Origin of the sequence: Acetobacter nitrogenifigens DSM 23921 = NBRC 105050 (assembly GCF_000429165.1) — a bacterium.
Lineage (GTDB): Bacteria > Pseudomonadota > Alphaproteobacteria > Acetobacterales > Acetobacteraceae > Acetobacter > Acetobacter nitrogenifigens.
Map to the genome: position 1 here is coordinate 1 of NZ_AUBI01000016.1, position 57671 is coordinate 57671.

Below are 57671 nucleotides of genomic sequence, written 5' to 3' on the forward strand. Positions count from 1 at the left end.
TCGACCATGCATCATCGGAAAATACAGACTGTATCATGCTCATGACAAAGAGCTATGCAGTGCGCTCCGTCTTTCAAGACCTAACAGGCCCTAGAAATTTAGAGCCATAGAATGCTCTTCCGAAAGCGGATGTCGTCAGGTGCTTGCATTGAGGGAAAGAATGTTCGAAATTTGCATGCCTCACGGCCTGTGCGTGCAGTTCATTATGATTCTGCCAAGTAAAAACTGTTCCAAGGATCAAACAATTACATGAGCCTGATGCAGGATCTTTATGTCGTTATCGCTGTTTCGGCATTCTGGCTGATCGCGATGATTGTACCTGGACTGGATTTCCTGCTTGTGACGCGCCTTGCTGTTCTGCGGGGCCGATCGGCGGCGTGGCGGGCGACGCTGGGGATCGCAACCGGCGTCGCGATTTGGGGGATATGCGGGTTTTTCGGGATCCGTACGCTGTTTTATGCCGCTCCTTGGCTTTATCTTTTACTCAAAGTTGGCGGCGGGCTCTATCTGTTCATAGCTGGTTGCACGCTGTTGATCGGGAGCTGGAAGCCCAGCGCAGCGGATGCCACAACCGCGTCAACTGATCCCACTTCCGGCGGCTTTCGCACAGGACTTCTGACCAATCTGGCCAACCCGAAGGCCCCCGTCTTTGTCTCGAGCCTTTTCGCCGCCGCTATGCCGCAGCACGCCCCAGTCCAGCTGGGACTTGCCTGCGTATTTGCCATGTTCGCTATTGCTGCCGGCTGGTTTGGTCTGGTTGCGATGGTGCTGAGCCATGAGCGGGTTTCGGCCGCGTTTCTGCGATGCCGACGTTGGATCGATCGCTGCGCGGGGCTTGCCTTCATGGCACTGGGCATTCGCTTCATGACTGAACGCACCCCCGGATAGGTTTGGTCTTTACGACACTCAGAAACCCACCAACAATCATTTGCAGGCACACCTAAGAGGATTATGTATAGCACATCGTCTAAAGGGTTCGAAGAACCGTTGATTGATGTCAGCGCTTTGCTCTCCGACGGAGTATGGTTCAAATATAATAAAGCCTACTTCAGGCTCAGGAAATTACCCCGACGACGTCCCGGCTCATCACTCGTTAAGTTGACTACACGATTGCTAAGAACCAGAAGGCCGCACCGCGATAATCGAGAGCACCTCATCAGCGCTAGGCGCAGGTGACGCAGCCACCTCAAAGCTTTCAGGTAGATGACCGACGCCGATGAATGTAATGATTATCTCATGGTCGGGAATCTGAAAGGCATCGCGCAGTCGCTGATCCCGAACATAATCCTCAGACCAGTTCAGCATGCAGGTTCCCAAATGGCCGGCATGCAGAGCGTAGACGAGCGACATTGCAAAGAGCCCGCCATCTATCCAGCCCTGGTTACGCTCTCCGATCATATCAAATTCGCGCAAATCGACGGTAACCACCAACACGGCGCCAAGTTTATGACCGAATCCGCGATTGCCATTGTGATAGCTCAGAAGATAATTGCGCAATTCTGGATCATAAGCCGCATAAACGCGACGCATTTCGCGGTTGCATGTGCGTGGCGTCTTGATGGCTCGCTGCACGGCCTTTTTGATATCTTCGGGAGATACGCTTTCTCCCGTAAAATGTCTTACGCTGCAACGTGTTTGTATGAACCGATCATAATCGAAGAGCGTCGCCTCTTCGATCTCCTTGCGGTTGAGTGTAATGGAACCGCCGGGATAATCCGCGGCTCCCATCCCAGCGACAAGCGCGCGTAATTCAGTCTCGACCTCAATCGGTAATGGCAGCCCTCGATCGTCGTGATATTGCACATAGGCTCGCATGCAACCCCGCGCGCCTCGGGTCGCCACGCTCGCTTTCCCGCTGCTCTCCAGCTCCGCAATTGCAGCGAGAATCGGGCGAATTTTTCGCAAACCAAACCCGGCCTTAGGCACTTCCATCGCCAGTCCTTTTTCAAGACTGTGATAGGCGGAAACAAGATAAGACGTAAGCGCGGCAGGATCAGGGTTGATGTCTCTGGTACTTGAGTATGTCAGGAATTTCTCCATATCATAATCATAATTGCGCCTGACCTCATCCAGATCGGCTTTTGGTGTATATTTCCGACGTTCTTGCGTCAGGTCGATTGCATCAGACATGGTTGTAACCGCCAAAAAGAAGCTTGAAGACATCAGGGAATCAGGATGATCGATCCGGTGGTGCGGCGATCTTCCATGTCCCGATGAGCACGTGCGGCATCATGAAGCGGATAAGCCGTAACATGAGGCGCTGTAATGACGTGGTTCGCCATGGCGTCGAAAAGATGGTGGGCCGCAACCTCATATTCACGGCGATCGGCAGTGTAATGCGCAATCGAAGGACGCGTGACGAAGAGCGAACCTTTCCCACCTAAAATCGGGATAGGGAGAGGATCAATCGGGCCGGAGCTCTCGCCAAAACTTACAAGCGTGCCACGAGGGTGGAGACAATCGAGCGATTTGTAAAAAGTCGTTTTTCCAACAGAGTCGTAGACGACACGAACGCCCTGTCCGCCAGTGATTTCTGCCACCCGCGTTTGAAAATCGTCCTGTGTGTATATGATGACGTGATCGCAGCCATTCCTTCGTGAGATCTCCGCCTTTTCTTCGGATCCCACAGTTCCGATGGTAGACGCGCCGATATGGCGCAACCATTGACAAGCGATCGAGCCGACGCCCCCCGCTGCGGCGTGGAAGAGAACGACATCTCCGGCAGCAATCGGTACGCAGCGGTGGATGAGATATTCCGCCGTCAAACCCTTGAAAATGAGAGCCGCCACGTTTTCAGTCGATAAACCATCAGGGACCGCCAGAGCGCGCGCAGCAGGGAGATTCCGATGGGTTGCATAAGCACCAGCCGGGCCGCCAACGTAGGCGATACGCTGCCCAACTTCGAAATGCGAAACGCCTGACCCAACTGATGTGACGATCCCGACCCCCTCAACTCCCAGGCCACTCGGCAACGGAAGTTTTGGAGCGAACACGCCCTTACGATGATAGATGTCGATGTAGTTTACGCCAATCGCCAAATGACGAATCTGGATTTCGCCCGCGACGGGATTTGGTAAATCGACTTTTTCGAGGGAAAAATTATGTGGATCTCCATATTCGGAAAACCGGATCGCTTCCATTTCCAGTGACATCGCTGTAATTCCTCTAAACTTTGCATAAAATGACTTGAATTCTCTATCAAGTCCATGTTCTTTAATGGAATCCAACTTTCCAAAAATGGAAACCAGACATGGACTGGAATGATTTGAGGTTTTTCCTCGCGGTCGCAAACCTGAAATCCCTCAGTGCTGCAGCGACGCACCTCGGGGTAAGCCCGTCCACAGTCTCGCGTCGGATCGAAGCATTGGAGTCTGTGCTCAAGGTGAGCCTTTTCCGCTCCCACCGTGACGGCTATGACTTAACAGAAACGGGGCATGATCTGGTGCCGGCGGCAGAGCGTGCCGAAGCGCAAATGCGAGTTTTCGAGCGAAGCGCTCAAGGATGGCACGATGACTATGCTGGACCTGTTCGTATCGAAGCTCCTGAACTACTTGGCCAGGACGTGTTACTACCCGGCTTGTCCGAGTTCATATGCGACCACCCAGCTATCCAGATCGAATTACGTTCCAGTGTACGGACGACGCGTCTGGTCGGCGAAGAATCCGATATTATTATTCGGCTTGTTCGCCCTGATCAGGGAAGTTATCTGCAACGTCGCTTGGGACAGATTCCTTTCGGTCTTTATGCATCAAAAACATATGTCGCACGTTACGGCGTACCAGTGCGACCGGAAGATCTTTGTGGCCATCGGGTTATCGGATGGGCGGCGGACTTGCACTACTTAACCATGGCGATTTGGTTAGAGACGCTTTACCCCGGGTTCCATCCAATATTGCGTTTGTCGTCACTAAGCGCTCAGCTATCTGCCGTAAAGCAGGGAATTGGACTGGCTGTCCTACCAAACTTCGCTGCTCAGGGGGCTGATTTAGTACCCGCGCTTCCAGAGGTGTCCCCTCTTGTTTCTGATTTATGGATACTAATACATGAGCGATCTGGATGTTTACCTCGCGTGGAAGCCGTTAAAAATTCGCTCGTTGATATAGTTATTAAACAGTTTGGAACATAATACGACGTTAATTCTTCCTAGAATACAATAAGCAATTTTCGGTTATTATTGAGCGCAAACATACTGACATGCGGTGAAAGGTAGGGCGAAACTGTCAGCCATTTCGGTAGAGATTGTGGCCGATTGTCCAGTTTTCGTGCCTAATAGCCGACCTTCCGCTACCCCCTAAACACGACACCACATACCTAAATAATCAGGATACTTCGAGGGCGGGCCGTCACCAGCCCGCCCTCAGCTAATCACGCAGAAATCGCCTCACGCTCCGGGATCGGAAAACCGATGACCCGGGCGTAGTCCTTCGGCACGATCTGCCAGAATTTCGGCAGAGTGTGCCGCCATTTGTGCAGAAGCATCTCGGCGTAGCTCGAATGCGTCTCCCGCGCATGGGTCTCGACCAGATCGCGCAGCGTCTTTTCCCATTTCGGATCGGACACGCGCTGCCAGAACACATTGTCCGGGTTGATTTTCTGCTCGAAGCTGTCGTCTGCGTCGTAGACGAACGCCATGCCGCCGGTGAAGCCCGCGCCGAAATTGTCGCCTGTTTCACCAAGGATGACGACCGTTCCGCCCGTCATGTATTCGCAGGCGTTCGATCCGCAGCCCTCGACCACCGCAACGGCGCCGGAGTTGCGAACGGCGAACCGCTCGCCCGCCAGCCCCGCCGCATACAGCGCGCCCGCGGTGGCGCCATACAGGACGGTGTTGCCGATGATGGCGTTGGTGTTGGACGCCAGCGCGGACGACGCAGGCGGACGGACGACGATCGTGGCGCCGGACAGGCCCTTGCCAACATAGTCATTGGCGTCGCCAAGAACTTCCAGCTTAAGGCCCTGCACCGCAAACGCGCCCAGCGACTGTCCGGCCGAGCCGCGCAGACGCACGGTCAGATGACCCGGCGCCAGCGTGCTCATGCCGTACTGCCGCACGATCAGCGAGGAGATGCGCGTGCCGATGGCGCGCAGCGTGTTCTGCACGTTGTAGTGCAGTTGCATCTTCTCCCCGTGCTCGAACAGCGGTTTCGCGTCCGCGATCATCTGCGCGTCGAGCGTGTCGGGCACCTCGTTGCGACCTTCGAGCGTGCAATAGCGCGCCTCCGGCCCCGGATCGGCCTGAACCAGAAGCGGGTTCAGGTCGAGATCGTCGAGGTAGTCCGCGCCGCGCGACACCTGATGCAGAAGGTCGGTGCGCCCGACGATCTCGTTCAGCGTGCGGAAGCCCAGCGACGCGAGAATATTCCTGACGTCTTCTGCGATGAACGAGAACAGGTTGATGACCTTCTCGGGCGTGCCCTCGAATTTCGCGCGCATCGCCGGGTCCTGCGAACACACGCCCACCGGACAGGTGTTCGAGTGACACTGGCGCACCATGATGCACCCCATCGCGACAAGGCTCGCCGTGCCGATGCCGAACTCTTCCGCGCCCAGCATGGCGGCAATGACGACGTCACGGCCGGTCTTGATGCCGCCGTCCGTGCGCAGGGTCACGCGATGACGCAGGCGGTTCAGCATCAGCACCTGATGCGCTTCCGCGAGCCCCAGTTCCCACGGAAGTCCGACATATTTGACCGAGCTTTGCGGGCTTGCGCCCGTGCCGCCCGAATGGCCGGAGATCAGGATCGCGTCAGCTTTCGCCTTGGCGACGCCCGCCGCGATCGTGCCGATGCCCGAACGCGCGACCAGCTTCACCGTCACGCGCGCTTCGGGGTTGATCTGCTTGAGATCGTAGATGAGCTGCGCCAAATCCTCGATCGAGTAGATATCGTGATGCGGCGGCGGGGAGATCAGGGTCACGCCCGGCGTCGCATGACGCAGCTTCGCGATCAGCTCCGTAACCTTGAAGCCCGGAAGCTGCCCGCCCTCGCCCGGTTTGGCGCCCTGCGCGACCTTAATCTCGATCTCACGGCAGTCGTTCAGATACTGGGCCGTAACGCCGAAACGTCCCGACGCGACCTGCTTGATCGCCGAAGACGCATTGTCGCCGTTAGGGCGCGGCTTGGCGCGTGCGGGATCTTCGCCGCCCTCTCCGGAGTCCGACTTGGCTCCGATGCGGTTCATCGCGATCGACAGCGTCTCGTGCGCTTCCGGGCTGAGCGCGCCCAGAGAAATTGCTGGCGCAATAAGGCGCTTGCGCAACTGCGTGATGCTCTCGACCTCCTCGACCGGGATGGCCTGACGGCCCGGGCGGAAATCCAGAAGATCACGCAACGCGACCGGCTTCTGACGATGCACGGCGTCGGCGTAACGCTTGTAGATCGTAAAGCTGTCGCTAGCGACTGCTGTTTGCAGCATATGGATCAGCCCGCCGTCAAAGGCGTGGACCTCTCCACTGCGGCGCATTTTGTAAAGACCGCCGACCGACAGAACGCTGTCGCCCATGCCCCACGCTTCCTCATGGAAGGTAAGCACGTTGCGCGCGATGCCCGGCAGGCCGATGCCGGAAATGCGCGAGGGCATGCCGGGGAAGAATTCGGCCGTCAGGGCGCGGGACAGCCCCACGGCCTCAAAGTTGCAACCGCCGCGGTAGGCCGCCGTGATCGAGATGCCCATCTTGGACATGATCTTGAGCAGGCCCTTGTCCACCGCCTTGCGATAACGCTCGACGGCTTCGCGCAGGGACATGTCGCCGAACAGGCCGCGCCGCAGACGATCGGCGATGCTTTCCTGCGCCAGATACGGGTTTACGGTCGTCGCGCCGACGCCGATGGTCACGGCGATGGCGTGCACGTCCAGCACGTCGGCCGCGCGCACGTTCAGCGACGTGAAGGTGCGGAGCGAATGGCGGACGAGATGCGTATGCACCGCCGCCGTCGCCAGGATCGCCGGAATGGCCGCGCGTTCGGGCGACTGCGCCTCGTCCGTCAGGAAGACGTGGCTGCACCCTTCGCGGACCCGGTCCTCGGCTTCGCTGCGGATGCGCGCGATTGCTTCGCGCAGGCCGTTCTCGCCGTCCGCGACAGGGAATGTCGTGTCGATCGAGCCGCCGTCCGCGCCGCAGAAATTGCGGAGCGCCTCGAACTCGCCATTGGTCAGAACCGGGCTGGGCAGTTGCAGCAGATCGCACTGCTCCTCGCTCTGCGCAAGAATGTTGCCGAGGTTGCCCAGACGCGTGACGAGGCTCATCACCCGCGATTCACGCAGGGAGTCGATGGGCGGATTGGTGACCTGGCTGAAGCCCTGACGGAAATAGTGCGACAGGCCACGATACCGCTCCGACAGAACCGCAAGCGGCGTGTCGTCGCCCATCGAGCCCACGGCTTCGGCCGCAGTCTCGACCATCGGCTGCAGGATGACTTCCAGTTCTTCGAGCGTCGTGCCGACGGAAAGCTGGCGACGACGCAGTTCCTCGACGCCGAACATGACCGGTTCGGTCACGTCGTTACGAACGATGGAGCCGATCTTCTGGATCTTGCGGACCCATTTGGAAAAATCCTGACGAGAGGAGAGAAGGTCCAGAAGCTCCTCGTTACCGTAAAGCTTGGCTTCGTCCAGATCGACGCCGATCGTCTCTCCCGGCCCAAGGCGGCCGCGGCTGACAATCTCGGCGGCCGGAACCTTGACCATGCCGGTCTCAGAACCAACGATCAGCAACCCGGCGGCAGTCAGTGTGTAACGCAGCGGGCGCAGGCCGGAGCGATCAAGCCCGGCGATAACCCAGCGTCCATCCGTGGCGCACAGCGCCGCCGGACCGTCCCACGGCTCCATGACGGCGTTGCAGTACGAAAACATGTCGCGATGCTCGGCCTTCATCGACGAATGCGCGCCGACGCTCGCGGGCACCAGCAGCGTCTTCGCCGCGGGCGCGTCGCGCCCGGCGTGGGTCAGCAGTTCGAACACATTGTCCAGCGTGGCCGTGTCGGACCCACCCACCTGCACGACCGGCTTGATGTCGGACATGAAGGGGTCGAGTTCCGGGTCGGCCAGCCGTGTTTCGTGGCTGCGCATCCAGTTGATGTTGCCGGAAATCGTGTTGATTTCGCCGTTATGGGCGATCCGGCGGAACGGCTGCGCGAGCTTCCAGGTCGGGAACGTGTTGGTCGAATACCGCTGGTGATAGATCACGAAGCGGCTAACGAAACGTTCGTCCAGCAGATCCGGGTAGAAGTCCGTGATGTGCTCGGCAAGGAACATGCCCTTGTAGATCAGAGAACGGCACGACAGCGAACACATGTAGAGATCGACCTGGTTCGCAATCGCCGCCTTCTCGATCCGGCGCCGGATTACATACAGATCGCGTTCGAAACGCGCCTCATCATGGCCCGGCAGATTGCGGATCATGATCTGCTCGATCTCGGGACGCGTGGCGTTGGCTTTTTCGCCGATGCACGCGGTGTCGATCGGCACCTGCCGCCAGCCATAGATGGCGTAGCCAAAATCAAGAATCTCGGTTTCGATGATCTGGCGGCAGCGCTCCTGCGCCGTCAGGTCGGTCTTGGGCAGGAACACCTGACCGACCGCTATACGCGTGCCGGGGGCCAGCGTCTCGCCATTCGCCTTGATGGCCGCGGCAAAGAAATCCTGTGGGATTTCCACATGAATTCCGGCGCCGTCACCGGTTTTTCCGTCAGCGTCGACGGCGCCGCGATGCCAGATGGCCTTCAGCGCCTCGATACCAGCCTGAACGACGTCGCGACGCGCCTTGCCGTCCAGCGCCGCAACCAGACCGACGCCGCAGGAATCGCGCTCGTCCGTCGGGTCATATAGGCCGCTCTGGAGCGTCTCGGCATTCCGCCGCCACGCTTCTACAAAGGTATCTCCGCTCTCACGGGCGGAACCGAAACCGGAATTCTGGTCCATGTTGTCTTACTCCGCCGCCAGAGGGGCCAAGGCCCGCTCTTTGATCCATTTGTGAATTTGTGTCGCTGCGTCGCGGCCGTCGCGAATGGCCCAGACCACCAGACTGGCGCCGCGCACGATGTCGCCCGCTGCAAACACGCCCGGAAGACTGGTCTCGAAACGCTCCCGATCGACCTTGAGCGTGCCCCAACGCGACACTTCGAGATCCTCTGCGTCCCACTGCTCCGGCAGCGGTTCCGGGTCGAAGCCCAACGCCTTGATGACCATATCAGCCTTGACCGTGAACAGGCCATCAGGCTCCGGCTCGATCGACTGACGCCCGGTTCCATCCGGCAGCCCCAGACGCATGCGCTGCGCGCGCACGCCGGTCACCGTATCATCGCCAAGGAAGGCCTCCGGCGCCGCGAGCCAGACGAACTCGACGCCCTCTTCCTCCGCGTTCTTCACCTCGCGGACCGAACCGGGCATGTTCGCCCGGTCGCGGCGATAGAGGCATTTGACTGAACGCGCGCCCTGACGGACCGCCGTGCGGACGCAATCCATGGCGGTGTCGCCGCCGCCGATGACGACGACGTCCTTGTCGGCCGCATCCAGTTCGCCTTCCGGCAGCGCGTCGCCCAGAGAACGACGGTTGGAGGCCGTAAGGTAATCGAGCGCAGGCACGATGCCCGCGAGGCCCGAACCCGGCCCGCCGATGTCGCGAGACTTGTAGACGCCGGTCGCGATCAGGACCGCGTCATGACGCTCCCGCAATTGACCGAGCGACACCTCGCCCGAACCGGCGCCAATCGCCTGATTGAGATGGAAGACCACGCCCTGCTCTTCAAGGAGCTTCTGTCGACGTGCGACGATATGCTTTTCCAGCTTGAAGCCGGGAATGCCGTAAATCAGCAGGCCACCGACGCGGTCATGACGATCATATACGTGCACCGTATGCCCCGCCGCGCGCAGCCGCTCGGCGGCGGCGAGGCCCGCAGGACCTGCGCCGACGACGCCTACGGACGTGCCGAGTTCGCGCACCGGAAGCGCCGGTTTCACCCATCCCTGCTCGAACGCCGTATCGGTGACGAAACGCTCGACTGCGCCGATCGTGACGCTCTCGAAGCCCTTCTCGATCACGCAGTTGCCTTCGCACAGCCTGTCCTGCGGGCAGATGCGGCCGCAGATCTCGGGGAAAGTATTGGTCGCCGAGGACACTGCGTAGGCTTCCTCAAGGCGTCCCTCGGCGGTCAGCATCAACCAGTCGGGAATATTGTTCCCCAGCGGGCAATGGACCGAACAGAACGGCACGCCGCATTGCGAGCAACGGCTCGCCTGCCGCTCCGCTTCGGAACGGGCGAAATCAACGTAAATCTCGTCAAAATCCTTGAGCCGCGCATCCGCCGTGCGCTTGTCCGGCTGCGCCTGTGGTACCGAGACGAACGAAAGCATGGGAGCGGACATGGTGCTCAATTCCTTTATCGCCGGATTCAATCCAGCGCATGACATGTCTGAAGCGGGACGCTGGACTTAGCTCAAGTTCCAGACAGACAAAAGGCAGCAATACTGACCTTTTTAACAAAAACGACAGCGATGACCTCGATGGTCGCAAGCCGAACGGAGAACGAAAGGAATCAAACCGGACCAAATTAATTGTAAGCGATTGTTTTGTATATTTTTTATGAAGCATCCCTGAAACGCGCCATGTATTGCGGCGCCACAAGACCAAGCGGCGTCGGAGTAATTCCAAAGGCCTCCAGTCCCGGCTCAACGCCCGTTACGACATTATCGACCGACAACATCAGAAGCTGATCACGCGTCAGCATCCGCCCTGGCAACCGCTCCAGCACGGCCGCCTGAAGTTCAGCAATTCCGTCAGGCACCGCGAAGACTACCTTCCTCCGACCGGTCATTTCGAGCACTTTTCGCCCGATTTCGGTCATCGAGAGGACCTCCGGGCCGCCCAACTCGTACACATGCGACGCTCTGGAGCGGCGAAGCGACCCCGGGGCCGCCGCCTCTCCCTCGCCAAAAGCGGCGACGGCGCGCCTTGTCGCTTCAGCGACGTCAGCCACATAGACAGGCTGCAACCGCGTCCGCGCGCTATAAACGGGCAACGCCAGCGGCACATATCGAGCAAGTGCTCCCATAAGGTTGAAGAACCCGTCTTCCGGCCCGAACAGCACAGAGGCGCGCAAAATCGTCGCATCGGGAAAATGCTGCCGGACCTCGGCCTCACCTGCCCCGCGACTACGCCCGTAGGCGGACGGGCTGGAGACCGAGGCGCCGAGCGCCGACATATGAATGAACGACGTCACCCCCTCTGCGGAAGCCAGCCGGGCCACACGCCCGGCGCCGGCGACATTGACGGTTTCCAGCGCCCTGCCTCCGAGCACTGCCGCCAGATTAATGACCGTCGACGCGCCGCGCAGCGCCGTCGCGACGGCGCTCTCGTCCTCCACTGGCGCATAGAACGGCGCGATCTGCCCAACGTCGCCCAGTGACCGCAGGCGCTCGGCCAGATCCGTGCGGCGGCACGCGACACGCACGACAAACCCGTCCTGTGCGAGTTTCCGGACCACATAGGCGCCAAGAAATCCGGAACCGCCGAATACGGTTGCGATACGCTGACCAAGCTCCATCATTCATCCCCCGACAAAGCACTTGCGACACGAACGCGCGGCGCCCAGCGACGACTGAAAAAAGGCTATGAAAATCAGGGCGAACACGAAATTTCCTCCAGACAGCGTTACGGCAGGCGATTTTCAGACCGTCAGCCATCTTCGAACTTGCCGCGCAATGACACGGGACGACGAGGTCCCCCACTTCACGATGAGGGGAAGCGCTCCATATGGGACAACTCCCGCACAGGCCGTAACGACGCAAATGGCCCTGCAACCGACAAATCGAGCGTTACTCCGTACCGCCGCCACGCGGCAGCGTGATGACCGCCGCTAGACCGCCAAGCCCGGAGCGCCGAAGCTCCAGCGAGCCTCCATGAAGCTCACACAGCTCTCGACTGATCGACAGACCAAAGCCGTATCCGGCCTCAGTCTCGTCCAGACGCCTGCCCTCCTGCATCGCCTGCAGCATCTCCGCCTCGCCAAGCCCCGCGCCGTCGTCTTCGATCAGAACCTGCGCCAGACGCCCGCCGCGAGGAGCGGAAATCCGAACTTTCGAGCGCGCATGTCGCCAGGCGTTGTCGAGCAGGTTGCCGAGCATCTCATCCAGATCCTGCCCGTCGCACCGCACCAGAAGGTCGTCCGGAACACTCTGCTCGATATCGAGGCGACGCTCGGCATGAAGACGCCTCAGAGCCGAGACGAGATCTTCGATATGAGGCGCCACAATTTCCACCGGGTGCGCGGCGGTTCCGGCCGACGTCGCGCGCGCACGACCGAGATGTCGCCGGATCTGGCTTTCCATCCGCTCGACCAGCGCGGCCAGCCGCCCGTCAGCGTCGCACGCGGACTCCGCGAGATCGAGTTTCAGCGCGGCGAGCGGCGTCTTCAGACCATGCGCCAAATTGGCGACATGCGTGCGCGCACGCGCCACAGCCTGCTCATTCGCCTGAATCAATTCGTTCAGTTCATCGACGAGCGGCAGCAGTTCCGTCGGCTCGGACACGTGTATCTGCCTCAGCTTGCCCGCACGCACCTCCGCAACCATCGCCTGCAGGCGCACCAGCGGGCCGAGCCCGACGCGCAATTGCGCAAACAGGGCGACGAGCAGGCAAAACGCCATTCCCCCCAGGCATACGAGCAACGGCGTCATCGCCCGGCGCAGCGGCCGTTCGACGATCTCTCGTGGTCCGGCCACGATAATAACCGAACGACCGAACGACGTCGGGACCGACGCCACACGGTAGTGAAGAAGCCGGCCGTCCCGCCCCCGCACGTCCATTGGGCGGGGGAAAACGAGCTCGCCGCGCACCATCACCCCATCTCGCCGGAAATGCGGCATACGCGGCAGATGCTGCTCCGGTGGAGGCGGCGGAGGGGGGGGCATCGGCAGGTCCGCCCCGTTCAGTGACGCTGAACGCACCGTGCCAGCGTCTCCGATCACCTCCCAAGCCCACCCCGAACCCGGGCGATTGAACGGCGGCGCGTCTACGTGGAATCCCGGATCGAGCGTTCCGTTTGCATCAACGGACGACGCCAGAATCTCGATCTGCGCGTCCAGGCGCTCGTCCATGTCATGCAGAACGAGCCAGCCCAGTTCATGGCCTATGATGATCGAGGACAGACCGAAACCGACAAGCAGCGTCACGCAGGTCGTGACCAGCAGACGCCCGGTCAGCGAACGCGGCAGAACCCGCATCACGCGGCTCCGCCTGCAGTCAGCCGATAACCACGCCCGCGCAGCGTTTCGATCATCTCCGCGCCGATCTTGCGTCGCAACCTGCCAATAATCACCTCGAGCGAATTGGAGTCGACCTCAGCGTCCCCTTCGTAAACCCGCTCCAGAAGATCAAGGCGCTCCACGACCGCCTCCATACGCAGTATAAGGCAGGACAACACGCGCCATTCCAGCGCGGTCAGACGCACGGGTATGCCGTCTTTTTCGAAATGCCCAGTCTGGGCATCGAAACTCAGAGAGCCGCATGAGAGAGCGCTGGTCGAATGCCCGGCTGCGCGACGCACCAGCGCGCGCAAACGCATAACCAGTTCCTCGATCCGAAACGGCTTCACGAGGTAATCGTCAGCGCCCGCCTTGAACCCGCGCACCTTGTCAGACCACCCGTCCCGCGCCGTCAAAATCAGCACCGGCATGCGGCGCTGCGCGGCGCGCCACTGCTGCAGCACACTGACCCCGTCGAGCGTCGGCAACCCGATGTCGAGCACCGCAACGTCATACGTCTCGGTCTCGCCCAGATGCGCGCCGTCCTCCCCGTCCGCCGCCACGTCGACAGCAAAATTTTCTGCGCGAAGCGCACGGGCGATCCGGTCAGACAGCGCCTCGTCATCTTCCAGCAACAGAACACGCATTACGACCTCCGAACGCCAGCGCCATCCATAACGGCGCTACTGCGCTCCTACGCCGTGCAATCTGAACCCAACCTGAACAGCCCGGTTCAGCGTGCGTCAGGAGCGCGCTGGTAAACCTCCGTTCAACGACAACCTGTGGAGTTTGACCATGTCGGTCGAAAAAACACGACGCTACCGGACCGCGGCCTCCGCCATCGGCCTGCTTCTGGTCGGAGGAATCATCGGAGACGGCATGGCGTCACTTCGCCGCCCCGTGATCGAGACCGCGCCCATCGCTCCGGTCGCAATAAACAGGCTGCAGCAATCGCACGGCCCCGTCACGGTCAAGGCCCGCGTGGCTGAAGTTTTCGGCCATGACGCCATTCTGGATGACGGCACCGGCCGTATTCTGGTTGAGCTCGGCCATGGCCCGGACAGGGACGGTTTGCTGACGGTCGGCCACACCCTCACCGCCCAGGGGCGTTTCGGCCACGGCGTTCTGCACGCCAGATTCGTGGTCGCCGAAAACGGCGATGTGGTCGAGGTCGAACTGCCCCCACCGCCGCATCGCCACCGCCATAGGCCGCCGGAAGGCCCGGACGGACCGCCGCCGCCCGATGGACCGAAGCCCCCGCCTCCTCCGCCCGGCCCTGATCATGCGCCGCCAGTTACGCCTCCCGCACAGGACGCCGGGCAGACGTCACATCAGTGAAGGGGCGCACGAGCCTCCGCCTTCCTGAGGCAGGCGCGCGCTCTGATTGCGACGGAGGTAGCGGCCGGCCTCACACGGGAGATCGGCCGACATCCGTCCGCCACGGCCGCGTTTTTAGTCCAAGCGGGCGGACGGACGAGCCGCCGCGTCGACCAGATCCGCCAGCAGCGACATCATCCCGCGCCAGAAACCGTAAAGTTCGATCTGATGCTGGCGATACAGCATAACGTGGCCCAACCGCGCGGCCAGCCCCTTCATCCAGCCGCCGCCGAAGACACCGCCGCCCGGCAGCGTGCCCCAGCCGTTGTAATCGCCCAGCGCCACGATCGCGCCCTTGTTGCGAAACACGCACGACGGGACAGGCTTGCCTGAGCGGAGCAGCGCCGGGATATGCCGCGCCAGATGATGCGCCTGCTGCCGTGCGACCTGCGCCGTCGGCGGCAGGGGCTCGTCCGCGATGTAGGAGCAGTCGCCCATCGCAAAAATCCGTTCGTCGTCGATGGATTGCAGGTTTGGATGAACGACGATCTGCCCAGAACGACCGAGCGACAATCCGCCATATGCTTTGGTGACGTCGGGCGCCTTCACGCCCGCAGCCCACACTCGCAGCGAGGCCGGGACATGCGTTCCGTCCTTGAGGCTGAACCCCTCCGCGTCGGCGCCGGACACCATCGCGGACGTGCGAACAGTCACGCCAAGCCGAGCCAGTTCCTTTTCAGCCGCAGCCGACACGCTTTCGGGGAAAGCCGGGACGATGCGCGGTCCGGCCTCCAGCAGCGTGATCCGCATTTTCGGCGGCGAAGCGCCGAACGCGTGCAATTCGACAATTTCAATCGCCTTGTGCAGCTCCGCAGCAAGCTGTGTGCCCGTCGCACCGCCGCCGACGATGGCGATATTAAGCTCGCTCCCCGTCGCATAGGCGCGAAGAAGCTCCATACGAAATTTTTCGTTGAACCCGTTCGCTTCAACAAGATTGTCAATGAACAGGCAATGCTCCGCCACGCCGGGCGTACGGAAATCATTGGCGCAGCTGCCGATGGCGAAGATCAGCAGGTCGTACCCGATGGTGCGGCTCTCGAGCACCACCTGGCCATCTGACGCCTGCAGCGGACCAAGCGTGATCTCGCGCTTTTCCCTGTCGAGACCGACCACGTCGCCCGGCCAGAATTCAAAGTTATGGGCGCTGGCCTGCCCCATAAAACTGATACGGTCGTTCTCGTTCGACGCCGTGCCCGCCGCAAAGCAATGCAGCATGGGCTTCCACACGTGCGAAAAACCGCGATCGATCAGCGTGATGCGCGCTTCGCCCTGTTTCCCGACCGTCGCGCCAAGCCGCGTCGCCAGAGCAAGTCCGGCGACTCCGCCGCCGACAATGACGATTCCGGTTTTCGACGACATCAGTTTCGATACCTCATAGCTGTAGAAATTGCTCCCCGGCGGAGAGCAGGACCGGAGCGAAAAACGCCCCGGCCGACCCAATCAGAAGAAGCCGAGCTTCTTCTCGCTGTAGCTGACCAACAGGTTCTTGGTCTGCTGGTAGTGCTCGAGCACCATCTTGTGCGTTTCGCGACCAATGCCGGACTTCTTGTATCCGCCGAACGCCGCATGCGCCGGATAGACATGATAGCAGTTAACCCAGACGCGCCCAGCCTGCAGACCCCGCCCCATGCGGTAACAAGTGTTGGCGTCGCGCGACCACACGCCGGAGCCAAGACCAAATTCCGTGTCGTTGGCGATGGCCAGCGCCTCTTCTTCAGTCTTGAACGTCGTCACCGCAAGAACGGGTCCGAAAATTTCTTCCTGAAAAATACGCATCTTGTTGGTGCCCCGGAACACGGTCGGCTGCACGTAGCATCCATCGTTGAAATCGGGGCCAAGATCCGGCGTCGCGCCTCCGGTGAGAAGCTCTGCGCCCTCGCCTTTGCCGATGCCGATATATTCGAGGATTTTCTGCTGCTGCATGGTGGAGTTCTGCGCCCCCATCATGGTCTCCGGATCGAGCGGGTTGCCCTGCCGGATCGCCTTCACACGCGGAAGGGCGCGCTCGATGAAGCGCTCGTAGATATCCTCATGCACCAAAGCGCGGCTTGGGCAGGAGCAGATCTGCCCCTGATTCAGCGCGAACATGGTGAAACCCTCGATCGCCTTGTCGAGATAGTCGTCGTCGTGATCCATGACGTCGGCGAAGAAGATGTTCGGCGACTTGCCGCCCAGCTCCAGCGTAGCCGGGATCAGGTTTTCCGCGGCGGCGTGCGCGATCATCTTGCCCGTCGGCGTCGATCCGGTGAACGCGATCTTGGCGATGCGCTTGCTGTTGGACAGCGCGGCGCCGACGTCGCGGCCAAGGCCGTTGACGATGTTCAGCGTTCCCGCCGGGAAAAGATCGCCGATCAGTTCCATAAGAATGAGAATGCTTGCGGGCGTGGTCTCGGCAGGCTTCATCACGATGCAGTTGCCTGCGGCGAGAGCCGGAGCCAGCTTCCACGACCCCATCAGGATCGGGAAATTCCACGGAATGATCTGACCAACGACGCCGAGAGGCTCATGAAAATGATAGGCGACCGTGTCTTCGGTGATCTCGCTCAGGGCGCCTTCCTGCGCACGAATGCAGCCCGCGAAATAACGGAAATGATCGATGGCGAGCGGAATGTCGGCCGCCAGCGTCTCGCGGATCGGCTTGCCGTTGTCCCAGCTTTCCGCACGGGCGAGCAAGTCGAGATTGGCTTCCATCCGGTCTGCCGCCTTCAGCAGCACGAGCGAACGTTCGGTGGCCGACATATGCGACCACACCGGGAACGCCTTGTGGGCCGCATCGAGCGCGAGTTCGATGTCCTCCGCAGTGGACTGCGGGACTTCGCAGATGACCTTTCCGTTCACCGGCGAGGAGTTTTTCATGTACTCGCCCTTCACGGGCGCCTTCCACTCTCCGCCGATGAAATTCTCATACCGGGACTTGAAGGGTGGTTCCTGATTCACGGCCATATTGGCGCTCCGTGGTTCTGATCGATGCCATTCCGGCAGGACGCCGGATCGAACAAACAGGACCATTCTGGTCTTGTTATCTATATACGTCGCTATATAGATAACTGGCCCGTCGCAAGGGGCGCTTTCATCACGCTGACGTGAAAAATGGCACTGAGTGCCATTTTTTGCGGGAATTCATTCACTTGCAATAAACGCAACCCTGATACGCAAATAACCCGACATAAAATCGTCCAGCGTCGGCCGACGCCATGCAGGCCCATGTGCATGGCTGCCGCAGACGACACGTGCGCAAACCTTCCGGCTGAGAACAGTCTCCGTCACGGCGACCTGAATCGCGGATTTTGCGCCAGTTCGTCAGCAAACCGGATCATCGCCGCAAGCGCCAGTTCCACGTCGTCATCGAGAACAGACTCCGCCGGGTTGTGGCTGATCCCGCCTGCGCAGCGAATGAACAGCATGGAGACCGGCGCAATCGCCGCGATGTTCATCGCGTCGTGCCCCGCCTGACTGACAATCAACGGCGGTTCATACCCAGCGACATCCCGCACAGCGCCTGAAAGCGCCTCGTTCAGCATCTGGTCGCAGACAGCGCCTGCGAGCTGATGGCGCTCCTCCACCGCGTGACCGACGCGCCGCTCGGCGCAAATCGCGGCGGCGGCCGCGAAAATCTCCGACGCGGCCCGATCTCGGGTCTCTCGCAGCGCCGCACGCAGATCGAGGCTGAACGTGACCGCACCGCTCACGATATTCGTCGCAGAGTTCTCGCCCGTCGAGAGCCACCCCACGGTCGCCACCAGATCGACCGGCCCGCGTGCGGCGATCTCTTCGATGGCCAGCACTATGGCCGCCGATGCCGTCAATGCGTCCCGCCGCTTGTGCATCGCCGTGCCAGCGTGGGCCGCCATCCCTTCGACCGTAAAGTAGTAGCGCGCCTGCGCGGCGATGCTGCTGACCACGCCGAGCGGCAATCCCGCCTCTTCGAGAGACGGCGCCTGCTCGATATGCGCTTCCAGATACGCCGCAACCTCGCCCGGCGCGCGGTAAGCGTCCGCGAAGCGATCCGGGTCAACGCCCCAGTCCGAAAGCGCATTGACCAGAGACACGCCGCCACGGTCCGAAACCGCCAGAGCGTCGGGCGGCAGCACGCCCGCAACTGACCTCGAACCGAGCATGTAGGACGGAAAACGCGATCCTTCCTCGTCCCCGAAACCGATCACTTCCAGCGCGAACGGAAGCCTGCGTCCCGCACGGTGGAAGGCGTCGACCAGCTCGACGCCAAGCATGACGCCCAGCATTCCGTCATAGCTGCCAGCGTCCTTGACGCTGTCGACATGCGAACCGACCAGCAGTGCGGGCGCCCCCGGCGTCAGCCCTTCATATCGTCCCAGAATATTTCCGGCGGGGTCGAGGGAGACGGTCATTCCCGCCTCCTGCATCCAGCTGGTCGTAATCTCGCATGTCGCCTCATGCCCCGGACCGAGAAACGGCCGGAAGAGATGATCGCGCGTATCACTGAACGGCCAGCGGCTGAGCAGGTCGCACCGCGCGACCGCGCGCGCTCCCCCCGGTTCCATCGCCGCCGCGGCGGCGAGCGCGACCTCTGCGTGCCGCGTCACAGCCCGACACCCGGTTGCGGGAACAGCCACGCCTGAGCAACAGCCAGGCGCGTTCGATCGGGCAGGGAATAGGACATGACTGCGAAGATGACGCGCCGCTTCAGGAAAAGCAATCGAGCGGCCTGCAGCAGGGGCTGTGCGGTTTTCTCCGTCAGCCGCAGCGGGCTCAGTTCTCGCGCGCGGTCAGCCAGGTCGCGTGTGTGACGCCGTTTTCCGTTTCCAGAAATTCGACCACCCGGTCCAGTTCCGCCGTCTCGACGACGCTGCTGCTCAGGACAGCGGAAATTTCTATGCTTCCCTCCCCGCGATCAGACAGCGTCACGTCGGCGACCGGAAAACGCGCCGCCTCCAGCCGGTCGACTAACAGGTCGCGCAGCAATCCGGCGTGAGCCTGATCGGTCAGCAGGCTCACGGAATAAGTGGCCTCGGCGGATCGCCCTACGACCGGCACACGGTCGATCGCCTTGACCAATGGCCTCAGCAACGTGTTTCCCGCGATGATGAACAGGGTAAGCAGCCCGGCCTCGGCCACCAGATCGGCGCCAGCGCAGGCCCCTACGGCGGCGGAGCACCACAGCGTCGCCGCGGTGTTCAGACCGCGTATATTGGCCCCGTCCTTCATGATGACGCCTGCGCCCAGAAAGCCCACCCCGGACACGACATAGGCTATCACGCGCACCGCGCCGTCATTGCCCGTCAGGCGCACGGCGAGATCGACGAACGCGGCTGCGCCGAGCGCGACGAGAGCGTTGGTGCGTAGTCCTGCCGTCCGCTGTCTGTATTGCCGCTCCGCGCCGATCAGCGTTCCAAAAATGAACGCAGACAGATAGCTCGCGCATGTATCGAGAAAAGACCGGGGATCGAACGTGGCGATGAAATGCATCGGGCGCCTCTGCCGCCTTGGCGAACGCCAGAGGGGCGGTGCGCCGTCGCGTAAACGAGGCGAACCGTGACCAGAGGCGACGACGGCGTCAAGCGACAAACATGTGTCGCACGACGCCGCGATGGCCGCCCGCTGAGATGCCCGCCGTTATTCGTTCCGCAAAGCGGACGCCTCCTCCTCCCGCGTGCCGAACGGAGTTTCGCGCAGTTCATCGCGCTCATTCATGCTGCCGCCAGGATCGCCAAGATTATCCTGCAACCGAGCATCCTCGATAGGCTGCCCGTCCGGGCCAAGCGGAACAGCCGGATCGACAGGCTCCTGCCCCGCTTCCGGGTTTATCTCCATTCCAACGAGGTCGCCCGCCGCCTCCAGATAGCCCTCCGGCCCGCAGGTCGGCTTTCCATCAGCTTCCCACAACGCCTTCGCTCGCGCCTTGATCCGCGCCTGCAATGATGGCGACTCTTCCAGAGGATTTTGCATGTCGTTTCTCCCTTGCGACGCCGCCCTTCGGACGAGTGCGACCGAACGGACAAGCACGTTCAGAAAGTATAACGCATCGGGAGCCGATCCGTGCGCTCCTTTTCTCATGAACTTCCGCCTGATGAATTGCCGTTCAAAAGCGCTTCTGCGGGGAGCAGGCCAGCCATGGTCCATTTGCCGATTCCGGACTCGGCTCACCAGGTAATGACCCTGCCTGCACGGCCACTGATTACAGAGAACGTTCCAGGCGCCAATCATGTTACCGAGAGATATTCCGTGCTCTTTCGTTGAGAACGGCCAAAACGAATTTCATCAGACGCTTTGGCGCCACAACATCAACGCCTGAGCGGCCGTCTGCAACTGCAATCACCTCGTGAGGCCACGACGACCACCATCTGTCTTTCTTGCCTCTCCAGACATTACTTTTCATTTCCGAAAAAAATTTTGACCGGCGCAGGGTCATTTCGATAGCGCTGGCGTCCGTGCGCGCAACTGTAATCCGGAGCGGACGCGCTCGGTAGCACTGCACCCAAACCCCAACAAACGCCCCGACCAACTCGGGCAGGACATACTCAAGACCACTGAGCATATATAGGAAAACACAAATAGCGAGCAACAGACCGGCTACGGAAAGTGCTTCTGCAATCCCATAGACGGGAAATATCAGGTCGCGAAGAACTCCGTAGCGGGATGTTATTTTATATTCCCCTGCTTCAAACAAACTTTTTCTCCACGCCACCCCCCTCTGACTATCACGGCGCAGGAAGCGTCCATCCCATAAGAGCGTGTTCGATCAATGCCCCATTTTTATCCATCCAGGCCGACGCTTCGTGATTGACGCCAGGGCTGACGCCGTAAAATCTGCGCGAATAAATTACGCCCATACCGCCACTTTCGACCAGTTGAAGACGAGCGAAGGCAATTTCAAGCACGCCGGCGTCAGACAACGCTGCTTCTGCGAAGTAAATGGCTGGTTTCTCGGCAGTAGCCTGAACAGCGTCAACTTTCAGGATTTTTCCGTTCTTCTGGTATAGCGCAACCGTGTTGTTGGCTATTTCCGCCATGCGATCCGCTGAATGTGCGTCCGGATACCGGACGATCGTCATCATCTCCAGCCACTTCTGCAGATCCTCCTGCCCTTCGGGCGTGAATTCCTGCTGATTTCCGCTTTGCCACCGGAACAGGTAATCGGATCCCCTGAAGGTAAGATGGTCAGTCACCGTCCCGGCTCCTTCCGCTTCGACGCACACTACTGGAAGCGTGGCGCAGACCAGAAACGATCCGCAACACGTTTTAAGGAACTCCCGTCGGGAGATACGCGGCATCGGCTTGGTCATCGAGTGATCGTCTTTCGAGGTCCTGCCTGCACGATTGCTTCCAGGCAAAGGGTGGCGGTCGCGCTCAGCAAGCCGACAAGCAACATACGCGCAATCATGACTGGCGCCTGACTGAGGTCAAGCATTTGTCCGCATGAATGAATTCCGCCCATTCGACATAACGTCCCCGGCATGGCTGAATACATGCATGGAGAGGCTATCATGACTGAAAATATCAAGCCCGGCTCAATCGAAGACCGCGCCATCGGCGCATTCGTGGGCCTCGCCATAGGCGACGCTCTCGGAACGACGGTCGAGTTCCAGCCCCGCGGGTCCTTCGCGCCAGTCACCGGGATGCGCGGCGGCGGCGTGTTTGGCCTCAACCCGGGCGAGTGGACCGACGACACCTCCATGGCGCTCGCACTGGCTGACGCTGTGTTGGAGAATCCTGATCTTACCGACCCGGCTGGCGTCATGAACCGCTGGCTGAGATGGTACATATACGGCGACTACAGCCATAACGGACGATGTTTCGATATCGGGCTTCAGACATCGGGCGTGCTGCGGAACTGGGAGACCGAAGGCCACCTGCCCGCCCATGACACTGACAGCGCTGGCAATGGCGGAATCATGCGTCTCGCCCCCGCAGTTCTGGCGCATCTGGACGACAGGGACGCCGCCATCGACACAGCGCGTCGGCAGAGCGACATGACGCATCACAACGCTTCATGCCGGGGGATCGCGGGCAATATGGCGGCCATTTTATTCGACCTGACCCACGGAAACACGGAACCCATCACACCGCCAGAGATCACCGCCCGCGCAGAACGCGATGTGCAATCGACGGGCTATGTCGTCCATACGTTCGAAGCGGCCCTCTGGGCCTTCGCACCCCAGGACGGATTTACGGAGATCGTGTTGCGTGCCGTGAACCTTGGCGATGACGCCGACAGCGTCGGAGCGGTGGCGGGACAGATCGCCGGAGCACGTTACGGCCTTGGCGCCATCCCCGCCGACTGGCTCGCTGCGCTGGCGTGGCGAGACGATATTATCGACAAGGCGCGATCGCTGATTCGAACCCACCATGGAGGCGCCTCCACGTCACGAGCGCGAGCCATCTGACGAGACGCTGGCGGCGATGCACGCTGGCTGTACGCCACTGTACCTGCCGCTATCGTTGATCGGCGCCCCTCGGCACCGTCACGTTTACGGCGGAAGGCGAAATCATATCGAGACCTTGTTCGGAAAGCCCCAAGGCTGGCGGCGCGGCGCTATACATTACTACAGAGGTTCGACCGCCACCGTCCCGGACATGCGTCGCACTGCAACAATCACGCCCCGATCACGAGTCCCGCGCCTGAAGAAATGCCGGAGCGACAGTCCCGCCGTTTCCGTCGTCCTTGAAACGCGCAAGCAACTCCACGATCACGTCATACAGCGCATCTGCGTCCCCTTCGCGCAGGAACTGAACGTTCGTCGGCAGATCGGTCACGCCCCACCAGTCGACGACTGTCATGCCCATGGTCAGTTCGCTCGCCGTTTCCACGCGGACATTGACCAGCTTCCCGCGATACAGATCCGGGCGCAGCAGCCACAGAACGGTGTTCGGATCATGCAGCGGACCGCCATCCGTGCCGTATTTCGTCGCCTCGAACCGCTTCTCGAAGCGCAGCCACCCCGCGACCACCCGCCCCACGCGATTCCCGATCGCTTCGAACCGCGCCAGACGGGCGGCGGATGTATGCAGGCTGTGCGTCAGGTCGAGCGGCGCCATCACAAGTTCGACGCCGGAACGCAGGACCATGTCCGCCGCATGCGGATCGACATACACGTTGAACTCGGCGGACGGCGTGATGTTGCCGACCTCAGCGAAGGCGCCCGACATGGTCACGATACGCCGTAGTCGTGTCCTGAGCGCAGGCTCGCGTGCGAGCGCCAGCGCGATGTTCGTCAGCGGACCGATGGCGCAGATCGTCACCTCGCCCGGCTCGTTCTCCATCACCGTGCGGATGATGAAATCGACCGCATGGCCAGGCGAGGGCGCGCGCCTCGGCGGCGGTAGATCTGCGCCCTCGAACCCGGTGCGGCCATGGACATGGGTCGCGTCCACCCGTTCGCGCAGCAGCGCTCGCTCCGCGCCAGCGTGGACGGGCACGTCCGGCCGTCCGGCGAGGTCGAGAGCCTTGATCGCGTTCTCAGTCGCCTGCGCCACGCCGACGTTGCCCGCGACCGTAGTGACGCCCAACAGTTCGATCTCAGGGCTGGCCAGCGCCAGCAGAATCGTCAGCGCGTCGTCCTGACCTGGATCGGTGTCGATGATGATCTTCGTGGTCATGGTCGCCTCCGTTGTGCCGTTGGGCGTTGAGGTGTCGCGAATGACCGGGGGCGTCAAGCGCCAACGAAGCTCACCCCATGCAGGATTTTGGAGCGAGACGTCCGCCGAACCAAAAACCGGACCTGCTTATAGCAATATCTGCCGAGCGGATTGAACACGGCGCTGCTTAACTGCCTTCGCCACGGAGGACCCCATGCCCGAAGCCGCTCGCGGACAGTACCAGGCAAGGATGCAGCGCGTGCTCGACCACATCGACCGTCATCTGGACGACGATCTGAGCCTTGATGCGCTGAGCGCCGTCGCCGCTTTCTCGAAACACCACTTCCATCGCCAGTTCGCGGCGACCTTCGGCCTCTCCACCCATCGTTACGTCCAGCTCGCCCGAATGCGGCGGGCTTCACACCATCTGGCGTTTCATACTGCGGCCAGCGTCACAGAAATCGCGCTGAACGCCGGATATCAGGCGCCGGATGCTTTCGCCCGCGCTTTTCGACAGCGTTTCCGCCAGTCGCCCACCGATTTTCGGAAAACGCCGGACTGGAAAACGTGGCTTACGGCTTTTGGGCCATTCATCGACGCACGGAGCAGGCATATGGCGAATTACACATTGAACGACGTCGTCATCCGCGATTTTCCCGCCACTCCTGTCGCCGTCATGACCCATCTGGGCGATCCACAAGGCATTCCCGACACGATCCGACAGTTCGTCACGTGGCGCCGATCCGTCGGATTGGGAAAGACGGTGAGTGACACTTTCACGATATTCTATTGTGATCCCCGAAGAACGTCACCGACCCAGTTTCGCCTCGGCTTATGCGCAGCAACAACCGGAACGATCCCCCCCAACGATGATCCTGTGACGCAAGACCTGATCCCTGGAGGACGTTGCGCCGTTTTGCGCGTCATCGGGAGCAGCGACGACCTCGAGGATCCTGCGACTTTTATCTATCGGAACTGGCTGCCCGGCAGCGGAGAGGAATTGCGCGACTTTCCTTTGTTTTGCCAACGCGTCACGTTTTATCCCGATGTGCCGGAGAATGAGACTGTGACGGACCTGTTCCTCCCTCTCGTTTGAAGATTGGCGACGGAATGACGGAATAAGCCGATCGTCGGTCTCACGCGCCACCTGCATGGCCTCTTCTGAAGACTACTCGGGTTACAATGGTGAGCTGGGCGCCTCGCCCATGCGGCCGGCGCCCAGCCAGAATTATTGAAACGATTGTGAAAAGAACTCCAGCTGCATCTTGCCGTTTCAGAAGCACGACACCTCGCCGACATCGCGGCCTTGCGCCGCTTTCGTGCATTGGTTCGATCGGATTTTGAAAGGCTTTCTTATGCTGAAGACTCAGTACATCGCCCTTGGCGCCGTCTGCGGACTCGCGTTTTCCGCCGTCGGCGCTGCACACGCGCAGAGCGCAGCGGCGCAACTTCCCGCGGGCACGGTCCTCTCCACCCAGCCTGCGGGCAGCGTGCCCGTGACGGCTCCTACCGATCCGGCTTCCAATCTGGCGACCAGGGGAACGCAGATCGTGAAGGGAGTCACCGGCAGCGAGACCAGCGCAACGCCGGGGGCTCTGGATGAAAACGGCCTTCCGTCCCTGTCGTCCGCCAGCACGGGCAATGTCACCGGTCTGCTGTCTTATTGCATCAGCAAGAAACTGGTGAACAGCACGACCGCGCGCAGCACCGCTCGCAGCCTTGCGAAGCGTGACGACGTAAAGAGCGATCAGGGCTATTCGATCGGTGGTCAAGGCCTGCTGCAGAATGGTTCCAGCACGCCATTCGACATCTCCACACTCAACAAGTCGAAGCGCGTGGAGCTGTGCAGCGATCTGGTGAAAAAGGGCCAGTCGCTCTCTGACTGACGCCTCCCGCCGGGGTAAAAGTCGCGCTCGCAGGCGCCAGACCGCGCAAGAACGTGATGCAGCCGAATTCGGCGCCCCGGCGTTCAGTTTGGAAAAAAGGTAACACAGGGAGCGGCCTCTCAGAGCCGCCGCTTCCTGCTGTAACGCGATCTGGATATTTTATCTGCTAGCGCCGTTCCGGTCGAGCGTATCAGAAAACGGCGCAGTCCGTTTTCTGATCGAAAATTTCATTAGAAAAAACATTTTTTTCGAATTAAAAGTGGAGCTTGGACCTCCGTGTCGCTGTGCAATTTTTATGAAGCAGGTTGATTATGGTGCGGTGAGCCACATCTGATCAGCCATCTTTTCCGAGAACTATATCCGCGCACAGTGACTCAAAAGTGGCTTCAGTTCATTGTGATAGCAAGCGGTTCGATCTGGAAAAAGATCCACCCGTCACAAGGCGGTTCTACGCAATCCGTGCCGCCCACAGAAATTCCCGTGACGCGCGCCCTGCGGAAACTCCATTTTCAATTCTCGAACAACGAAAAATCTTTCTACAACTTCACCGCCACTACGCAGCCAAGCGTATTGACCGTCATGCGCTCCAGTCCCGCGGCAAACGCCCCGGCTATTCTTCCGCCGCCATCGGTAAATTCGGCGTCCCGTGCCCCCCGGGACGCATCGTCCATAACCGCCGCCCAGTCCAGGCAAGATCCGAAAGCACACGCATGTGCGCTCCCTCAAGCCACACAGCCTGCGCCCCCTCCCGCCAGACCGTGAAACGGTCGATGGCGCGCACGCCGGGACAGGACGCGCGCGCAGGGCTGACCGTGACGAACAGGTCCATGCCGGCGCAAAGCGACGCAGGCAACGTGACGGAACCGTCGCTGCCGTCTTCGACGCGTAGCAGGACCGAGCGCCCGTCGCGTGTGAAAACGCAGACGCCAGGCGCGCCGTCCTCGCCGCACGTCGCCGCACCATCCGGCGTTTGCCCTCCTGCCTGCGGCAGGTCGACCAGAGGCAGCGCGAAAGCCTGTTTCCAGGCCTCGCGCTCGACCCACGCGTCTCGCGAGCGGCCTGCGACATAAAGCATGCCGCCGTCACGCAAGCCAATCACGCCGCCATCCGCCGCCACAACGATGTCGGGCGGCGCAATCAGAAAAGGCGAAAGACACCCGACCAGCATCGGCGCCAGCCCCAACAGACGCCAGCGGCGCGACCAAAGACACAGCCAGCACAGCCCCAGCAGAAATGCGGCGAGCCCCCACGCAGGCGTCATTGGCGTCGCGATACGTGCGGCGGGCCACGCTGCGACCATGCGAGCGAACCAGAGAATGACCGAGAGTCCTTCTCCCATAAAATGCAACGGCGCAGCCTCCAGATGCAGCGGCATAATTACGACCGCGACCAGTCCCGCAGGCATCACCCACAGTGCTGTCAGCGGTACGGCGATCAGGTTCGCCAAAACGAAAAACGGCTGAATTTCACCGAAATGCGCCACCGACACCGGCAAAGTCGCCAATCCGGCCAGCAAACTGGTCAGGCCGAGCATCGCGACGTGAACGAGCAGACGTCGTCCCAATCCACCATCGCCGTGCAACCGAAGAAGCGGTTTGCGAAGCGCTTCGTATCCCGCGATCAAGGCCATGACCGCCGCCATCGACATCTGAAACGGCGCATTCAGCAACTCGGCCGGACCGGCAAGCAAGAGAGCCGCCGCCGCCGTGGCCAGACCGCGCATCGAAGCGGCGCGCCTGCCGGTCAGAAGCGCCAGCACGACCAACCCCGCCATAACCAGACTACGCAGCGCAGGTAGATGCATTCCTGTCAGAGCGACGTAACTCGCACCGCCAAGCAACCCGGCTACCGCGGCGAGCTCCTTGCATGGCAGGCGGAGCGCGGCCCACTCCCACAACGCCAGACCAGTTCGGATTGCCGCCATAATCAGGCCGATAACGATTCCAAGATGAAGCCCGGCCACCGCCAGAAGATGCGCAAGCCCCGACGCGGCGAACGCCTCCCGATCAGCGGCGGGTATGGCGCCGGACAACCCCACGAGCACCGTCGCGGCGATTGCGCCTCGTGCGTCCGGCAGCACGGCGTGTATCCGGGCGGCGATGATCTCTCGCGCGGTCTCGATGAGCGACGACGCCGAAGCGCCCTCGCCTGCGACAGAGACCCGCCCGACGGCTGCGTCCGTCGTTTTACGGTCCACGGCGTCACGGCCATCGCCAACCATATGCGCCGCGCTGCTCTCTACGGGCCGACCATCAGGAAACCCTACGGCCGTCGCGGCGTCTTTCTCCACCGGACCAAGAGCTCGCCCACCCCCCGCAAGGCCGGAGAACCAGACCTCCCGCTGCTGATCGCGGATGCCTGGAAGCGCTGAAAACGGCGGAGGACGCAGAAGCGCCCGCACCCGTATCTGATCTCCAGGGGCAAGGACCGCCACGTCGTCGCCCCGCAATCGTATCCGTAACGTACGCCGCAAGGGGAGCATCCCTTCATCTTGCGGGGTCTCGAACAGCGCACGTCCAAGCGTGACGCGGCGTGCAGACGACTCGACGGAATCTCCAGAACGCGGGGCCAGTGTGTCCACCGCGACCACTCGCCCGGTCACATAAACCGCCCGGCGAGGTAGTTCCGGCATCGGCGGCTGGCGATGCGCAATGGACCATGCCGCTAGAAAACCGATCGAAATGGACAGCGCCGCCGCCCCCGGCAAACGCGCCTCCAACCGTCTCCAACCCGCCACAAGCAGCGCGACGCCCAGCGTCGCCGTCGCTAGAGCAGCCCAGGGCGCAGGTTCATCACGCGGCTCAAAATAGAGCAAAATCCCGATGGCCATTCCAACGGGAAGCCAGAGCGGCAACCTGTGCCGTTCCGAGAGAAGAAAAAGAAAAAGGCGGCTCAACGACGCCGCCTCACTTGCAGTAGAGCGGCGCCCCGAGCGCCACACGATACTTTTTTTCAGAACAGCACGGCCGCAGACCTTGAGGACTCAGGAGAGTGGCCGCCCCTCCGCCGCTCCGAAAAACACATAGTGCATGAAGGGATCGTTTTCATAACCGGCGAGGTCGGGGTTCGCGGCGATATACGCCTTGCCGTTGAAAGTCGCGTTTGGCTGACGCCCTTCCCGAAATCCACTCTCTCTGTAGTGGGACGCTGGATCGACCCCCGCCTGATTTACGTCCGGATAAGCGTCTAGGTACCACTGCGCGTCGAAATACAGGGCCTCACGCACTGCAGGAGCACGAACGGCAATCTCAACAGCCGCGACTTCTTCAATGACCTTCGCCCGGGCTGGCGAGACCTTGCTTTTGGTTTTCTGTTTCGAAACCGAACCAATCTTCTTCACGGGCGCTGCGACGGCACGAGCTTTCGGCGTCGGGCGCGTGGGAGTTGCCTTGGCTGCAGCGGCCTTGCCGGAAGACGGGCTCGCTTTAACTCGGATCACGCCTCAATCTCCCTGATGGTTTCATGAACATCCAAGCCCGAATATCCTAGAGACTGATCCGAAATACAATGCCACAAACCCACATCGAGCCGTAAAAATTTGCCTCGCGCCGGTGATCGACTAACAAAAGAGACTGCCGCTGCTTTTGGCCCAGAGGATGCATTTTTTGTCCAAACGACCCACCCCACGTTTCGTCTGCCAGTCATGCGGTGCCGTCACTCCGAAGTGGTCGGGCAAGTGCGACGCATGCGGCGAGTGGAACACCATCGTCGAGGAGGCGGCGGAGCCCACCGCCGCCGCATCCAGACGACGCGCTACAAAAAGCGGGATCAGCCTTGAGGGGCTGACAGGCTCCGCCGCCCCGCCGCCACGACGGGCGACAGGCATCGACGAACTGGACCGGGTTCTTGGCGGCGGTCTCGTCGCCGCATCGGTCGTGCTTGTCGGAGGCGACCCCGGCATCGGCAAATCGACCCTGTTGTTACAAACGGCGTGCCGCCTCGCGCTCGGCGGACAACGCGTCGTCTACATCTCGGGCGAAGAAGCAATCGACCAGATCCGCATGCGCGCGCAACGGCTGGAGCTTGAGGCGCCCGCCCTGCAGCTCGCCGCGTCCATCAACGTGTCGGACATCGTCTCTACACTCGAAAATGAAACGGACGTCGCGCTTGTCGTCATAGATTCGATCCAGACAATGTGGCTGGACACCGTCGACAGCGCGCCCGGTTCGGTCGCTCAGGTCCGCGCCTGCTCGTTCGAACTGATACGCCTCGCCAAAAAACGCGGCTTCAGCCTTGTGCTCGTCGGCCACGTCACCAAAGACGGCGCGCTGGCGGGACCGCGCGTGATGGAGCACATGGTCGACGCCGTCATGTATTTCGAGGGCGATCGTGGGCATCAGTTTCGCATCCTGCGCGCCGCCAAGAACCGCTTCGGCGCCACGGACGAAATCGGCGTGTTCGCGATGACGGATCGCGGGTTGGTCGAGGTGCCGAACCCGTCCGCCCTGTTTCTTGCCGAGCGACGCGGCAATATTGCGGGTTCCGCAGTTTTCGCCGGGCTGGAAGGTACGCGTCCGGTATTGCTGGAGGTTCAGGCTCTGCTGTCACCAAAGACTGGCGACAACGCCCCGCGCCGGGCGGTGATCGGCTGGGACACGGGGCGCCTCGCCATGCTGCTCGCGGTGCTTGAAACCCGATGCGGGCTTAAATTGTCGACGATGGACGTTTATCTCAACTTTGCGGGTGGTCTCCGCGTCACGGAACCCGCAGCCGATCTTGCAGTCGCAGCCGCGCTGATATCGGCGGCGACCGGACAGCCGACGAGCGCGGGGTCGGTTTATTTCGGTGAGGTCGGCCTGTCGGGCGAAATCCGGCAGGTGCCGCAGGCTGACGCAAGACTGAAGGAAGCCCAGAAACTCGGGTTTGAACTGGCGGTGCTGCCTCGTCGCGTCGCGCGCGCCACGAGCGCGCGCGTCCGGCCGCCTGCAGGTCTTACGTTAAACGAACTGGGGCATTTGTCGGATTTGGTGGCTGAAATGGGAGCGAATGGAGCGGAGGCGGAGTGAGTCGGCAATTTTTTGTTCAGAAAACAGTCAGCACAATTAAATATTCGCAGCGAACCCCGTTGTCCCATAAAATTGAACCACGTATCGACCGAAGATGTTGGGTCGATTTTTTTCAGTCAACAAAAGTAAAAGAACATAAATTCCTATAATTCAAATCGTTTCCACGTTTAAAATTCGAACAAAATGTAAAAAACTTCACTAATTGAGTAATTTTTTCATTTATTTTCAGGTGTATATTTTTAAAAATAAATCCCATCTCGCTACGGTTGATTCAGATGGCGCGAAATTTTTCTTTCGGATAATCGGTGACTTCTCCAAACTCTTTCCACAAAACGTGGCACTCTAGCAGGTAAGCGCTATGTTGCACTACATAAGTTTCTATAGATATAGAACCTTCTTTGAACGCGTTTTTTAGATTTTTCATCACACAATATTGTCTGGCATATAATTCATCGATTGTTGCGGGCGGTTTCACGCCTTTTTCTATCCTTTCCTTTTGAGCTCTTATAGCGAGATTGTTACGAAGCGACGCGGGCAAAGTATTAGTGAGCGTCCGAAACTCCGCCATTTCTGGAAATGCGGTAAGCTTAGCGTATGATCGCGCACTACGCCAATCGAGCAGTCGTTTTTTGAATTCTTCAAAATAATAAAGACGCGCTACAAATCCGAACACGACGATTACCGGAAGAAACGAACCCCAGAGAGCGGCAGTGAGCACGTAACTGCGCCAGAGAGCCATCCCAACAAGGAGTCCATTTCCAATTATAAAAAATGGCAAAGTGAATAAAAAAAACACAATCCACTTTAGACAGGCATGGATACCCCTCCTCGGGTCGTCAAAAACAAAACCGGAGATTAACATTAGAAATACCGATGGTATAAATGTAAGAAAATCCACAATCAGCATCATCGCAAAAATAATAGTCGAATTCATGAGTCTAATCTCCACATGGCGGTCCAGACGTTGATGGTCGCCGCCCGAATTACATGTAATCGACCAAAAACTTCCGAATATTTCATGCGCTATTCTCGGCGATCAGTCCGCGCGTCCAACTGGCGAATTTTCTTCTGCTAAATCACGGAGTGTTTTGGAAAGCGAGATCGAAGACTGAACAATAAACAGGCCCGACAAGCCCAGATAAGCGCGAAGCCAGCTTTCCATCGGCATGTAGATCACCGCCGCCCCGAGGGAGAGGATAGAAACGAAAAAGCATATCCAGGTGAACAGGATCCAGCTGGAAGAGTTCGTAGGGTTTCGAATGGCCATTGTGGCTCGTCCTTTTATTAATGAACGATGTTCATAAAACACAACAGCAACTGCTGCGCAAGAAAAAATGAACGTCGTTCAAAAAAAATTGCGCCCCGAAACGTTCTCTGGCAACACAGAAGCGAAGACCATTGAGCGAGCAATAGATATGGGGCGCAAAGGGCGAGACCCTGAGGAACTCAAAACCCTCATCACGAACGCGGCCGAAAGCATCATCGTCGACCATGGCATGGGCGCATGTACGGCGCGAGCAATCACGGTCCGCGCCGGTTGTGCGTTAGGATCACTGGGTTACCTGTTTGGCGGCCTTGACGGTGTTATCCTTGCAGTCAATTCACGCACACTGCAGGATATGGGCGCGAGTGTGTTCGCGCAGGCGCAGGAGATTGCAAGCGACGTTAGTCGCGATCGCCTGAAGGCCCTGGCTCTGGCATACTTTCACTATGCACGCGACAATCTGAACCGTTGGGAAGCCCTTTTTGCTCTCCGCTTGAGGCCTAACGAAGAACTGCCACCGACTTTTCTCGCGCTGAGGGACGGGCTCATCGAACGTATCGTTACACTCTTCCCAGCCGACATCGACATTTCAGAAAATGAACGGCCAATACTCGCGCGCACGATGTACGAGGCCGTGCATGGGATCGTCGTTCTCGGGCTGGACCGCCGCCTGGGGGGCGGCCCGGAGGATGTCGAGGCTAGAATTAAACTACTGGTTGGAAGGTTGGCTTAAAGTCACATCCGCTCACATTCACTTATAAACAGGCCCCATTTCATCGGTTCCGTCAGGTCTCATGACGCAACGAGTGAAAGTATGGTGGAAAACCGCGCGCAGGTGGAATGAACATTTCAACACCCAGCACGATCACTCCCGCGACCTCGGCGGCCGCCCCGACCAAAACGAAGCCAGCAAAGACCCTGAGATATTGTGCCAGATTGAAAACACCGCGCCGGGCAATGCCGCAAGCGGCGAAAAATACAAGCGCCCCAACGTCGCCGCCAACCCGGAATTTTGCATCCCGACCTCCAGCGCCAGGGTGCGGCAGACTGATTCGTCGAAGCCCAACAGCCGCCCACCCCAGTAACCACCCAGAAGGCCAATGGCGTTGTGGGCGATCACGCCAACCAGAACGATCGGCCCCACGGACGCAAGGGCGGGCCGCGTCAACGCAACGATGCACGCGATGATGATCAGGATCGACGCCATCGCCACCAGCGGCAACGCAGGCTCGGCGACACGCACGAGTTTCGGAGCAACACGGTTCAGCGCCAGCCCAAGCATGATCGGCGCAGCGACTATCGTCACGATGCTGCGGAACAGCCCCCAACTGTCCACTGCCACGTCAGCAGAAACATACAGCCGCGTCAGCAGAGGCGTGGCGACAATTCCGACAAGCGTGGAGGCTGTGCTGATGCTGACAGAAAGCGCGACGTCGCCTTTCGACAGGTAGATCATCACGTTCGACGCCGTGCCGCTGGCGACGCAGCCTACGAGGACCATTCCGGCAGCCAGCGCAGGCGGCATCGAAAGAACATGCGCGATCCCCCATGCCGCCAACGGCATGACGAGGTAATGCAGCCCGACGCCAGCAAGAACCGGCCACGGTCGACGGGCGACCCGTGCAAAATCGGCAGGCGTCAGCGTCACCCCCATGGCGAACATGATGAACGCAAGCAGCGGCGTCACCGCCGGCGCCATCGCCGCGAAGGGGCCGGAGCACATGACGGCGGCAAACGAAACCAGACAGGCCCAGACCGGAAAAAGGCGCGTCAGCATCGGCCGACGCCCATGGCGTTCATTGACTGAAACAGACGCACGCCCAAACCCTCAGGCAGACGGCCAGGCGCGGAACGCCGGCGTTTGCTCGGCGCGGGCGGCAAGGCTCGCGACCGCCGGAAAGGACGCCGCCCGCACGTAATCCGCCGCGACGTCCTGCGTAAAGCGCCAGGCGACGCCGACCGTGACGTCCGCCTGGGTGAAACGTTCACCCAGCGCCCAGCCCTCTCCCGCAGACGTCAGCGCTTTATCAAGACCCGCATACGCCGCGAGCAACTGTAGCGTCACCCGATCGAGCCACGGCCTTGAACGCTCGGTTTCGGCGCGCAGATGCAACTCGTAGACGATCTGCACCGTCTTCTCGCAGGCCGCGAGGGCCAGACCCATCAGGTGAAGGCAACGGAGCCTTTCGGCCGCCGTGACCGGCAGCAGGCGGCGCTCCTCCGTTACAAGGGCCTCTCCATAATCAAGGATCAGCGACGATTCCATCAGCGTCGTTCCATCGTCGGCGATGAGCGTCGGCGCCTTCACGACCGGATTGATCTGGCTGAATGCGTCGAAAGTCCGGATAACGGACACGGCTTCATGGTCAAACGACAGCCCTATCAGTTCGAAGGAAATCGCCACCCGACGCACGAACGGCGAGTCCAGCATACCGACAAGACGCATAAAAAGGCTCCGCTCCTGAAACGCCGTGATCCTTCCATTTTTGGGCGTCGCTGCAAAGTCCGTCGCGGGGACCACGAAAACACCTGTGGCGACAGAGAACGGATCCCGTAATGAGCCTTCACTACAGCGGAAGCATCTCGATCCGCGCCCATAAGAACGGGTCTCAACGAATCAAATCATCGCACCAGCACGCTCATTCGGGGCGATGTAAAGCTCGCCTTTGACGGCATTGTCGCGTGCCCGAGCTCTCTCAGAGCCGCCACAGGGACGCCCGGCGCGACACGAGCCAGATCCGAAACGCTTAACACGTAGTATCTGAAGAAATTTTCTAAATATTTGGTCGCAAGAATCGAATTTCTTACGTAACGCCACACAGACCTTAATTCGCGCATCACTGATGATAATATTTGTTGATTTCGAAATTAATTCTAAAAATTTCACATACGCTCGACGCCGCAATAGCAAAAAATTTTCCAGACATCGAAATTATCGAAATTAATTCTAAAAAAATGGTCATTCAATAATATACCAGGCAAATCAACCCCAAGCCACACAGCCGCACAGACTTCCTCCTGCCGAATTTTAAATTTCGAAATCAAATCGAATCATGCGGATTTACAATATCCTTTAGGCCAATGTGCGTTATAAACGCGGTCGCCATTATGGCCGCCCGGAGACATCATTCCTTGGTCTGGAAACCTTGCCGGCCAGCCGAAGCCAGACGTGGAGTTCGTGCAGGCGTCCTGTTGGTCATCATGTTCGCGGCCAGCGCCATCGTCACACGCTTTTTGTGCACTGACGACTCTGGCTATTCATCGTTCTGGCCCGCCAACGCCGCTATCCTGGCCGCCATGCTGACGCTGCCCGCACGACGAGCAGCCGCCGTCACCGTCGCGTGCGCCGCGATCAACTATTTCATCAACACGTATAGCGCCTACACGCCAAGCGAAGCTCTCCTGACTTGCCTGCTCAACATCGCCCAACCCATGGCGGCCGCGCCGTTGACCCGCCGCTTTTGCGGGGCGCGAACCGATCTGACGCACCCCCGACGCTTCGCGGCGTTCGCTGGAGTCGCCCTGTTTACCTCCGGGCTTGAGGCAGGTGTCGGTGTCACGATCGAAAACGTGTTCCTGCATGACCCTGCAGCGCCCCTCGCCGAATGGGTGCAATGGACCTTCTGTGATGCTCTGGGCCTCACTCTCGCCACATCGCCGCTGCTGCAACTGGCCCGTTCGTGCTCATCGAGGGGCACTGCCTATCGGATGACGACCAACGCCCTGACCGGGCTTGTGCCATGCCTGGCGTTGACTGTCCTCAGTTTCGTCTGGGCGCACTCCCCCCTGTTCCTGTTTCTCTACCCTGCGCTCGCATGGCTGGCGTTTCGCGCCAGTCCCGCCGCAGTGCTGACCTCCATTTTTTTCGTCGCAATTCTGGCCTCTGCGTTCACCGCCCATGGTTTCGGGCCAATCGCCCGGCTTTCCCCGGATGGGCGCCTCATGCGAGAAGACATGCTTCAGCCGTTCCTGTTCTCGCTGTTGCTGGCCGCAATCCCCGTAAATAACGCAGTAAAGAGAATCCGTGAAAATACCCGAAGACTTTTGAGAATGAAGGAGCACCTTGAATACATCGCGTCACACGACGCGCTAACGTCCACGATGAACCGAAAGACGTTCGAAACCACCCTCAGACTCATGGTGACGAGCCGTATCCATGGGGTCCTCCTGTTTATCGACGTCGATAATTTCAAGGCCGTGAACGACAACCTTGGCCATCACGCAGGCGACGAGTTCCTCAGAGCGTTTTGCGCCAGAATTTCCAGCCTTACGCAAGACCGGCAAGGGTGCGCCGGGCGTTTCGGAGGCGACGAATTCGCCCTGGTCGTACCCGGAGAGTTCTCCATTCAGCAACTCGACGCGTTTTGTGAAACCATCTGCCGGGCGCTACGGGAACCTTACAACATCGCCGGAGCCCTGCGCGTCGTGACGGCGAGCATCGGCGCGGTGACGATGACGCCCGGAGGCCATTCGGCCGAGGTGTTGATGCGCAAGGCCGACACCGCCCTTTACACGACCAAGGCTTCCGGCCGGGACGGCTATACGCTGTTCGAGAAAATGATCGTGGCCGGAGAAACGCCGCCAGCCCTACAATACAGACGCGCGAGTGACCGGAACGTCACCGCCTGAGCAATCGCGGTCATTTCCCGCCAGACGCGCAAAATCCCTCAAATCGTAAAATACTTCGCTTTTGGATTGAGGATCACCAACGCTGATGTCGATTGCTCGGGATGAAGTTGATATCCGTCCGACAGAGAAACCCCGATGCGATCGGCGTTCAACAGCTTGAGGATCGGCTCCTGATCCTCAAGTCTCGGGCAGGCTGGATATCCGAAAGAATACCGCGACCCGCGATACCCCTGCCCCAGCAAAGCGTCCATCTCACGCGCGTCCTCACTGGAGAATCCAAGTTCCGCGCGGATGCGCTTATGCGTGTACTCCGCCATCGCCTCGGCAATCTCGACCGAGAGACCGTGCAAATACAGATAGTCCTGATAACGATTTTGCTCGAACCAGTCGCGCGCCATGTCGGACGCTTTCTGACCGACGGTCACGACCTGCAGGCCGATCACGTCGCGTTCTGCATCGTCCACGTCGCGTACGAAATCGGCGATGCATTCGCCGTCCGCACGAGGCTGCCTCGGCATGAGGAAACGCGCAACTTCCGTCGTTCCGTCCTCATCGAACAGGATCAGTTCGTTACCCTGCCCCGCAGCTTTCCAATACCCGTAGGACGCGCGCGGACGAAGTATGTCGTCAGCCTCCGCCAGAGCCAGCATCCGGCGCAAGACCGGCCGCAGTTCCTGACGCGCCCACCCCAGAAATTCCTCGAGCGAGCGGCCCTGCTTTCGAAATCCCCACTGGAATTGATAAAGGGATCGCTCATTCAGGAACGGCAGAACCGCGTTCGTCTCGGCCTCGATAACCCGTGCGCCCCAAAAAGGCGGCGTCACAACCGGCCCGGATTGCGTCAACCTGTGCCGCCGCTCCTGCGCCGCCGCAACGTCGACCGGACCGAACCCACGGGTCTCGGCGCTTTCCGGCGTACGCTCGGTCCGGCGTGTAGACTTGCCCTCGCGTCGACGGGCGATCGCGGCAAGATAGTCGTCGAACTTGTCCTGCGCGATGTGATCCATCAGCGCCAGCCCGTCGAACGCGTCCCGCGCATAAGCCACTCGCCCGCTCGTCCCGTAGGCCGCGACGCAGTCTTCCTCGACATAGTTGCGCGTCAGCGCAGCACCTCCGAGAATCACCGGAAGGTCGAGACCCTGACGGGATATCTCTTCGAGATTCTCCCTCATGATAACGGTCGATTTCACAAGAAGGCCTGACATGCCAATGGCGTCCGCACGCTCGGCCCGCGCTGATTCGATCATGTCGGCCACAGGCACCTTGATGCCCAGATTGATCACCCGGTACCCGTTGTTCGTCAGGATAATATCGACAAGATTCTTGCCGATGTCATGCACGTCGCCCTTCACCGTCGCCAGCACGATGGTCCCGCGCGCCTGTCCCTCAAGCCGCTCCATATGCGGCTCCAGATAAGCGACAGCAGCCTTCATCGTTTCGGCCGACTGCAGCACGAACGGAAGCTGCATCTTGCCGGAGCCGAACAGCTCTCCGACCACCTTCATGCCGTCGAGCAGCACAGTGTTGATGATATCCAGCGGCGGCATCTCGCGCATCGCCTCGGCCAGATCGTCCTCCAGGCCCTTGCGGTCGCCATCAACGATCCGGTCACGCAAGCGTTCTGGCGCGGTCTCCGCACGCTGCTTCTTGACGGCGTCCGCCGCCTTGCGTCCTGCAAACAGCTCCAGCAGACGCTGCAGCGGATCGTATCCCTCGGAGCGACGATCGAAGATCAGGTCTTCGGCGACCCGCACTTCTTCTTCGGCAATCATGTGCAGCGGCCGAATTTTCGACACGTGCACGATCGCGCCAGTCATCCCCGCGCGAACCGCGTGATCGAGGAACACGGAGTTCAGAACCGCGCGCGCCGCCGGATTCAGGCCGAACGAAATGTTCGACAATCCGAGCACGATCTGGATGTCCGGAAACCGTTCCCGGATCAGACGGATGCCCTCGAGCGTCCACTGACCCAGCTTTCGGTCGTCCTCCACGCCAGTGGCGATGGTGAATGTCAGAGGATCTATCAACAGGTCCGACTGCGGCAGGCCGTATTTGTCGCACGCGAATTCGACGAGCCGCGTCGCGATACGCAGCTTGTCCTCCGGCGTCTTGGCCATGCCCACTTCGTCGATGGTCAGCGCGACCACGGCGGCGCCGAACTTCTTCGCCAGCACCATGCGCTCATGCGCAATGTGCTCGCCATCCTCAAAGTTGATCGAGTTGATGATCGGCTTGCCGCCATGCAGCTTCAGCGCCGCCTCGATCACCGGCGTTTCCGTGGAGTCGATCACCAGCGGCGCATTCACCGATGACGTGAAACGCCGGATGACCTCGTTCATCTCCGCCTGCTCGTCGCGCCCGACGAAGGCGGTGCAAACGTCCAGGGAGTTGGAACCCTCTCCCACCTGCTCTCGGCCTATCGCGACGCAGCCGTCCCAGTCATGCGCTTCCTGAAGCTCGCGCCACTTTTTCGATCCGTTGGCGTTGCAGCGCTCGCCAATCGAAAAATACGAATTCTCCTGACGCAGCGGCGTCTGGCTGTAGAGACTGGCGACGGATGGCGTCCACACCGGCTTGCGCGGCGTTGGCGCCGGCCGATGGCGCCCGGTTCCCTCCGCCCGACGCCGGAGCATGGCGTCCAGTCCCGCGATGTGCGGGGTCGACGTGCCGCAGCAGCCACCAACGATGTTAAGTCCGTCTTCAACGATAAACCGCTCAACCCAGCTCGCCATCTCGTCCGGACCGAGGGGATAGTGCGTCTTCCCGTCGACCAGTTCAGGAAGGCCGGCGTTCGGCTGCACCGACAACATCCCGGGCCAGTTTTGCGACAGCCATTTGACGTGCTCGGCCATTTCCTGCGGGCCGGTGGCGCAGTTAAGGCCGACCAGATCAACATCGAGGCTATGAATGACAGTCGCTGCGGCGGCTATGTCGGGACCGACGAGCAGGGTCCCGGTCGTCTCGACCGTCACCTGCACGAAGATCGGCGTATCCGCGCCAAGCTCCGCCCGCGCGATCTTCATGCCGTTGACCGCCGCCTTGATCTGCAGCGTGTCCTGACAGGTCTCGATCAGAACGGCGTCCACGCCGCCCTCGATCAGCCCGCGTCCCTGCTCGGCGAGACCGGCTTCCAGCGTATCGTAATCGATATTGCCCAGCGACGGCAGTTTGGTGCCCGGCCCGACCGAACCGATCACGTAACGATGACGCTCGTCGTCAAAGCTGTCCGCCGCCTCGCGCGCGAGCGTCGCGGCGATACGATTGATCTCGCGCGCGCGGTCCTGGAGTCCGAATTCGGCCAGGGTTATGGGCGAGCCGCCGAAACTGTTGGTCTCGACCATGTCAGCGCCAGCTTCGTAGTATCCGCGGTGAATCTCGCGAATCAGCTCCGGGCGGGACAAGTTCAGGATCTCGGTGCAGTTCTCCTGCCCCCAGTAATCGCGCTCGGTGTCGAGGTCGAGGACCTGCACGCGCGACCCCATGCCGCCGTCACAAAGCAGAACCTGCTCGCGAAGGGCGTCCATCAGGCGAGGGCGTGGGGATTTTGCCGCTGTCATTGGTCTCTATATAATGTAGCCAGGAGGGTGTCGTCGCCTGGACGAAAGCGCGGGCGACCCCGAACAGGCGGCCCGACGCCGGGGAGGCGGTTATCACAGAGGCCATCGACGCTGTCCAGAAAGAACGGCTCGGCAGGACGGAAGCACCGAAGGCACGCGCCATGACTGAAGCTGATGGCAGATTGCCGCTGGATGTGATCGACGCCAACGACGTGGCGCAGATAGCGACCGACTCACGCCGAGACATTGCTTTGCTCTACGCAACCGCCGAGACGCTGACAGGCGCAGGGACGGGCTGGGCGGCGGCGCGCCCATTGGGCGCAGTTGGGAGCAGCCTTCGCTTCGCGGCGACCGACGCGCATGGTGGCGTTTCTGCTAACCAGCACGCCCCTGCATGCGTCTGTTGCAGCCCACAGCGCGAAGCGACCAGAGTGCTGCTCGCGCTTATCCAGGATCGCGCCCGAGGGCGTTGTGGTTTTTTTCGCCGCATCGTCGTTGCGGCGCCAAATGGCGCCGTCGAAACCGTCGCAGACGCTCTTCGCGCCGAGTCCGCCTTGTCAACGTTATTCGCGATTCGAGCAGAGTCACGACCGTGAATGCAACGATTGCACGCCTCTATAAACCCCGGCCACTGGCGCGACCCGCTCTTTACGCAATCTAAGTATCGAAACGTTATTGTTTATAACCTGCGCGCTTCGAAGCGGCGCTCTCAAATATAATGCAAGGCGGTCAGGCGTTTTGTATGGTAGAGGCGTTTGGTCCTCCGTTAGGACGCGAAGGGCGAAGAGCAGTTTATGAGGACACTCCGTGGATCCAGTCGATCATGACTCCGGCGCATCAGACCGTGACCCCGCAGGTTCTGACGCTCGCGGTCACGCGGAGAACAGTCGTGATGAACGACATGCCCCCGCATTCATCCGCCTCCGCGCCGTAATCGCCGCCGCCCATTTCCATGGGCTGGAGCTGGACGTCCGCGATTTTGCCGCTGAGCCAGGGGAGGCCAGCCCGTCGCCCGCTACGTTATGCCGTTGGCTCAACGAGCAGGGAGCCGTCGCCAAAGGCATGCGGCTGAAGTGGCGTTATCTGATCAAGATGACCAACTCGCCGCCCATCGTGCTTCTGTTCCGCGACGGATCCGCAGCGCTCATGATCAACGCGAGCGCCGATCAGGGCGTCGTCTGGCTGCGCGACCCGCTGCGTGGCGAAGGCGACCTGCCGGTCCCCGTCGACGAATTGCGGCTGTCGCAAATCTGGACCGGCGACGCCCTGCTGATCAAACGGCGCCGCGATCAAAGCGAAGCCGATGCGCCGATCAACGCCTCGTGGCTGGCCAAGATGGTCCTGCGCGAGAAGAAATCGCTCCGCGACATCGCCATTGCGTCGATGACCCTCAGCATTCTCCAGATTTTCCCGCCGCTGATTGTCATGCAGGTCATCGACCGTGTGGTGAACAACCGGTCCATGGCGACACTGGTGTCGATCACGGCGATTGTTCTGGTCCTCTCGTTCTACGAAGTTCTGTTGTCTTACGGACGCCGCGAACTGACGCTGGTTCTCACGACGCGCATCGATACAAGATTGTCCCTGCACCTGTTCAGCCGCCTGCTTGCTCTTCCGCTTGAATATTTCGAAAGACAACAGGCTGGCAACGTGATCGGGCGCGTTATGGCCATCTATAAAGTCCGCGACTTTATGACCGGCAAGCTGATGAGCACATTCCTCGACATGTTTACGCTTGTCGTCATCCTGCCTTTTCTTTTCTACCTCAGTTCGACGCTAGCCTGGATGACCGTAGCCGCAGCCGGCCTGATCGGCCTTCTGGTGGTGGTGTTCATGGGGCCCATCTCGCGGATCTACCAACATGTTGTGCGCTCGGAGATGGAGCGGTCGTCCGTAATGTATGAGACGGTGGCTGGCATCCGCACGATCAAGACTCTGGCGCTCGAACCATCGCGCAAGCAGGAATGGGACGAAAAGACCGCCGACGTTGTGCGCTGGAAACTTGCCGCAGGGAGGATGTCGAACTGGCCCGCAACCCTGTCCATGCCGTTAGACATGTTTATCAACCGCGGCATCATTCTGGTCGGCGCCTACCTCATTCTCACAGGCTCCAGCACTGTCGGCGTCGGCGCGCTTGTCGCGTTCATGATGCTGGGTGGACGTGTCGCGTCGCCGCTGGTCGGTCTTGCGAAGCTTCTCGAAGACCTGAACGAAGTACGCACGTCGCTTGGCGAGGCCGGGTCAGTGCTGAATCAACCGACCGAAACCAAGGCTCTCACCACAGGCATGCGGCCCCGGATAAAGGGCGCATTGTCATTCGTGGACGTGAATTTCAGCTATCCCGGCTCTACCGGAAAAGCGCTCGACGACGTAAATTTCGAAGTCCCCGCTGGCACCATGCTTGGTTTGGTGGGACGGTCGGGCTCCGGAAAATCCACCATCACCCGTCTTCTGCAAGGCGTGAGCCGTTCGTATAACGGCTACCTCAAGCTCGACGGCGTTGATCTGCGCGAGATCAATCTGACCCATCTTCGCCGCTCCTTCGGCGTTGTGCTGCAAGACAATTTTCTGTTCCGCGGCACCATCCGCGAGAATATAACGGCCGGACGGCCTGGCCTGACCATTGACGACGTCGTCCGCGCAGCTCGTCTGGCCGGCGCGGAAGAATTCATTGAGCGTATGCCTGCAGGCTACGAGACATGGATCGAGGAAGGGTCAACCAACATCTCGGGCGGCCAGCGGCAGCGACTGGCAATCGCGCGTGCGGTTATCTGCGACCCCAAGCTGCTCATCCTCGACGAAGCCACCTCGGCTCTCGATCCGGAAAGCGAGGCGTTGGTGAACGCCAACCTCGAACGCATCGGCGAGGGGCGCACTATGGTGATCGTCTCTCACCGTCTGTCGTCGCTTGTGAACTGCGACCAGATTCTGGTCATGGATCGCGGGCGAGTGATGGATATAGGGCCGCACGAGGTGCTTCTTGAGCGGTGCGCCATCTATCGCACATTGTGGATGCAACAGAATCGCCACACGGCCGGAAAACAGGGAGCGGATCGAACAGGGCCCGCCCCGCTCATCGCCGAGGGAGACTGAAACATGTCCTCGCACGATATCGCCAAGACAGATCAGGACGGGACCCAGTCGCGCGACTTCCTGCCGCAGGTCAACGATCCTTATGCTCCCGGCGATCTGCCACCGGCTCTGCTCGAATTTCACTCGCCCAGCGCTGCGCTGGTCAATCTGCCGCCGACCGCGTCGGCTCAGTACCTAACCTGGATCATCGGCGCCCTCACCCTTTCAACCGTGCTGGTCATGGCAATCTTCCCGCTCGACCGGGTGGTGTCGTCGCCGGGCCGTATTGCCTCAACGCAGCGCACGCTCGTGGTGCAGCCACTGGAGACCTCCATCATTCGCAGCATCGAGGTGCATGAAGGAGATTTTGTTCACAAAGGACAGGTTCTCGCCCGCCTCGACCCAACCATCAGCGATGCCGATATCCAGAATCTACTCCTCCAGACACAAAGTTACAGCGCAGAAGTCGACCGGTTAACTGCCGAGTCACAAGGACGAACCTACGCGGTCGATCCGTCCAACCCATCCTCGACGCAGCAGGAAGCGACCTTCCTGCGCCGTAAGGCTGAGTTCGACGCCAAAACTCACGACTATGACGAACAGATCGCATCCGAAACCAGCGAATTGCAGGGATATGTCGCCAGTTCGGCGATGTACGCCGCTCGCGCGAAGGTTGCGGCCGACGTTCATAACATGCGAGCGCGACTGCAGGCCGATCAGGTTGGCAGCCGCCTGTCTACCCTCGGGGCGCAGAATGACCTGATGGAGATCGAGCGCTCTCAGATTTCCGCCCAGCAACAGGCGGCGAGCACGCGAGGCAAGCTGAGCGCCCTCGCCTCGGAACGGGACGCCTATATCGAAAACTGGAAAGCTTCCGTCTATCACGACCTGAGCGACGCGCAGCGTCATTTCGCGACCGCCCAGAGTGACTACGAAAAAGCCAAACTTCGCAAAAACCTGACCACGCTGAAAAGCGGCGAAGATGCGATCGTCCTCACCATCGCCAAACTCTCCATCGGCTCAATCATGACCACTGGAACAGAGTTGATGACTCTGGTTCCGGTCGGCAGCGGACTGGAGGTCGAAGCGACGCTGCGCGGTTCGGACGCTGGATTTGTCAGGCTGGGCGACAAGGCCCTGTTGAAATTCTCGACCTTCCCCTACGCCCAATATGGCGGCGCCGAAGCGACTGTGCGCGAAATCAGCGCGGATTCATTCTCCGCGCAGGACAAACCGTCGTCGAACGCGGGCGCCTCCGCCGCAGCGCCGCCGGACCCAACCGGCTCCAGCCAGTCGTTTTACCGCGTAAGGCTGCGGATCGACCGATATACGCTGCACGGCGTGCCGACATTCTTCCACCCTCAACCGGGCATGCCCGTCACGGCCGACATTCAGGTCGGCAAACGAACGATCATGCAGTTCCTGCTCAACAGCATCATGCCGCTGGTCTCCGACGGCATGCGCGAACCCTGATCTTGCCGCGGCCCCCACCATCAGCGGAGGGAACAGCCGGAGTGGAAGCCACTCCGGGCTGCCCGCAACGCAGAGCTTGCGCATCGCACCGTTTACGATGCGGTTCGCCATCGCCTAAAACTAACGCAGCACGCTCACCGTCTTCCGCCCCAACACAGGAGGGCACGCTTGGGTTTTATTGAGCGCCTTCTTGCCCGCCGTTCCAATAAAGCGCGGCTGGCTTATGGCCTTCGTCTTCTTGAAGACGGAGAGGCTGTCGATGGCGTGGCGGAGATCGCCGCCGTCGCAAGAGCAGGCGTTCCAGAGGCGCAGTTTCGGCTGGGGCGCGCCTATCTCGAAGGCGTCGGCGCGACACGAGACCTGGTGGAGGGCGCGCGATGGATGCGCCGCGCCTCTGAGGCCAGATGGCTTGAGGCTCAACTCATACTCGCGAATCTGTATCTGGCGGGGCTCCCGGACGCCGTGGAAACGGATGATTTCGGCCTTTCGGACGTATCGCGCGCCACTACCCGTAAACCCGACTACGTCAAGGCGGCCCATTGGGCGCGGGAGGCCGCTGAAGCAGGTTCGACAGACGCTCAGGCGCTCTACGGCTATGTGCTGAGCACCGGTCCCGAGGGCGTACGCGATATAGAAGCCGGACTCGGCTGGTATCGCCGCGCCGCCGAAAACAATAGTCCACAAGCCCATCTGGGCCTCGGCCTCGCCGGCATGCAGACTGCCGGAACGCCAGATGAGCTTGCCGAGGTGATCGGGCATCTGCGCAAAGCCGCCGAAGCGGGACTTGGCTCCGCCCTGTATCTTATGGGTGTCTTCTCAGAACGCGGCTCCGGCGTGTCTCAAAATCTCGAGGCCGCCGCCGTTTATATGGAGAAAGCCGCCGAGCAGAATATCCGCTCCGCTCAGGCGCGATTCGGCCTTATGCTGATCGCGGGCCAGGGCGTGAAGAAGAACCTGGCCCGCGGCGAAACATGGCTGCGTCGCGCTGCTCTGGCCGGGGATATCGAAGCAGCCGCCCTGCTCGGCGATATGTACGCCAGAGGCGGCGAACTTCCGCCGAATTATCTTGAGGCGGCAAACTGGTACCATATGGCCGCCGCCGCCGGGCATGCTGCGGCGGCTCGAGCGCTCGGGCTACTGCATCTGACCGGCGCCGGCGTCCCGCGCGATCAGGAAGAAGCAGCGCGATGGTTCCGGATAGCCTCAGAGAGCGGCGACCAGTCAAGCAGCGCCGACCTTGGCAACCTCATCCTGTCCGGCGTGGGCACGCAAGACGATCGTCTTGCGATGCGGGCGCGATACGAGCAGGCGGCGCTGAACGGCGATCTTGTCGCCGCTTTCAATTTCGGCGTCTGCCTCGCGGAAGGCGTGGGGGCCGAACGAAACGATCGCGAAGCCGCAACGTGGATGCGCAAAGCCGCAGAAGGCGTCGTCAACGCGCAATACTGGTACGGTCGCATGCTCCTTGAAGGGAGGGGCGGCGTCACCGACCCGGTCGAAGGACGCGAATGGCTACGCAAAGCTGCTGAAGCCGGTATGGTAGACGCAGAAGTCGCCTACGCACAGGTGCTTCTCGAAGGCCGGGGCGGATCGAGCGATCACGCCGCAGCCGCGCAGATGTTCGAGCGCGCAGCCAAACGGCAGAACGTGCATTCGATGTTCGCACTCGGCGCCATTCTGGGCGGTGGTCACAACGTGCCGGAAGATCGGACGACGGCATACGAATGGTTCAGGAAGGCAGCCGAACGAGGCCACCCGACCGCACAACTTATGATGGGCCGCTACCTCGCTTTCGGCCTCGCCGGGCGCTCAAACATCGCGGAAGCCCGTCGTTGGTACCGCAAGGCCGAGGCGCAAGGCGTCGTGCAGGCGAGCGCCGAACTATCGCGCCTCGCCAATCTGTCGAACGCCTACTCCGCGACGCACGACAATGCGGCGGAGAAAGATCCGGCTGAGCGGAGCAGTGAGGCCACGCCAGCGGAAGCGGACGCCGCGTCGAGCAGTCCCGCCCGCGTTCTGGGCTAGGGCGCCCGCTGTCCCCTTGCCCAGATCGCCGCGCACTCGCGCTCCCCGCCCGTCCGAACGACCGACCCAATCAACCGGGACGCCTACGTCCGATCGAAGTGGCGCAGTCGGCCTGATCAGCGCCGAGGATCGCAAAACGTGGACGCGTTGGGCCAACGGGCAGGCGCAGGATTCGTTTCGACGCGGCGAGTCCAGCTGGCGTGCGGGGGACTACTTCACCGCGTTGAGCTGGCTCGAACGCGCACATCGAATGGCGCCACGAAGCCCGAACGTCGCCTTTCTGCTCGCTGCGGTGCGGCAAGCCAACGGATTGCCCGACGGCGCCGTCGGGCTGCTGCGCCGCTTGCTGGAAAAATTCGATTTCCGGGAGGGCTGGTCTCTTCTCGCTACGATGCAGCTTGCCGCCGGCAGACCCGACGCCGCAGCAGCGGCCTTATCCCGCGGGCTCTCATCGCACGCCTGCGACGACCAGATGGCTTCTGTCGCCACTCGGGTAACCAACACAACCACGCCCGTCGGCTGGTGTGGTCTGGATAGCGACGGTTCGATCCGATTGGGGGGAGAGGCGCTCTCATATCTTCAGTCATCGCCCCTTCGCCGTTCGCGCGGTCGGACCGGCGGGACAGCCGCCTCTCTGGAGCGGCTGGCCATCCGTATAGACGGCGAACCCGCGCAGGTAACGGCGCAAGGCGGCAAGATCACTCTGCGAAGCGCTTTCGAGAGCGCCGCGTCCGCACGCGACATCACCGTCTGTCTCGACGGATCCCCGCTTCTCGGTTCGCCCCTTCGCCCCTCTGTCATCAACCGCGTCGAAGGACTGGTCCAGAGCGGCCCCAACGGCCTTCAGGGCTGGGCGTGGCTGCCGCACGATCCTGACAGGCCACCGACGTTGCGCCTTCTGGACGCACGAAACGACCGGCTTCTATCGGTCTTCAGCCCGGACGCTTTTTCGGCGGATGTCAGCTCCGACATCCCTCTGGCGCGGTATCGGGAAATCCTGATTCCCTGGGACCGATGCCCCGACCATCCAGTTCGTGTGACGGATCCCGATGGCCGCGATCTGGCGGGAAGCCCGCTCGATCCGGGCCTTGAACGCCGCGCCGCACGATGGGCGGCCAGTCAAGCGGCGCTCTGGAGTCCAGAAAAGGAAAGAGCCTCCGCCGATCTCCCTCCCCCGTTCTTGCCGATCCCGGTCGAAACGCACCCCGTGACGCAGAGCCTGAAACCCGCCCCTCTCCTGTTGGGCAAGTCTCGGGCGCAGGAAACTCTTATCGTCGTCCCGGTTTACGGCGACGCGAAACGTACGAAAGCTTGCCTCGACAGTCTCATCGCTACGCTACCTCCGGCTCAGGGGAAAAGCGCCCCCGTTCGGGTCGCGATCATCGAAGACGCATCTCCGGACGCGGAGCTCGTCGCGATGCTGGACGAACTCGTCGCAGATCCACGAGTGACGGTCCTGCATAACTCGATCAATCTGGGCTTTCCGGAAAGCGCCAATGTCGGGCTGCGCCTGGCCTTGGAGCAACGCCTCGCCGGGCGCAGGCGCGCCGGGGTCGGAGGGAGCGCCGACGTCGTTCTGCTCAACAGCGACACGCTGGTCACGGACGGGTGGCTTGAGGAGCTGTGTCGCGTCGCATATTCGGCGCCGGATATTGGAACCGTGACGCCATTTTCCAACGACGCGACGATCCTGTCCTACCCCACGCTTGTCGGCAGCCGACCACCGACCGTCGCCCAGACAGGATGGATGGCCCGACTGGCGCAGCAGGCCAACGGCGGCGACACGGTCGATCTGCCCACGGCGCATGGTTTCTGCATGCTCATCCGCCACGACTGTCTGGCCGCGACAGGGCTGCTCCGCGCCGACCTGTTCGCACAGGGTTACGGCGAGGAAAATGATTTTTCGCTGAGAGCGCGCGCGCTCGGCTGGCGCAGCGTCGCCGCTCCCGGCACCTATGTGGCCCATGTCGGGTCGGCGTCGTTCGGAGCGACGCGCGACGCGCTCCTGCGGCGGAACCTCGCTTTGCTGAACCGGCTGCATCCGGGATACGACGCGCTGGTCGCCACACATGTCGCGCAGGATCCGCTTTTCGACGCCCGCCGCCGGATTGATCTGTTGCGTTGGCGACGGGGCTGGCGGACTGAATTTCCGCGGCACAGAAAAAAGGACGGCGACGCGTCGCGACGCGCGGTTGTATTCGTCACCCACGATCACGGGGGAGGCGTCGAACGGGTCGTATCGCAGCGCGCCCGCAGCGTTCTGCGTCAGGGCGTTCGGCCGATCATTGTCAAACCCGTCGAAGGCGGCTGTCGAGTCGAAGGGGTTTCTCCTGACGCCGCGGACCAACATCGCGCCGTGGACCCCGAAGCCGGGGTTTATCCGAATTTGCGGTTCCGTCTGCCTGAAGAGTGGACGGGGCTCCTGAAGTTACTCGGCGGCGCCGATATCTCCCATGTCGAATGGCACCACGGCAGCGGCCATCACCCGCAGATGGAGACGCTGGCGGCCACGCTCGACACGCACCAGGATGTGTTCGTGCATGACTATATCTGGTTTTGTCCCAGAATTTCTCTACTTGGACAGAACGGTCGTTACTGCGGCGAACCGGATATCGCGGAATGCGAAAGCTGCGTAGCGCGTCTCGGCCGCAATGCGCCCGGCGACGAGACCGTAGCGGAGTATGTCGCCCACTCCTCCAAGCGCCTGTCGGCGGCGCGGCGGGTGATAACGCCATCCGGGGACGCGGCCCAGCGGATGCTCCGCCATTTTCCCGCCCTGAAGATCGATGTCGATCCCCCAGAGGACGATGACGCAGAGGAAACCGCGGCGGCACGCTCGCCCTCGGCTGTGGTCGGGTTGCCCCGCACCAATCGCGCGCGGGTCTGTATCGTCGGCGCCATTGGTCGCGAAAAAGGATACGACGTCATTATGGAGGCGGCGGAAGACGCACGCCGACGGAACCTGCCTATCGAATACGTGATTGTCGGGCACACGCCGGACGATACGAAACTGATCGAGACGGGCCATGTCTACGTTACCGGCGCCTACGAGGACGCCGAAGCCGTTGCTCTCGCTCGCGCGCAAAACGCCGATTACGCCTTCATACCCTCGATCTGGCCGGAAACCTGGTGTCTGGCGCTCAGCGTCGCATGGCGAGCGGGACTCGACGTCGCAGCTTTTGATCTTGGCGCTGTGGCGGACAGGATACGTGCGAAGAAAAGGGGAAGTATTCTTCCTCTCGGTGTATCGGCCAATCGACTTAACGTGATATTGACCTCACTGTGTCAGCGTCGGAATGAGGCTCTGACGGGTATTCGTCAGACTCCGTAGTTACCGGCGGCGTCCCAGTGCAACCAGCAGAATGAGTTCTCAATGTCCCAGAGCGGCCAGACACCACCGCAAAACCGTATCACCGACCTTAAGGTGTCGGGACATCTCATGACTTTGGACCAGGGATTGTTCTGCGTATTTCACGCCCCGGCGCAGCAGCCTCCCGGCGTCAGCGGCTTGCCTGGCGTGCGTCTGACTGTCGGCCCGCTGGCGAACGACGACGTCGCCATCGCCACGTTCGATTCGACCGGCTGGCTCGGCGGGATCAATAACGGCGCGTTGGTGCGCGTGAGCCGTGGACCGGCGCAGATTCTTGTCACCATCTATCAGGATCAAAACACGGTTCACGAAGCGCCGCGCCTTCAGGTGCTGCGCCTCAGCGACGCAAGCGCAGCCGCTGCGCCCGTAGCGGCGCGTGTGGAAGCCGTTCAGCCGCATGCGTCCTCCATAGCCGCGCCGACGCCGGTCCAGACGACGCCAGCGCTCAAAGGCCAGACCCCTGAAGTGGCCGCACATATCCAGCGACGCGGCGACGTCAGCGCGCGACTTGGCGAGTGGATGGGCAAGCCCGGCAGCCGTTCCTGGATCGAAGGTTTCGGCATTTCCCCGGACCATACGATTACTCCCGCAGACATCGAATATCAGGCCGTTCTCGGCAAAGGTTGGCTCTCCCCCTGGGCGCAGGGCGGTCAATACTGTGGTAGCCGGGGAATGGCCCTGCCGATTCTGGGGCTGAAAGTCAGACTCAAGGGCAAGGCGGCGGAAACTTACTCCTGCCTTCTTGAAGCCAGCTTTACCGACGGCACCAGGATCGGCCCGATCGACGGCGCCAACGCCGCTGAAGCGGAAAGCCTCGCGCCGCTTGAAGCTTTCCGGATCGTCATCGCCCCGCGCGATGATCAGGACGATGTCGAAATTATCGACGAACTTGAAGACGAACTCGAAGAAGACCTGGCGCTGCTGGAAGCTGCGGCAAGCGTCCCCAGCCGAGCCCAGACGCGTCAACGTCCCGGACGCCCGCAGGGCGGCACAGCCAAACCCGCACGCGCCGTGGCCGCCCCGGCAACACGCACAGCAGCGCCGAGCAGTGCGAAAAAGAAAGCGATAGCCACTACAACTGCGGTCGCCCCCATGCTCACGCCGAAGCAACCCAGAACCGCGCCCGTCAAAGCGGTCGCCGCCGTTAAAACAACCAAAAAGTCCTCCCCGACACAGCCCACAACGCCTGCGCCACGTGGACGCAAGCCACGACGCTGAGCATGACGCTGCTGGCGCACGTCGGGAACAGTCCCACGACGCGGCGCTCCGTAGCGGCGTGACGAGCGTGGCCTGTGGCGGCCATGACCGCCACAGGGGGCGTGATCCACGCGAACGGACCTGCTGGCGGCTTGCGAGAACTGGACCTTCGATTTGAAATTCCTTTTTGTACACCAAAATTTTCCAGGGCAGTTTCTGCATCTTGTCCGTCACCTCGTGCGTTCTGGAAAGCACGAAGTCGTTTTCATCAGCGAGGGAAATGAAAACGTCATCGGCGGCGTACGCCGGGTGATCTATCGAATGCCCCGCACTCCATCCGGCGAGACCCATCCGGGAGCGCGCGAATTCGACGCGGGTCTGACCCGTGCGGAAGCAGTCGCAAAAGCAGCCCAGACCTTACGTGATTTGGGTTTCGCTCCCGACATCATCATCGGCCATCACGGATGGGGCGAGTTGCTCAACATGAGCGACGTTTTCCCAGGGACGCCCGTATTGGGCTATTTCGAGTTCTTTTATCACACCGATAAATTCGATGTCGGTTTCGACCCGGAATTTCCTTTAACTCCGGACATGCCCGCAAAAATTCGCGCAAAGAACGCGATAAATCTACAGGCGCTGAACAGTCAGGGGTGGGGGCAGACGCCAACGGCGTTCCAGCATTCAACCTACCCTGAATGGGCCCGTTCCCGCATCTTCTTGTTGCGCGAAGGCGTCAATCTGGACCAATGCCGCCCGGACCCACTGGCGGCAAAAAAAGAATTTACGATCAAGGGTCTTTCATTTTCTCCGAAAGAGCAGTTGATCACTTACGTTGCGCGAGATCTGGAGCCCTACCGCGGCTTCCATGTCTTCATGCGTTCATTGCCGCGCATTCTCCATGAATGTCCGCGCGCCCGCGTCGTTCTGGTGGGCGGCGACGGCGTGAGTTACGGCGCGCGCCTGCCCCACGGCACATGGCGCGAGCGTATGCTGTCAGAATTGCAAGGGCGCATTCCGCTCGATCGCGTCCATTTCGTGGGGAAGGTCAGTTACGACGACTTCCGACGCCTTCTGCAACGATCGGATGCACATGTGTATCTGACCTACCCCTTCGTCGCCTCATGGTCGCTGCGCGAGGCGATGGCGTCCGGTTGCGCCATCGTGGGAAGCGCCACGGCCCCGGTCGAAGAGTTTCTTCAAGAGCGCAAAACCGCGTTGCTCACCACGTTCACGGATCCCGACGCGATCGCAACGAGCGTCGTTGAGATTCTCGAAAACAAACGTCTCGCTAAAACGCTTCGCGGTGCGGCTCGCGCCGAAGCCGAGCGAACGTTATCGATGCAAGGTTACCTCGCTCAGTACGAGGCCATCATTGAGAAACTCACCGGAAAAAACCCCGCAGCAGAGGAAGCCCCCGCCCCTGCGCGCGTCAGACGAAAAGTGGCAGAAGCCCCCTTAAGCGCCCCACCGGCCAACCGGCCGCTCGCGAAGCGCGCTCCGCGTGTCGCTGCGCCGAAGAAAGTCGGACGCACCCCCAAAAAAACTTGAGACGAGTTTCCGTTCGGGCTGGATTCGCTAAATAACCTATGATGATTGGTCCAAGCAATTGCGTAAGGTATGTAAATGCGACCGCTTCCGTGCTTCAAAGCAAACATCCAGGTAATTGTGCGCGGCGCCAGAAAGCAGCCCTGATGGCGCACGACGACGCTCCATGTCACAAATTGGAAAAAAGGGGGCTTTTGAGTCTCCCCCTGCACCTCCATGCCGAAAAGGCTTCCGGTAATGCGCATCATATGGCTGGCCACATTGGGAGCGATTACGCTACCTCAGCAGGTGTCAGCTGCAAGCTTCAACTGCGCTTCAGTTATGGCGCCAAAAGAGAAGCTTATCTGCCAGGACCGGGAATTATCCGCGCTCGATGAGCGCCTTGCTCACGCTTACAAGCACAAGCTGAAAAGTCTGAGTCCTTACGGTCAGGGCTTACTAAAGAAATCCGAACAAAACTGGCTACGCTACATAGAAACCGTTTGTCCGATCACGTTCCGCTCGACAAGTGACTCTGCCGCAGATTCGGCAAAGTGTATAAAATCGCTATATCAACAGCGGTTGCAGGACCTGGATGCAGTCACAAGAAAGGTTGGACCTTTCGTGTTTATTCAAATAGATTCATTTGCTGCAGAACCCTATAGAATTACGCAGACATCGCGTAATTCTATAGGGTTCTATGTTCAACACCTCTCCCGCCCTCAAATTGACGAACCACGGTCGACAAAAGAGGTCGCATGGAACAATATTTACAAAAAAAATACAACTAAAAGCATATAGTTATTGCGATAGCCAGAAGGGCGATGAATATATTCGTTACGATGTCAGTTATGTGAGTGCTCACGTCATAAGTGTAGCATGGTCAGATTATACATACTGCAATGGCGCGCCGCACGGTTTTCTTGAGACTGGAGGTGATAACCGTGTTTTGGATCAAGGTTCGAGGGAATTGGTCCCGTCGGACGTTTTCGCCACTGGATGGAAGGAAAAATTACAGCGCCTATTCTTGAACGCCCTGCTTGAAACCGGTTGGAAGCCGAGAGATGACGAAGAAAAACGGAGTGTTTTAGACACCGTGACCGAACCGAAGAAATGGGTGTTTACACATGATGGGCTGAGCGTGTCATTTGGCGCTTATGATAGTGGGTGCTACGCCTGCAACCCAAGGACCACGACAATACGTTGGATCAATCTAATGCCGCTTCTGACTGCAGGTTCCTTGTTGCATTAGGAATTCCTCCATTTCCTAATGCAACAAGGAACTGCTTCCGCATTTTTAACACCACCTTTGACAGCCGACATTCCGCCACCCCCGAAAGCAAACTTTAAGACTTCCCGCCACATACTGCCCCGCTCCACCGGGAGCCGGTCAGATGAACGCTGTCTTTCACCACGTCGCGCGCGCAACGAGCGACGCTGCCGACATCCCGAACATTCCGACAGACCAGTGGATATCCCGCGCCGTGGATTACGAGCGCGCGGGCGATCTGCCCGCTGCACGTCGCAACGCCCTCCGCTCAATCGGCATAAACGCGCGAAATATCACCAGCCTGATGCTCCTAGCCCGCGTGGAGCTTGCGCTCGGCCGCGCCTCGCGGGCTGTCGCACCGCTCAAACGCGCGGCCCGGTTACGTCCGGTCTTCGCCATTCGGCTGATCTACGCCCGCTGCCTGCGAAAAGTCGGGCAAATCACGGAGGCTCAGACGGAACTCGACGCCGCCGTCGCCGACATGCCGCAAACGGCGGCAACCTACACTGTTCTCGGCCTGACCTTCGAGAACATTCACGAGCCCGCTCAGGCCGCGGTTTTCTATCGTCGCGGACTGGCGATCGTCCCTGACGATGGCGTCATCTGTCATCGCCTTGGCCGTCTTCTGAACGAAGCGGGATTCGTGGAGGAAGGGTGCGCGTTGCTTGAGCGTGCGCAGGCGTCCCATCCTGCGTCTTCGGATCTTCACCTCGACCACAGCGTCTCCCTTGCGAACATGGGCAGGTTTCACGAGGCGCTCGACGCGATAGACCACGCAGTCGGCATCGACCCTGACAATTATCGCGCCCGACATAACAGAGGACATATTCTGCTGAATTTAAATCGTTCTCACGAAGCCGTCGTCGAATTCGACAGAGTCCTGCAAGTCCGTCCGGAGTTCGCCCAGTCCCGTTTTTCACGCGCCTGCGCACTGTTAAAAACCGGAGCGTACGAAGACGGCTGGCAGGAATATGAATGGCGGTGGAAAGACTGCCAGACCATGCCAGCGAACTTGCCCGGACTGCCGTGGCAGGGTGAAAGCCTTGCCGGGCGGAGCCTTTTGCTGTTCACGGAACAGGGTTTCGGCGACAGTCTCCAGTTCATCCGTTTTGCTCCGGAACTGGCCGCGCGCGGGGCGCAGGTCACGGTGCTCGCACCGCCGTCGCTGGCGCGCCTGATTGGCGCTGTTGACGGCGTCCGGGCGGTTATCTCAGACCCGCCGCCCCACGACGCGTTCGCGTTTCACTGTCCTTTGGCAAGTCTGCCTTACCGTCTGGGCGTGACGCTGCGCTCCGTGCCTGCTGCGCCGTATCTGACCGTCGCGCCCGCCCTCGCCGACGAGGGGGCGAGCGCGGTCCGGGCTCTCTTCCCGGCTGAGCTGGATCGGCCAGAGCCCGTCGTCGGCCTCGTCTGGTCCGGGGCGCCGCGTCCATTCCAGATCAGCGCCAACCTCATCGACCGACGACGTTCGATGCAGGTCGCAGAGCTGGCTCCCCTCGCCTCGTTGCCCGGCGTCCGTTTCGTATCCTTTCAATTTGGCGCGGCGCGGCAGGAAGTGCATGATTCGAAATTGCCCATTATAGACGTGATGCAGGGCGTGTCGGATTTCGCGGACACCGCGGCGCGGTTGCTGGCTGTCGATCTGCTGATCGCAGTCGATACCTCGATCGTGCATCTGGCGGGCGGATTGGGCGCGCCGGTCTGGACGCTGTCGCGCTTCGACGGATGCTGGCGTTGGCTGGAAGAACGGGCGGACACGCCTTGGTATCCGTCGATGACGTTGATCCGCCAGCCACGCCCCGGCGACTGGGCTGCGACGATAGCCGTTGCGCGGGATAAGCTTGAAATCTGGCGCGATGAATGGCTCGCGGCCAGAAACGCCGACGCGCGTAAAGAGGGCATTCAGGACATGGAAAAACGCTGAAACGCCTTTTCACTGCGCGTCGCCTGCAGGAACGATGTTCCGACGGCGCGCCAGTCAGGCATTTTCGGGCGTTGGCAAACCCAGGCGCGCACGAATTTCCCGGGCGATTGCAGGCGCGTCGTCCAAAGGTTCGACCGGCCAGCGCTCGACATCTCCCTCGAACCGACGCGCGCGCCCGCATTTCAGCAACGTCTCGACAAAGATGCCGATCCTGCGGGAAGACCCGGGCAAGCCATGGATGTAGAGCGGGACGGAACTTGCGGCCGCTTCCGACATCATTGAAATACTGTCCGTTGTGACCACAAGAAAATCCGCGCAGGCCACAAGCCCGAGATAGGGGTTGTCCGTTCCCTCACTCCAGAGAGTCCCGCCGACGGAAGCCGCGGCCTCGCGCAACGCCGCCACGCCCTCTGCGCCCGTCCGGCGGGAGGTGGTGATGAAGAGATGGGCGCCCGAAGCGCGCGCCGCCCTCGCCAGCAACGCGCCCAACTGCTCCGCCTCAGCGCGTCCGAAACGGAAGCGGCCGTTGGCGCCGCCGACCAGCGCCGCGAGAAGCGGCTGACCGCAGCGCACAAGCCTGGCGCTCCAATCGGCGCGCGCCTGTTCCAGCCTCACCGGGGTCAGTCCGTGCAACGCCGTTCGGCCCAAGAGCACGTTCGGCCCTTCTATTTCATCATGAACGTTGGCCACCACCAGATCGAACCGATCCAGTTTCATGCGCGGATGCTGGATCTGTACGACAGTATAGCCCTTGCGGCGCAACGCAGCGCCAATGGCCGCCCCCTTTCCCGCCACAGTCAGAACAGGGCCAATAATCGAGGAGTCAGAACTGTGGGCAGCAAACTCCCCGGCCTCCACGGCGGCGAGGGGGTTTGGCCACATCCGGGCCGGCAGCACACGCATCAGTCCGGCCGGTCTGATCGGCGTCAATTTCGCCGGGAAACCAAGGCGTTCAGCCAGCCCGAAAGCCTGAGAACGCATTCCGGCGAAATCTTCGGCGACCACGGGCAAGGCGCGTCGTCGCACAGTTTCCGCATCTGAGTTCGTATCGGGGGCGGCTGTCACGATGGACGCGTTTCTGGCGCCAACGAGCCGCCCCCGCAAGCGGGAAGCGCCGTCAAAGCCACGCCCGGCGGTTGCAAGGCGTGGCGACGGGACCTCACCAGCCCGGATAGCTCGGGTATGCAGTGTAAGCCGGCGCGACCGGCACGTAGGCCACCGGCGGGGGCGGCGCATAGACAACGCGCGGCGGGGGCGGCGCATAGGCTACCGGCGGCGGAGCCGCAACGGCGCTACCCAGAAC

General features: G+C 60.8%; 42 protein-coding genes (1 of these 42 running past the window's edge). 18 read left to right on the forward strand and 24 right to left on the reverse strand.

Annotated features, from left to right (window positions below; translation table 11 throughout):
- Positions 1-249 precede the first annotated feature (249 nt).
- Positions 250-888, forward strand: a complete 639-nt coding sequence (locus tag G442_RS22640) for a LysE family translocator (protein WP_176589881.1) — start codon at positions 250-252, stop codon at positions 886-888.
- Positions 889-1113: 225 nt separating this feature from the next.
- Here the strand turns inward: G442_RS22640 and G442_RS26235 are convergent, their stop codons facing one another.
- Positions 1114-2130: a nitroreductase family protein gene (locus G442_RS26235; RefSeq protein WP_084440639.1), complete on the reverse strand. Its 1017-nt coding sequence runs from the start codon at positions 2128-2130 to the stop codon at positions 1114-1116.
- 32 nt (positions 2131-2162) lie between these two features.
- The gene (locus tag G442_RS0115145) at positions 2163-3227 is read right to left on the reverse strand and encodes a quinone oxidoreductase family protein (protein WP_246789479.1); all 1065 of its coding nucleotides are present in this window, start codon (positions 3225-3227) and stop codon (positions 2163-2165) included.
- Positions 3228-3250: 23 nt separating this feature from the next.
- On the opposite strand from G442_RS0115145, the gene G442_RS24520 reads away from it, so the two are divergent.
- Positions 3251-4126, forward strand: coding sequence for a LysR family transcriptional regulator (locus G442_RS24520; RefSeq protein WP_084440640.1), 876 nt, complete (start codon positions 3251-3253; stop codon positions 4124-4126).
- A gap of 239 nt (positions 4127-4365) precedes the next feature.
- Here G442_RS24520 and gltB read toward each other — a convergent pair whose 3' ends face one another.
- The 5 genes from gltB to G442_RS0115175 all read right to left on the reverse strand — a co-directional run bounded on the left by gltB (position 4366) and on the right by G442_RS0115175 (position 13886).
- Positions 4366-8919 carry a glutamate synthase large subunit gene (gltB, locus tag G442_RS0115155; RefSeq protein WP_026398669.1) on the reverse strand — a complete coding sequence of 1518 codons (4554 nt, stop codon included), beginning with the start codon at positions 8917-8919 and terminating at the stop codon, positions 4366-4368.
- A gap of 6 nt (positions 8920-8925) precedes the next feature.
- Positions 8926-10362, reverse strand: a complete 1437-nt coding sequence (locus tag G442_RS0115160) for an NAD(P)-dependent oxidoreductase (RefSeq protein WP_026398670.1) — start codon at positions 10360-10362, stop codon at positions 8926-8928.
- 215 nt (positions 10363-10577) lie between these two features.
- On the reverse strand, positions 10578-11540 hold the full coding sequence (locus G442_RS0115165) for a complex I NDUFA9 subunit family protein (protein WP_026398671.1): 963 nt from the start codon (positions 11538-11540) through the stop codon (positions 10578-10580).
- 271 nt (positions 11541-11811) lie between these two features.
- The gene (locus G442_RS0115170) at positions 11812-13218 is read right to left on the reverse strand and encodes a sensor histidine kinase (protein ID WP_026398672.1); all 1407 of its coding nucleotides are present in this window, start codon (positions 13216-13218) and stop codon (positions 11812-11814) included.
- Positions 13218-13886 carry a response regulator gene (locus G442_RS0115175; protein WP_026398673.1) on the reverse strand — a complete coding sequence of 223 codons (669 nt, stop codon included), beginning with the start codon at positions 13884-13886 and terminating at the stop codon, positions 13218-13220. Before G442_RS0115175 ends, G442_RS0115170 begins: the two co-directional genes overlap by 1 nt.
- A 148-nt stretch (positions 13887-14034) precedes the next feature.
- Between G442_RS0115175 and G442_RS24035 the strand changes: the two genes are divergently transcribed.
- Entirely contained in the window at positions 14035-14577 is a 543-nt protein-coding gene (locus G442_RS24035) for a hypothetical protein (RefSeq protein WP_146882552.1), read from the forward strand.
- A gap of 114 nt (positions 14578-14691) precedes the next feature.
- On the opposite strand, the gene G442_RS0115185 is transcribed toward G442_RS24035, so the two are convergent.
- The 7 genes from G442_RS0115185 to G442_RS22655 all read right to left on the reverse strand — a co-directional run bounded on the left by G442_RS0115185 (position 14692) and on the right by G442_RS22655 (position 21878).
- Positions 14692-15975: an NAD(P)/FAD-dependent oxidoreductase gene (locus G442_RS0115185; protein ID WP_026398674.1), complete on the reverse strand. Its 1284-nt coding sequence runs from the start codon at positions 15973-15975 to the stop codon at positions 14692-14694.
- Positions 15976-16056: 81 nt separating this feature from the next.
- Positions 16057-17559: an acetaldehyde dehydrogenase ExaC gene (exaC, locus tag G442_RS0115190; protein ID WP_026398675.1), complete on the reverse strand. Its 1503-nt coding sequence runs from the start codon at positions 17557-17559 to the stop codon at positions 16057-16059.
- A gap of 320 nt (positions 17560-17879) precedes the next feature.
- On the reverse strand, positions 17880-19178 hold the full coding sequence (locus G442_RS22650) for an allantoate amidohydrolase (RefSeq protein WP_246791247.1): 1299 nt from the start codon (positions 19176-19178) through the stop codon (positions 17880-17882).
- A 166-nt stretch (positions 19179-19344) separates the two neighbouring features.
- A complete protein-coding gene (locus tag G442_RS0115205) occupies positions 19345-20061 on the reverse strand; it encodes an MgtC/SapB family protein (protein ID WP_026398676.1) in 717 nt (238 codons plus the stop codon).
- 147 nt (positions 20062-20208) lie between these two features.
- Positions 20209-20541: a hypothetical protein gene (locus G442_RS0115210; protein WP_026398677.1), complete on the reverse strand. Its 333-nt coding sequence runs from the start codon at positions 20539-20541 to the stop codon at positions 20209-20211.
- A 259-nt stretch (positions 20542-20800) separates the two neighbouring features.
- The gene (locus G442_RS0115215; protein ID WP_026398678.1) at positions 20801-21262 is read right to left on the reverse strand and encodes a hypothetical protein; all 462 of its coding nucleotides are present in this window, start codon (positions 21260-21262) and stop codon (positions 20801-20803) included.
- 31 nt (positions 21263-21293) lie between these two features.
- A complete protein-coding gene (locus tag G442_RS22655) occupies positions 21294-21878 on the reverse strand; it encodes a hypothetical protein (protein WP_084440641.1) in 585 nt (194 codons plus the stop codon).
- 201 nt (positions 21879-22079) lie between these two features.
- Between G442_RS22655 and G442_RS22660 the strand changes: the two genes are divergently transcribed.
- Positions 22080-22979, forward strand: coding sequence for an ADP-ribosylglycohydrolase family protein (locus G442_RS22660; RefSeq protein WP_051292392.1), 900 nt, complete (start codon positions 22080-22082; stop codon positions 22977-22979).
- Positions 22980-23199: 220 nt separating this feature from the next.
- Here G442_RS22660 and G442_RS22665 read toward each other — a convergent pair whose 3' ends face one another.
- Complete coding sequence (locus tag G442_RS22665; RefSeq protein WP_051292393.1) at positions 23200-24192, reverse strand: nucleoside hydrolase; 993 nt, start codon at positions 24190-24192, stop codon at positions 23200-23202.
- Positions 24193-24385: 193 nt separating this feature from the next.
- On the opposite strand from G442_RS22665, the gene G442_RS0115240 reads away from it, so the two are divergent.
- Positions 24386-25267 (forward strand): AraC family transcriptional regulator, encoded by an 882-nt coding sequence (locus G442_RS0115240; protein ID WP_035376746.1) that lies wholly within the window; start codon positions 24386-24388, stop codon positions 25265-25267.
- Positions 25268-25526: 259 nt separating this feature from the next.
- The gene (locus G442_RS0115245; protein WP_026398680.1) at positions 25527-26057 is read left to right on the forward strand and encodes a DUF2501 domain-containing protein; all 531 of its coding nucleotides are present in this window, start codon (positions 25527-25529) and stop codon (positions 26055-26057) included.
- A 610-nt stretch (positions 26058-26667) separates the two neighbouring features.
- Here the strand turns inward: G442_RS0115245 and G442_RS0115250 are convergent.
- Both G442_RS0115250 and G442_RS26240 read right to left on the reverse strand, forming a co-directional pair.
- Complete coding sequence (locus G442_RS0115250) at positions 26668-28953, reverse strand: ComEC/Rec2 family competence protein (protein ID WP_026398681.1); 2286 nt, start codon at positions 28951-28953, stop codon at positions 26668-26670.
- 87 nt (positions 28954-29040) lie between these two features.
- Positions 29041-29496: a hypothetical protein gene (locus G442_RS26240; protein ID WP_246789481.1), complete on the reverse strand. Its 456-nt coding sequence runs from the start codon at positions 29494-29496 to the stop codon at positions 29041-29043.
- 166 nt (positions 29497-29662) lie between these two features.
- Between G442_RS26240 and radA the strand changes: the two genes are divergently transcribed.
- The gene (gene radA, locus G442_RS0115260; RefSeq protein ID WP_026398683.1) at positions 29663-31063 is read left to right on the forward strand and encodes a DNA repair protein RadA; all 1401 of its coding nucleotides are present in this window, start codon (positions 29663-29665) and stop codon (positions 31061-31063) included.
- A gap of 271 nt (positions 31064-31334) precedes the next feature.
- Here radA and G442_RS0115265 read toward each other — a convergent pair whose 3' ends face one another.
- Both G442_RS0115265 and G442_RS0115270 read right to left on the reverse strand, forming a co-directional pair.
- Positions 31335-31997, reverse strand: a complete 663-nt coding sequence (locus tag G442_RS0115265) for a hypothetical protein (RefSeq protein ID WP_026398684.1) — start codon at positions 31995-31997, stop codon at positions 31335-31337.
- Between the two features lie 102 nt (positions 31998-32099).
- On the reverse strand, positions 32100-32330 hold the full coding sequence (locus G442_RS0115270) for a YiaA/YiaB family inner membrane protein (protein WP_026398685.1): 231 nt from the start codon (positions 32328-32330) through the stop codon (positions 32100-32102).
- Between the two features lie 67 nt (positions 32331-32397).
- Here G442_RS0115270 and G442_RS0115275 point away from each other — a divergent pair, with 67 nt between their 5' ends.
- A complete protein-coding gene (locus G442_RS0115275; RefSeq protein WP_246789482.1) occupies positions 32398-33060 on the forward strand; it encodes a TetR/AcrR family transcriptional regulator in 663 nt (220 codons plus the stop codon).
- A gap of 132 nt (positions 33061-33192) precedes the next feature.
- On the opposite strand, the gene panS is transcribed toward G442_RS0115275, so the two are convergent.
- Together panS and G442_RS0115285 are read right to left on the reverse strand one after the other, a co-directional pair.
- Entirely contained in the window at positions 33193-34104 is a 912-nt protein-coding gene (gene panS / locus G442_RS0115280) for a ketopantoate/pantoate/pantothenate transporter PanS (protein ID WP_026398687.1), read from the reverse strand.
- A 51-nt stretch (positions 34105-34155) separates the two neighbouring features.
- Positions 34156-34773, reverse strand: coding sequence for a glutathione S-transferase family protein (locus G442_RS0115285; RefSeq protein WP_026398688.1), 618 nt, complete (start codon positions 34771-34773; stop codon positions 34156-34158).
- Between the two features lie 746 nt (positions 34774-35519).
- On the opposite strand from G442_RS0115285, the gene G442_RS22675 reads away from it, so the two are divergent.
- On the forward strand, positions 35520-36956 hold the full coding sequence (locus G442_RS22675) for a diguanylate cyclase domain-containing protein (protein ID WP_051292395.1): 1437 nt from the start codon (positions 35520-35522) through the stop codon (positions 36954-36956).
- 38 nt (positions 36957-36994) lie between these two features.
- Here G442_RS22675 and metH read toward each other — a convergent pair whose 3' ends face one another.
- On the reverse strand, positions 36995-40513 hold the full coding sequence (gene metH, locus G442_RS0115295; RefSeq protein WP_026398689.1) for a methionine synthase: 3519 nt from the start codon (positions 40511-40513) through the stop codon (positions 36995-36997).
- A gap of 161 nt (positions 40514-40674) precedes the next feature.
- Between metH and G442_RS0115300 the strand changes: the two genes are divergently transcribed.
- From G442_RS0115300 to G442_RS22695, 9 genes are all read left to right on the forward strand, one after another.
- Complete coding sequence (locus G442_RS0115300) at positions 40675-41109, forward strand: hypothetical protein (protein WP_026398690.1); 435 nt, start codon at positions 40675-40677, stop codon at positions 41107-41109.
- 337 nt (positions 41110-41446) lie between these two features.
- Entirely contained in the window at positions 41447-43606 is a 2160-nt protein-coding gene (locus tag G442_RS0115305) for a peptidase domain-containing ABC transporter (protein ID WP_026398691.1), read from the forward strand.
- Between the two features lie 3 nt (positions 43607-43609).
- Positions 43610-45058 (forward strand): HlyD family type I secretion periplasmic adaptor subunit, encoded by a 1449-nt coding sequence (locus G442_RS0115310; protein WP_026398692.1) that lies wholly within the window; start codon positions 43610-43612, stop codon positions 45056-45058.
- A gap of 168 nt (positions 45059-45226) precedes the next feature.
- On the forward strand, positions 45227-47083 hold the full coding sequence (locus G442_RS22680) for an SEL1-like repeat protein (protein ID WP_051292396.1): 1857 nt from the start codon (positions 45227-45229) through the stop codon (positions 47081-47083).
- A 16-nt stretch (positions 47084-47099) separates the two neighbouring features.
- Complete coding sequence (locus G442_RS22685; RefSeq protein ID WP_246789483.1) at positions 47100-50414, forward strand: glycosyltransferase; 3315 nt, start codon at positions 47100-47102, stop codon at positions 50412-50414.
- Positions 50415-50522: 108 nt separating this feature from the next.
- Positions 50523-51671, forward strand: a complete 1149-nt coding sequence (locus tag G442_RS0115325; protein ID WP_246789484.1) for a hypothetical protein — start codon at positions 50523-50525, stop codon at positions 51669-51671.
- 153 nt (positions 51672-51824) lie between these two features.
- Positions 51825-53198: a glycosyltransferase family 4 protein gene (locus tag G442_RS0115330; RefSeq protein ID WP_026398694.1), complete on the forward strand. Its 1374-nt coding sequence runs from the start codon at positions 51825-51827 to the stop codon at positions 53196-53198.
- A gap of 234 nt (positions 53199-53432) precedes the next feature.
- Entirely contained in the window at positions 53433-53975 is a 543-nt protein-coding gene (locus G442_RS22690; protein ID WP_161628379.1) for a lysozyme inhibitor LprI family protein, read from the forward strand.
- A gap of 593 nt (positions 53976-54568) precedes the next feature.
- Positions 54569-56368 carry a tetratricopeptide repeat protein gene (locus tag G442_RS22695; protein ID WP_051292397.1) on the forward strand — a complete coding sequence of 600 codons (1800 nt, stop codon included), beginning with the start codon at positions 54569-54571 and terminating at the stop codon, positions 56366-56368.
- Between the two features lie 54 nt (positions 56369-56422).
- On the opposite strand, the gene G442_RS0115345 is transcribed toward G442_RS22695, so the two are convergent.
- The gene (locus G442_RS0115345) at positions 56423-57433 is read right to left on the reverse strand and encodes a mitochondrial fission ELM1 family protein (RefSeq protein ID WP_051292403.1); all 1011 of its coding nucleotides are present in this window, start codon (positions 57431-57433) and stop codon (positions 56423-56425) included.
- A 94-nt stretch (positions 57434-57527) separates the two neighbouring features.
- A protein-coding gene (locus G442_RS0115350; protein ID WP_026398696.1) for a hypothetical protein crosses the window boundary here: on the reverse strand, positions 57528-57671 show its 3' portion. 240 nt of this gene lie beyond the right edge of the window; only the last 144 of its 384 coding nucleotides appear in the window; its start codon lies beyond the right edge, outside the window; its stop codon occupies positions 57528-57530.

Coding starts and splice junctions, on each gene's coding strand:
- G442_RS22640 (WP_176589881.1), top strand. CDS start 250: ATGAGCCTGATGCAGGATCTTTATGTCGTTATCGCTGTTTCGGCATTC.
- G442_RS26235 (WP_084440639.1), bottom strand. CDS start 2,130: ATGTCTGATGCAATCGACCTGACGCAAGAACGTCGGAAATATACACCA.
- G442_RS24520 (WP_084440640.1), top strand. CDS start 3,251: ATGGACTGGAATGATTTGAGGTTTTTCCTCGCGGTCGCAAACCTGAAA.
- gltB (WP_026398669.1), bottom strand. CDS start 8,919: ATGGACCAGAATTCCGGTTTCGGTTCCGCCCGTGAGAGCGGAGATACC.
- G442_RS0115160 (WP_026398670.1), bottom strand. CDS start 10,362: ATGTCCGCTCCCATGCTTTCGTTCGTCTCGGTACCACAGGCGCAGCCG.
- G442_RS0115165 (WP_026398671.1), bottom strand. CDS start 11,540: ATGGAGCTTGGTCAGCGTATCGCAACCGTATTCGGCGGTTCCGGATTT.
- G442_RS0115170 (WP_026398672.1), bottom strand. CDS start 13,218: ATGCGGGTTCTGCCGCGTTCGCTGACCGGGCGTCTGCTGGTCACGACC.
- G442_RS0115175 (WP_026398673.1), bottom strand. CDS start 13,886: ATGCGTGTTCTGTTGCTGGAAGATGACGAGGCGCTGTCTGACCGGATC.
- G442_RS24035 (WP_146882552.1), top strand. CDS start 14,035: ATGTCGGTCGAAAAAACACGACGCTACCGGACCGCGGCCTCCGCCATC.
- G442_RS0115185 (WP_026398674.1), bottom strand. CDS start 15,975: ATGTCGTCGAAAACCGGAATCGTCATTGTCGGCGGCGGAGTCGCCGGA.
- exaC (WP_026398675.1), bottom strand. CDS start 17,559: ATGGCCGTGAATCAGGAACCACCCTTCAAGTCCCGGTATGAGAATTTC.
- G442_RS0115205 (WP_026398676.1), bottom strand. CDS start 20,061: ATGCATTTCATCGCCACGTTCGATCCCCGGTCTTTTCTCGATACATGC.
- G442_RS0115210 (WP_026398677.1), bottom strand. CDS start 20,541: ATGCAAAATCCTCTGGAAGAGTCGCCATCATTGCAGGCGCGGATCAAG.
- G442_RS22655 (WP_084440641.1), bottom strand. CDS start 21,878: ATGACCAAGCCGATGCCGCGTATCTCCCGACGGGAGTTCCTTAAAACG.
- G442_RS22660 (WP_051292392.1), top strand. CDS start 22,080: ATGACTGAAAATATCAAGCCCGGCTCAATCGAAGACCGCGCCATCGGC.
- G442_RS22665 (WP_051292393.1), bottom strand. CDS start 24,192: ATGACCACGAAGATCATCATCGACACCGATCCAGGTCAGGACGACGCG.
- G442_RS0115240 (WP_035376746.1), top strand. CDS start 24,386: ATGCCCGAAGCCGCTCGCGGACAGTACCAGGCAAGGATGCAGCGCGTG.
- G442_RS0115245 (WP_026398680.1), top strand. CDS start 25,527: ATGCTGAAGACTCAGTACATCGCCCTTGGCGCCGTCTGCGGACTCGCG.
- G442_RS0115265 (WP_026398684.1), bottom strand. CDS start 31,997: ATGAATTCGACTATTATTTTTGCGATGATGCTGATTGTGGATTTTCTT.
- G442_RS0115270 (WP_026398685.1), bottom strand. CDS start 32,330: ATGGCCATTCGAAACCCTACGAACTCTTCCAGCTGGATCCTGTTCACC.
- G442_RS0115275 (WP_246789482.1), top strand. CDS start 32,398: ATGAACGTCGTTCAAAAAAAATTGCGCCCCGAAACGTTCTCTGGCAAC.
- panS (WP_026398687.1), bottom strand. CDS start 34,104: ATGCTGACGCGCCTTTTTCCGGTCTGGGCCTGTCTGGTTTCGTTTGCC.
- G442_RS0115285 (WP_026398688.1), bottom strand. CDS start 34,773: ATGCGTCTTGTCGGTATGCTGGACTCGCCGTTCGTGCGTCGGGTGGCG.
- metH (WP_026398689.1), bottom strand. CDS start 40,513: ATGACAGCGGCAAAATCCCCACGCCCTCGCCTGATGGACGCCCTTCGC.
- G442_RS0115300 (WP_026398690.1), top strand. CDS start 40,675: ATGACTGAAGCTGATGGCAGATTGCCGCTGGATGTGATCGACGCCAAC.
- G442_RS0115310 (WP_026398692.1), top strand. CDS start 43,610: ATGTCCTCGCACGATATCGCCAAGACAGATCAGGACGGGACCCAGTCG.
- G442_RS0115325 (WP_246789484.1), top strand. CDS start 50,523: ATGACTTTGGACCAGGGATTGTTCTGCGTATTTCACGCCCCGGCGCAG.
- G442_RS22690 (WP_161628379.1), top strand. CDS start 53,433: ATGCGCATCATATGGCTGGCCACATTGGGAGCGATTACGCTACCTCAG.
- G442_RS22695 (WP_051292397.1), top strand. CDS start 54,569: ATGAACGCTGTCTTTCACCACGTCGCGCGCGCAACGAGCGACGCTGCC.